We start from the raw sequence: 57,671 nt of genomic DNA, 5'->3' as shown, positions 1-57,671 counted from the left end.
GAGCCTGACGCAGCTGGCGGGTGGCGCGCTTATCCTGTTTGCTGCCGCGGGTAACAACCTGGGCTGGGGCGAAAAAAAACCCCGCGAGTGCGGGGTTGGTATCAAAACGGCAAATTAGCGACGGGCGCGAACTATCTGGTATTTGCGCGTCAGGTACTCCACCGGCGCGCTCCAGATATGCACCAGGCGGGAGAACGGGAACAGCACAAACAGCGTCATCCCCAGCACCAGGTGAACACGGAAGATAAACGCTACGCCGTCCAGGTGCGCAGACGCTCCGCCGTGGAAGGTCACCACGGACTGCGCCCAGCCCACCAGCTTCATCATTTCACTGCCGTCCATATGCTGCGCCGAGAACGGAATGGTCAACAGGCCCAGCGCGCACTGCACCATCAGCAGGGAGAGGATCAGGATGTCCGCAGCGGTCGTGGTAGCACGCACGCGTGGGCTGAACAGACGACGTTTCAGCAGCAGCAGGCCACCGACTAAGGTCATCACCCCGCAGGCACCGCCGGCGATCATCGCCATCTTCTGCTTCACCTCAATCGGTAGCCACGCTTCATACATCCAGTGCGGCGTCAGCATCCCGAGGAAGTGACCGGCAAAAATGCCGAGAATACCGATGTGGAACAGGTTAGAGCCCACATGCATCCCTTTGCGATCCAGCATCTGGCTGGAGGCGGCACGCCAGGTATACTGGCCGTAGTCATAACGCAGCCAGCTTCCCACCAGGAACACGGTGCCCGCGATATACGGGTAAATGTCAAAGAAGAACATATTCAGGAAGTGCATTAGTGCCGTCCTCCGTTAGAGATATTCAAATATTGCGGGGCCACGGCACCGGCAAAACGACGCTGATGCGCTGAGATTTCGGATTCCCCGCAGTTCTGGTCAGCAAAGAATTTCACCTGCTCTTCTTCCCATACCGCATCCAGTGCCTGTGGCGTATCGTCACGGGCTTCATCGGCGATTTTCTCCGCCACTTTTTCACTGTCGACCGCGGCGTTGGCCAGCTTCACCAGAAGATCGAACAGCACCGCATAGCGGCTCTCACGCTGCTGAAGACGCGCGCCGAGCAGCGCCAGGATCGGCGCGATGTCCTGCAGACCACCCAGCGCCTCCTCTTTCGGCAACTGCGCCAGATACTCCAGATAGAGCGGCAGATGGTCCGGCAGCTCGCGGCTGTCGAGCTGCAGGCCGTGCCGTTCGTACTGGGCCATCAGATCCACCATCGCCTGACCGCGGTCGCGGGATTCACCGTGAACGTGTTCAAACAACAGCAGGGACGTTGCACGTCCACGGTCAAACAGCTGGCTGTAGTCCGCCTGCGCGTCCAGAAGGTCGCGCGCTAACAGGTCGCGGAGGAAAACGCCAAGCTTCTGGGCATCCTCTTTATCCAGGTTTTCTGAAGACGCGAGTGCATCAAAGAGTTCCTGCTGATGCTGCGCAAGCGCCGCATCCGGGTACTCAAGCAGTCGAGAAACAATGACAAGTTCAATCATGAGTGCGGCTCCGTTTTACTGGTCACATCCATGGCGTCGATGCGGCGGCTGTTGAACAGGTTGAATTTGCTGTCTGACCCGTGGCAACCGTCGCCGAAGCTAAAGCCACAGCCGTTTTTCTCCGGGAAGGCTTCGCGGGCCAGCTCACGGTGGCTGCTCGGCACCACGAAACGGTCTTCGTAGTTGGCAATCGCCAGATAGCGGTACATCTCCTGCGCCTGCGCTTCAGTCAGACCAACCTCTTCCAGCGCGCGGGTATCGGATACGCCGTCCACGGTTTCGGCACGCTTGAAGTGGCGCATCGCCAGCATTCGTTTCAGCGCCAGCAGGACCGGCTGGGTATCCCCTGCGGTCAGCAGGTTTGCCAGGTACTGCACCGGAATGCGCAGGCTCTCCACATCCGGCAGAATGCCGTTGCTGCCCAGCTCGCCCGCGTCAGCGGCAGACTGAATCGGCGACAGCGGCGGCACGTACCAGACCATCGGCAGCGTGCGGTATTCCGGATGCAGCGGCAGGGCCAGCTTCCAGTCCATCGCCATCTTGTACACCGGAGACTGCTGCGCGGCGTCAATCACGCTCTGCGGAATGCCGTCCTTCAGCGCCTGCTCAATGATCTTCGGATCGTTCGGATCGAGGAACACGTCCAGCTGACGCTGATACAGATCTTTCTCGTTTTCGGTGCTCGCTGCGTTTTCAATCGCGTCCGCGTCGTACAGCAGCACGCCCAGGTAGCGAATACGGCCTACGCAGCTTTCGGAACAGACGGTCGGCATACCGGCTTCGATACGCGGGTAGCAGAAGATGCACTTCTCAGACTTACCGCTCTTCCAGTTGAAGTAGATCTTTTTGTACGGGCAGCCGGTGATGCACATACGCCAGCCGCGGCACTTGTCCTGATCGATCAGCACGATGCCATCTTCTTCACGCTTGTAGATGGCGCCGCTCGGGCAGGTCGCCACGCACGCCGGGTTAAGGCAGTGCTCGCACAGGCGCGGCAGATACATCATGAAGGTGTTTTCGAACTGGCCGTACATCGCCTTTTGCATGTTCTCGAAGTTCTGGTCTTTGGCGCGTTTCTCAAACTCGCCGCCCAGAATCTCTTCCCAGTTTGGACCGCTGGTAATTTTGTCCATGCGCTGACCGGTGATCAGCGAGCGAGGACGGGCGATCGGCTGGTGTTTGCCTTCCGGCGCGTTGTGCAGATTCTGGTAGTCGTAATCAAACGGCTCGTAGTAATCATCGATGCCCGGCAGATGCGGGTTAGCGAAGATTTTTCCCAGCAACATCGCACGGTTACCCATGCGCGGCTGCAGTTTGCCGTTGATTTTGCGGATCCAGCCGCCCTTCCACTTCTCCTGGTTTTCCCAGTCGGTCGGGAAGCCGGTGCCCGGCTTGCTTTCCACGTTGTTGAACCAGGCGTATTCCATACCTTCACGGCTGGTCCAGACGTTTTTACAGGTGACCGAGCAGGTATGGCAGCCGATGCATTTATCCAGATTCAGCACCATGCCGACTTGTGAACGAATTTTCATTTTACGCTCTCCTGTACCTGGTCATTACCTTCGCCGTCTAACCAGTTAATATTCTTCATCTTACGTACCACCACGAACTCATCGCGGTTCGATCCTACGGTGCCGTAGTAGTTAAAGCCGTAGGCCAGCTGCGCATAGCCACCGATCATGTGGGTCGGCTTCGGCGTAATGCGGGTCACGGAGTTGTGGATCCCGCCGCGCTGCTCGGTGATCTCTGACCCCGGCAGGTTAACGATACGTTCCTGCGCGTGGTACATCATGGTCATCCCGGCCGGTACGCGCTGGCTCACCACCGCACGCGCCGTCAGGGCACCGTTGCTGTTGAACACTTCGATCCAGTCGTTATCTTCAATACCCAGATCTTTGGCATCCGTTTCGCTCATCCAGACAATCGGACCGCCGCGCGACAGGGTCAGCATCAGCAGGTTGTCGCTGTAGGTGGAGTGGATCCCCCACTTCTGGTGCGGCGTCAGGAAGTTCAGCGCCTTCTCCGGGTTACCGTTCGATTTCGCGCCCATCACCGCTTTCACGGAGCGGGTGTCGATTGGCGGACGGTACACCAGCAGGCTTTCACCGAAGTCGCGCATCCACTGGTGATCCTGATACAACGACTGGCGGCCGGACAGGGTGCGCCATGGGATCAGCTCGTGAACGTTGGTGTAGCCGGCGTTATAGGAGACATGCTCGTCTTCCAGACCTGACCAGGTCGGGCTGGAGATAATCTTGCGCGGCTGGGCCTGAATATCGCGGAAGCGGATTTTCTCTTCCTCTTTATTCGTCGCCAGGTGCGTATGGTCACGACCGGTGAACTCGCTCAGCGCCGCCCAAGCCTTCACCGCCACGTGGCCGTTGGTTTCCGGTGCCAGGGTCAGGATCATCTCTGCCGCATCAATTGCCGTGTTCAGCATTGGCTGGCCTTTCGCCGGACCGTCCGCTTTGGTGTAGTTGAGCTTGCGCAGCAGGTCCATTTCGCTCTGGGTGTTCCAGGCGATCCCTTTGCCGCCATTCCCGATTTTCTCCATCAGCGGGCCGATAGAGGTAAAGCGCTCGTACGTTGCCGGGTAGTCACGCTCAACCGGAATGATGTGCGGTGCGGTCACGCCCGGGATCAGGTCGCATTCGCCTTTTTTCCAGTCCTTCACGTCCAGCGGCTGCGCCAGTTCGGCGGCGGAGTCGTGCTGGATGGGCAGCGTCACCACGTCGGTCTCTTTGCCGAGGTGCCCCACGCAGACTTCGGAGAATGTCTTCGCGATGTCTTTGTAGATCTCCCAGTCGCTTTTCGATTCCCACGCCGGGTCAACGGCCGCAGACAGCGGATGAATAAACGGATGCATATCCGAGGTATTCATATCGTCTTTTTCGTACCAGGTGGCGGTTGGCAGCACGATGTCGGAGTACAGGCAGGTGCTGGACAGGCGGAAGTCGAGGGTGACCACCAGATCCAGCTTGCCGTCGAGACCGTTGTCTTTCCACTCCACCTCTTCCGGCTTCACGCCGCCCTGCTTGCCAAGATCTTTCCCCTGGATACCGTTTTCGGTACCAAGCAGGTATTTCAGCATGTACTCGTGGCCTTTACCGGACGAGCCCAGCAGGTTGGAGCGCCAGATAAACAGATTACGCGGGTGGTTTTTACCGTTCTCCGGCTGTTCCGCCGCGAAGCGGATTGAGCCATCCTTCAGCGATTTCACGGTGTAATCCACCGGTGACATGCCCGCTTTCTTCGCCGCTTCCGCGATGCGCAGCGGGTTAGTGCCCAGCTGCGGCGCAGACGGCAGCCAGCCCATGCGCTCGGCGCGCACGTTGAAGTCAATCAGATGGCCGCTGTAGCGGGATTTATCCGCCATCGGCGACAGCAGCTCCTGCGCGGTGACCGTCTCGTAGCGCCACTGGCTGGAGTGGTTATAGAAGTAGGAGGTGCTGTTCATGTGGCGTGCCGGACGCTGCCAGTCGAGGGCAAACGCCAGCGGCTGCCAGCCGGTCTGCGGACGCAGTTTTTCCTGGCCCACATAGTGCGCCCAGCCGCCGCCGCTCTGTCCAACGCAGCCACAGAAGATCAGCATGTTGATCAGGCCACGGTAGTTCATATCGAGGTGATACCAGTGGTTCAGACCCGCACCGACGATGATCATTGAACGACCATGGGTTTTGTCGGCATTTTCCGCGAACTCGCGGGCGATACGCACGATCTGCGCGCGTGGAACGCCGGTGATCTGCTCTGCCCATGCCGGGGTGTAGGCTTTCACGTCGTCATAACCGGTGGCGCAGTTTTCATCACCCAGGCCGCGTTCCAGGCCGTAGTTCGCCATAGTCAGGTCATAAACGGTGGTGACCAGCGCGGTAGTCCCGTCGGCCAGCTGCAGGCGTTTCACCGGCAGCTTGTGCATCAGAACGTTTTTCAGCTCAACCTTGTTGAAGTGCTCGGAACCTTCGCCGCCAAAGTACGGGAAGCCCACCTCAGCGATCTCGTCCTGGCTACCAAGCATGCTCAGGCGCAGTTCCGTCTCTTCACCGGTCGTGCCGTTACGCTGCTCAAGGTTCCACTTGCCCTTCTCGCCCCAGCGGAAGCCGATAGAGCCGTTTGGCACCACCAGCTCGCCGTTGCTGTTATAGGCAACGGTTTTCCACTCTGGGTTATTTTCCTGGCCCAGCGCGTCCACCAGATCGGCGGCGCGCAGCGTACGGCCTGCTGCGTAGTACCCGTCACGCTCTTCGAGCATCACCAGCATCGGCATGTCGGTGTAGCGACGGACGTAGTCGGTGAAGTACTGGCTTGGTTTATCCAGGTGGAACTCGCGCAGCATGACGTGGCCCATCGCCATCGCCATCGCCGCATCGGTACCCTGCTTCGGTGCCAGCCACAGATCGCAAAGCTTAGCGATTTCGGCGTAGTCCGGGGTGACCGCCACGGTTTTGGTGCCTTTGTAACGGACTTCGGTAAAGAAGTGCGCGTCCGGCGTACGCGTCTGCGGCACGTTAGAGCCCCAGGCGATGATGTAGCTGGAGTTGTACCAGTCCGCAGATTCCGGCACGTCGGTCTGCTCGCCCCAGGTCTGCGGAGACGCCGGCGGCAGGTCGCAGTACCAGTCGTAGAAGCTCAGGCAGGTACCGCCGATTAAGGAGAGATAGCGCGCGCCGGAAGCGTAAGAGACCATCGACATCGCCGGGATCGGCGAGAAGCCCGCCACGCGGTCAGGACCGTAGGTTTTCACGGTGTAGACGTTGGAGGCGGCAATCAGCTCGTTCACCTCTTTCCAGGAGGAACGCACAAAGCCGCCGCGGCCGCGAGCCTGCTTGAAGCTTTTCGCTTTATCCGCGTCTTCAATGATAGAGGCCCAGGCATCCACTGGATCGCTGTGTTGCACTTTCGCTTCACGCCACATTTTCATCAGGCGCTTGCGCATCAGGGGGTATTTCAGACGGTTCGCGCTGTAGAGATACCAGGAGTAGCTGGCGCCACGCGGGCAGCCGCGCGGTTCGTGGTTCGGCATATCCGGGCGGGTGCGCGGGTAGTCGGTCTGCTGCATTTCCCAGGTCACCAGACCGTTCTTAACGAAAATCTTCCAGCTACATGAGCCGGTGCAGTTCACGCCGTGGGTCGAACGGACGACTTTGTCATGCTGCCAGCGCTGGCGGTAACCGTCTTCCCAGTCCCGGTTGGTATCCAGAACCTGGCCGTGCCCATCGGCATACGTTTCGCCCTTCTGCTTGAAGTAGCGAAACCGGTCCAAAAATTTGCTCATCGGGTATCTCCTGTGTGGAGCCTGTGGCTCTCTAAATCGACATTGCTGATTTGCAGCGAAGGTAACGCCCTGAAAGAGGGGGAGAATTGATAACGATCAAGACGACGAGGGACTTTCAGGCGAGGGGTTACACCGAATACCACCAAAGCGGTATCATTTAAAATTTCATATCCATATGAAATATATCGTTATTTTTAATTTATCGTACAAACCGCCAGGCAAAATTTAACCTCACAGGTATTAAGGGGTAGAGCGCCCTGTAAAGCGATGGCGATCACAATGCTGCCTGCGGATTTCCTCTGCATGCCAACCAGTATGTTGTAACTATTTTGACGCCAAAAAAACGCGGCCCGAAGGCCGCGTAAACGGATAATCATACTTACTTATTTTTCTTGGTATTACGGCCATATACCAGCCACGTAATCACGACGCAGGCGATATAGAAGACGAGGAAGACTTTCATGGCACCGGCCGGAGAGCCGGTCAGGTCCAGAGAGATACCGAACGCTTTCGGGATAAAGAAGCCGCCAATCGCGCCGATGGCGGAGATAAAGCCCAGCGCCGCAGCCGTATCCGTTGCCGCTTCGCGCATGGCCTGTTCTTCGCTTCCGCCCTGCGCTTTTACGCGGTCCATGGTCAGCTTACGGAAGATCACGGAGATCATCTGGAAGGTGGACGCGCTCCCCAGCCCGGCCGTCAGGAACAGCACCATAAACACGCCGAAGAAGGCGATGAAGTTACCGCCCTGTCCGTCGGCCGGCAGCGTGAGGAACAGCAACGCACAGAAGACCGCCATCACGACGAAGTTAACCAGCGTCACGCGGGTACCGCCCAGACGGTCAGACACCATGCCACCCAGCGAGCGAGCAAGGGCGCCAATAAATGGGCCGAAGAAGGCGAATTGCAGGATCTGCACGTCCGGGAACTGCGTTTTCGACAGCATCGCGAAGCCCGCCGAGAAGCCGATAAACGAACCGAAGGTCGCCAGATACAGCAGCGCCATCACCCAGAGGTGTCCACGCTTCAGCACCGGCAGCTGTTCGCTCAGCGACGCCTTCGACGCGGACAGGTCATTCATAAAGAACCAGGCTGCGAGGGTGAAGACCACGAGGAACGGCACCCAGATCCAGGCTGCGTTTTGCAGATAGAGGGAAGAACCGTCCGCCTGCTCAACGCCACCGCCGCCAAAGGCTGCAAAAATGGAGACCGAGATCGCCAGGGGAGCGATCAGCTGCATCACGCTCACGCCCATATTGCCCAGACCGCCGTTAATCCCCAGCGCGCCGCCCTGCTTCGCTTTCGGGAAGAAGAAGCTGATGTTGGCCATGCTGGAGGCGAAGTTCGCCCCGGCAAAGCCGCACAGCAGGGAGATAATCACGAACACGCTGAACGGCGTGGAGGTATCCTGCACCGCGAAGCCCAGCCACACGCAGGGGATAATCATGATGCCCGTACTGAATGCCGTCCAGCGACGGCCGCCAAAGACCGGCACCATAAACGCGTAAGGGACGCGCAGCAGCGCGCCTGACAGCGACGGCAGCGCGGTCAGCATAAACAGCTGATCGGTCGTGAACGTAAAGCCGACTTTGGGCAGGTTTACCGCCACCGCGCTAAACAACATCCATACGCAAAACGCTAATAACAAACACGGCACGGAAATCCACAGATTTCGGCTTGCTACACGATGGCCGCGCTGTTGCCAGAACGCCGGATCCTCTGGACGCCAGTCAGTAATAACGGCACCATTTTCCCTTTCGGGAGCGGATGAGTGACTCATAGACACCTCTGATTCTCGAACGATGCTGCAAACATTAGGGTTTTAGGGCGGCGGTAAGTTGATATAAATCAAAGGAAAAGTGGGAGGATTTGCGGCACAAAAAAAGGTGTTATCCTTAGTGAGTAGGCTAATTCGGTAAAAAAGACGTGGTTTTTCACGGCACTGACGATTCCCTGCAACGCCCACCTCTTGCCCCCTACTCCGTTGGCAATTTAGGGGTAATCCTTTATTGGTATGGGTATACTCCAGGGTATGCACCAGAATAGCGCCATTCCTGCAAGCAGGCCACGTCAGGAGCACGCCCACTCAATGTTAAAAAGATGCTTATCTCCGCTAACGCTCGTGAATCAGCTCGCCCTGATTGTTTTGCTGTCCACCGCCATCGGCGTGACCGGCATGGCGATCTCCGGCTGGCTGGTACAAGGGGTACAGGGTAATGCGCATGCCATCAACGAGGCAGGCTCACTACGCATGCAGAGTTATCGCCTGCTGGCGGCGGTTCCCCTGACGCAGGACGATCGGCCTTTAATCGATGAAATGGAGCGCACGGCGTTCAGCCCCGAGCTGGAAAACGCCGCCATCCGCGCTGGCCAGCAGTCCCAGCTTAAGGCCCTTCAGGGGTACTGGCACACCCAGCTGCAGCCCGGCCTGAAACAGGCGCGCAGTACAGAAGCCGTTGCCCAGGACGTGGCGGGGTTTGTCTCCCGCATTGATGCGCTGGTCTCCGCTTTTGACCAGACGACCGAATTACGCATTGACCGGGTGGTGATAGTACACCGGGCCATGGCGTTGTTTATGGGCCTGCTGCTGATCTTCACCATCGTGTGGCTCCGCGCGCGGCTGTTAAATCCCTGGAAACAGCTGCTGGCAATGGCCCGCGCGGTGACCGCACGCGATTTTACCCAGCGCACGCACATCAGCGGGCGCAACGAGATGGCCATGCTCGGCCAGGCACTCAATACCATGTCGGCAGAGCTCTCCGAGAGCTACGCGGTGCTGGAACAGCGCGTTCAGGAAAAAACGGCCGGGCTGGAGCAGAAAAACGAGATCCTCTCCTTCCTCTGGCAGGCCAACCGTCGGCTGCACATGCAGGTGCCGCTGTGTGAGCGCCTTTCGCCGGTGCTAAACGGCCTGCAAAATCTGACCCTGCTGCGTGACCTGGAGCTACGGGTCTACGATGTGGAAGACGAAGAGAACCACCAGGAATTTACCTGTCAGTCCGATATGTCCTGCGATGACAAAGGCTGCCATCTTTGCCCTCGCGGCCTGCCGCCGCTGACCTCCGGCGGCACGACCCTGAAGTGGCGCCTGACGGACAGCCACACCCAGTACGGCATTCTGCTGGCCACCCTGCCAACCGGACGCCACCTGAGCCACGACCAGCAGCAACTGGTGGATACGCTGGTTGAACAGCTGACGGCCACGCTGGCGCTCGACAGGCATCAGGAAAAACAGCAGCAGCTTATCGTCATGGAAGAGCGCGCGACCATCGCCCGCGAGCTGCACGACTCCATCGCCCAGTCGCTCTCCTGTATGAAAATGCAGGTGAGCTGCCTGCAGATGCAGGATGCGGAGATGCCCGAAAGCAACAAGCAGCTGCTCAGCCAGATCCGCAACGAGCTGAACACCTCCTGGGTGCAGCTGCGCGAGCTGCTGACCACCTTCCGCCTGCAGCTGACCGAGCCGGGCCTGCGCCCGGCGCTGGAATCAAGCTGTCACGAATTTAGCGCCCGGCTGGGGTTCCCGGTGAAGCTGGATTATCAGCTGCCGCCGCGGTTTGTCCCCTCCCATCAGGCCATCCATCTACTGCAGATCGCCCGCGAAGCGCTGAGCAACGTGCTTAAACACGCTGAAGCAACGGCGGTCACGGTCACCGTCAGCCAGCACGATAATCAGGTGAAACTGACGGTTCACGATAACGGCCGCGGCGTGCCGGAAAATGCCGAACGCACTAACCACTATGGTTTAATCATTATGCGAGACCGCGCTCAAAGCCTGCGCGGTGATTGCCAGGTTCGCCGGAGAGAAACGGGCGGCACGGAAGTTGTCGTCACCTTTATTCCCGAGAAACCGCTCACAACTGCTCAAGGAGAAACCCATGACTAATCAGGAACCGGCATCCATCCTGTTGATCGACGACCATCCGATGCTGCGTACTGGCGTGAAACAGCTGGTCAGCATGGCACCCGATATCACCGTGGTGGGAGAAGCCAGTAACGGTGAACAGGGCATTGAGCTTGCCGAATCCCTCGATCCCGATCTGATCCTGCTCGATCTGAATATGCCCGGCATGAACGGTCTGGAAACTCTCGACAAGCTGCGGGAAAAATCGCTTTCCGGACGCATCGTCGTCTTTAGCGTGTCGAACCATGAGGAGGACGTAGTCACGGCGCTGAAGCGCGGTGCGGATGGCTATCTGCTGAAAGACATGGAGCCGGAAGATCTGCTTAAGGCGCTGCAGCAGGCGGCGGCGGGCGAGATGGTGCTCAGCGAAGCCTTAACGCCGGTCCTGGCCGCCAGCCTGCGTGCCAACCGCGCCACCTCTGACCGTGACGTCAGCCAGCTCACGCCGCGCGAGCGCGACATTCTCAAATTGATTGCCCAGGGGCTGCCGAACAAAATGATCGCCCGCCGTCTGGATATCACCGAAAGCACGGTCAAAGTGCACGTGAAGCATATGCTGAAGAAAATGAAGTTAAAATCCCGCGTTGAAGCCGCCGTGTGGGTGCATCAGGAACGCATTTTCTAAGGACTACTCCTCCGGCAGCAGCTTCCAGCGCGGATCGTCGTCAGGCAGTGCGACCAGCGGCTGCACCACGGCCAGCGTGATCTCATTGGACGAGACGCGCTGGCCTTTCTCATCTTCCACCACCGCCAACAGGTGCCAGCGGTTTGTCGCCCCTTCCCGATCATCCCAGGCAGGGATAATCACGCTCCAGCCGTCACTGCTGTTGCTTTTCGCCGGCGACGTCAGGCTCAGTGCCTGCGTATCCCCCTGCCAGTGGATCTGACGGATACCGTACGTGCTGCGAACCTGCAGCTTCAGCATCACGGTCTCACCCCCTTTCAGATCCCACGGCGGCGTGGCCAGCCAGACGGACAGCGTTTTACGCTGGCGGAACTCCATCACCGGCAGGCTGGTGCGCTCCGGTGAATCGTAGCGGCTGCCGCGCAGGGATCGCGTGGCGGCGACCTCATCGGCGGATAGCTGCTTTGCCAGCGGCACGCCAAAGCGATAGTTGAGCTTCAGTCCGAGGTTATTCTGGCTCTCACCGCTTTCGCCCTGCTTGTGCCCGGCGGTCAACGTCACCAGCGGAACGGGGGTATAGTTAAGCCCCAGATTGACCGCAACCGGGTTGTGGTAGCCGGTGCCGCTGTTGAACAGGTCGACGTTATCGCCAAAATATTGCTCAAAGCTGACGCTGGTATTCAGATGATGAAACCACGGCAGCCAGGCTTTAGCGGTCACGTCATATCCCCGCGCCATGCGCTGCTCCTGAACGTCAGATCGCGCACGCCATCCGGCAAAGGGCTGATAATAGTTCGCTGACAGGCGCAGATTTTCCCCCCACGCTTCCGCCCCCAGCCCGGCACGCTGCAGGTTTTCATCCAGAAGATTATCGTAAAAGGTGTTGTAGCCCAGCAGCCACTTCCCGGCGACCCAGCGCTGACCGATTCCGGCATTGCTGACCAGGCCATCCGTCTGCTGCGTCAGGCCAAGCTGACTCCAGCTCAGGTAGCGGTTAGTATCATTCCACGGGATAAACCAGCTCCCGCTGCTGCCGTTAAATTTGCCGTCGTTATCCACCAGCAGGTTCACGCTGGCGTTTCCCCAAGGCGACAGCCAGGACTCAATCTGCTGGTTCACTTCCCCGCTTACCGCGTCGCGCACCTGACCAAAGGCAAACTGACGCGCCTGCTCGCCGGTCGTCAGCCCGTTGTCGGTCATGCTGGCTTCACCAAAGGCTTTCGCCATTTCGGCCAGATGTTTTTCCCCTTCGCCGGTGGGCGCCGCCATGCCGAGATCGGGCAGACTGTCCCCGTTATTATCAAAGGGGTGCTGCGCCTGATGCATAAAGGAATTCGGCGCACCGTTAACGGCTCCGGCCGTAAGAAGGGGGAGTAAAAACAGCAAACGAATGCGGGACGATACAGCCATCAACGTCGTCAATAAGAACCTGTGTTTATGAATAAACTCTTATTATGTTAACGCGATAAGCCCTGAAATGCAGTCCTGGCGGACATTTCAGGATTATCCTGAAACAGCCCTTTCAGCTCCGGCACGCAGGAACCACAGTTCGTACCACAGCGCAGCTTAGCCCCCAGCGCGGTGACGGAATCACACCCTCCGGCAATCGCCTCCCGTATCGCCTCTTCCCCGACGCTGAAACAGCTACAGATAATGCGTCCCGGATCCGTCGCCCTCCCGACGCTCTGCCCGTTCAACAGGGCGTGGCGTTCTGCGGGCAGCACGGGTGGTGAATGAAAAGCGGCTTCAATCACCGTATGCGCCAGCGCCGGTAACGCGGTACCTTCCCAGAAACCCAGCATAAGCTGGCCTTCATACCAGGCCAGCACGCTGCTGCGTTCACCGGCCTGAGCAACCTGCAGTTGCCAGCCCCGGCCGCTGGCGTATTCCATTACCCACGACAGCAGCGGTTTATCGCACGCCACCGTCAGGCGCGAAGCTTTACGCCACCAGTAAACCGGAGAGGGCATTTCCAGTCCTTCGCGGGCATAGAGTTCTCCCTGCCAGGCGGGCTGCCAGGGCTGGATTCTGACGGCGGTTTGTTTACTCTCCGGCTGCCCCGAAACCGGATCGCAGCGCCCTTCCACCAGTGCATTCACCTTTCCCTGGCGGGCAAACTCAGCGTTCCAGTGCATCGGGGCAAAAGCGTTCCCTTCACGCTGAGCGTCGCTGATGCGCACTCTTGCTACCATGACGCCGCGCGGCGAGCTGATGCGCGCCAGCTGGCCGCCGCACAGGGAAAACCGAACGGCGTCTGTGGGGCAAACCTCAACAAAGGGTTCGGCGATATGCTGCATGAGTCTGGCCACATATCCTGTTCGCGTCATGGTATGCCACTGATCGCGGATGCGCCCGGAGTTGAGAATCAGCGGGTACAACGCGCTGACCGTCGCACCGTGCGACTGTGGGTCAACGGGAACAATGTTTCGGCACGGAAAATCCCCCCCAGGCCACTGCCAGGGCTCAAGCCGCTCCCACTCCTCACGGGTTAACGTAGCCAGGTCGTGAAGGTTTAAGGCCCGCGCGCCGTCATTTTCAAAGGCCGTCAGCGCCGCATGCTCGCAAAAAATCTCGTGGGGATGCTGCCAGGCAAAGGCGTCGCCGTGCCCCAGCCGTTTCGCCACCTGCGCGACGATCCACCAGTCCGGCTTTGCCTCACCGGGCGCGGGCAGAAACGCGCGCTGGCGCGAAATGCGTCGCTCGGAATTGGTTACCGTACCGTCCTTCTCTCCCCAGGCCAGCGCCGGAAAGCGAATATGGGCAAACCGGCTGGTGTCGGTATCGTTCATCACCTCAGAGACAATGACCAGCGGGCAGCGCCCCAGCGCCTGACACACCGCGTGGCTGTCCGGCAGCGAGACGGCAGGATTGGTGCCCATGATCCACACCGCCTTCACCTCGCCGCGGGCAATGGCGTCAAACAGCTCCACCGCCATCAAGCCCGGCGTCTGCGCAAGCCGTTCCGTTCCCCAGAAACGCGCCACCCGCGAGAGATCGTCCGGCTCAAAGTTCATGTGCGCCGCCAGCTGATTTGCCAGCCCGCCCACCTCTCTTCCGCCCATCGCGTTTGGCTGTCCGGTCAGCGAAAACGGGCCGCAGCCCGGACGGTTAAATTTCCCGCTGGCAAGGTGCACGTTAATGATGGCGCTGCATTTGTCGCTGCCGCTGGAGGACTGGTTGATTCCCATGGTGTAGAGCGTGATGGCCCTGGGCGCCGTCATAAACCAGTCGTAAAACGTACCAATATCCTGCGGCGAGAGGCCGCAAAACGCCGCCACGCGGGATATCGGCCACGCGTCCGTTCCCTGAATCACATTGAGCAGACCGACGAACAGCCCGGCGTCGCTGCCGGGAGTGAGCGCCAGATGCAGGTCAGCAATATCACAGGAGGCGGTTCTGCGCGGATCGATGACCACCGCTTTCATCTCCGGATTGTTGTGCTTTGCCTGTACCAGGCGCTGATACAGCACCGGATGCGTCCAGGCCGCGTTTGAGCCCACCAGCACCACCAGATCGCTGTTTTCCACATCCTCGTAGCTGCACGGCACGACATCTTCACCAAAGGCGCGCTTGTAGCCCACGACCGCCGATGACATGCAGAGCCGGGAGTTGGTATCAATGTTCGCCGCGCCGATAAACCCTTTCATCAGCTTATTGGCGGCGTAATAATCCTCGGTAAGCAATTGCCCGGACGCGTAAAACGCCACCGCCTGCGGCCCCCATTTGTCGATAATGTCCTGGAGGCGCTCGCCTGCCGCTCCCAGCGCCTGCGCCCAGGCCACCTCAGCACCGTCAACAACGGGGCGCAGCAATCGCCCCTGTAACCCCATTGTTTCCCCCAGGGCCGATCCTTTCACGCACAAGCGGCCAAAGTTCGCAGGATGGGTTTCATCCCCCCGAACGCTGACCGTTTCACCGTCCACGCGGGCGACCACGCCGCAGCCGACCCCGCAGTAGGGACACGTTGTCCGGGTTTCCGTCATGAGGCCTCCGCACGCATTACCAGGGCATCATTACCGACCCACACCTTGCCGTTCTCAATTTTGACCGGCCAGGCGCGCACCGCGGGTTCGCCGTTCTCCACCTGACAGCCGTCGCGCAGGCGAATACGCTGCTTGTAGAGCGGAGAGATCACCACCGGCTCCCCCGCCGCATCGCCAAGAATGCCTCGGGAAAGCACGTTCGCGCTGCTGCCAGGCTCCCGGTCGTCAAGGGCATAGACGGTTTTGCCAAATCGGAACAACGCAATCGGCTTACGCCCAAGCCGCGCGCCAATGCCCGCCTGCTCGGGGATATCGTCGATGCCACAGATTTCCTGCCAGCGTTTACCTTGATCCGCTGTGATGTCGTTCACCGTCGTGCGGAACAGCGCCAGACGGTTCGGATCGTTAAGCGTGGTTTGCCATTCGCACTGGTAGGTCTCCACCACCCGGGCCATCTCCTGCTCCAGCTCGTGGGCGATGCCCAGGCTATCGTTGAGGATCACCTCCCGAAGGTAGTCGAGACCGCCTTCCAGGTTGTCCATCCAGGTGCTGGTGCGCTGCAGGCGATCCGCCGTGCGGATGTAGAACATCAGGAATCGATCGACGGTGCGGATCAGCGTGTCATCATCGAGATCGCTGGCGAAGAGATCCGCATGGCGAGGCTTCATGCCGCCGTTGCCGCACAGGTAGAGGTTCCACCCCTTATCGGTGGCAATCACCCCCACGTCTTTACTCTGCGCCTCGGCGCATTCGCGGGTACACCCTGAGACCGCCATTTTGATTTTGTGCGGTGCGCGCAGGCCTTTGTAACGGTGCTCGAGCCTGACTGCGAGGCCGGTGGAGTCCTGCACGCCGTAGCGACACCAGGTCGACCCGACGCAGGATTTCACCGTGCGCAGGGATTTACCGTAGGCGTGCCCGGTTTCAAATCCGGCTTCCACCAGCGCCTGCCAGATCTCCGGCAGCTGTTCGAGCGTGGCGCCAAACAGGTCGATACGCTGGCCGCCGGTGATTTTGCTGTACAGTCTGTAGCGTTTCGCAATCTGGCCGATGGCGATCAGCCCGTCGGCGGTCACTTCTCCCGCAGGCATGCGCGGTACGATGGAGTAAGTACCGTCCTTCTGGATATTGGCGAAGTAGCGGTCGTTGGTGTCCTGCAGCGGCAGGTGTGCCGGTTTCAGCAGATACTCGTTCCAGCAGGAGGCGAGCACTGACCCCACCAGTGGCTTACAAATTTCGCACCCGTGTCCCTGACCGTAGCGGCTAATGAGCTGGTCAAAGGTGCGGATATGGTTGACGCGCACGAGGTGGTAAATCTCCTGACGCGAGTACGGGAAGTGTTCGCAGATGTCCTTTTTCACCTCCACGCCCTGCGCCGCCAGCTGGAACTCCATCACCTGCTTCACCAGTGCGCTACATCCTCCGCAGCCGGTCGCCGCTTTGGTGCACTGCTTAATCGCGCCGATATCCGTTGCGCCCGCACTTACCGCCTGACAGATATCGCCTTTGCTGACGTTATGACACGAACAGATTTGTGCGCTTTCCGGCAGCGCTGCCACGCCGAGCGCTTTTGGCGCACTGCCTGAAGACGCGGGTAATATCAGCGTTTCCGGCTCTTTTGGCAGGGCTATCCCGTTGAGCATCATCTGTACCAGCGTGGCGTATTCACTGGCATCACCCACCAGCACACCGCCGAGCAGCGTTTTGCCGTCGTGGCTGACCACGATTTTCTTGTAGATTTGCTGCGGGCCGTGCGTCCACTGGTAACTCAGCGCCCCCGGCGTGCGCCCGTGAGCATCGCCGAAAGAGGCCACGTCCACGCCCAGCAGCTTGAGTTTGGTGCTCATATCCGCGCCGGCGAAGATGTTCTCCTCTCCCGCCAGCGCGGCGGCGGCCACCCGCGCCATCTGGTAGCCGGGCGCAACCAGCCCGAAGATTTTCCCTTCCCACAGGGCGCATTCACCAATGGCCAGCACGTCCGGATCGGAGGTCTGACAGCGGTCGTCAATGCCGATCCCGCCGCGCTCGCCGATAGCCAGCCCGCTGCTGCGCGCCAGCGCGTCCTGCGGACGAATGCCTGCCGAAAAGACCACCATGTCTGTTTCAAGCTGTTCGCCATCGGCAAAGCGCAACACCAGCCCGCCGTCCGCCGTGGCGATCTCCGTTGTCGCTTTACTGGTGTGAACGCCGACGCCCAGCGCCTCAATTTTCTTGCGCAGCATCGCCGCGCCGTCGTTGTCGAGCTGGACCGCCATCAGATTGGGCGCAAACTCCACCACGTGAGTTTCCAGCCCGAGCTGCTTCAGGGCATTCGCCGCCTCCAGCCCCAGCAGCCCGCCGCCAATCACTACACCCCGGCGTGAGCCCGCCGCATGCGCCGCAATCTTGTCCAGATCGTCAAGCGTGCGATAAACAAAACAGCCCGGTAGATCGTGGCCCGACACCGGTGGGACAAACGGATAGGACCCGGTCGCCAGCACCAGTTTATCCCAGTGGATCTCATGCCCGCTGGCGGTACGCACCACGCGCGCGTCACGATCGATAGCGACAATCTGCTGCGACAGGCGCAGCTCAATGCCGTTGTCGGCAAAGAAATCCCCTTCCACCAGCGAAAGCGACGCCGCGCTACGGCCGCCAAAATATTCCGACAGATGCACGCGGTCGTAGGCGGCATAGCGCTCCTCGCCAAAGACAACTATCTGATACTGCTGATGCAGATTGCGGTTCACGCAATCTTCGAGGAAATGATGGCCGACCATACCGTGCCCAACCACCACCAGAGTAGGTTTTGTCATAGCGTGCTGTCCTGCAACCTGCGGTTGCGTAGTGAAACGATCGAACAGCCAGTCCGCGTGCGCGGGCGCAGCCGTTGCCAGTAATTCGGTAAATGTCGCCGCGCTGCGGCAGTCCCCCATCAGCAGCACGCCAGCCAGCGCCCCCTGATGGATCAGTAAACGACGATAGTGACGGGTCAGCGGATCCCATGCGCTCCAGACCACATCGCCCTTCTGCTCTGCCGCGCGACCAAGGCTGAACAACTCCACGCCGGTCACCTTGAGGTGCATGCCGTTGTCGGTCAGGGCAAATGGCGCGGTGACGTCTCCGGCCAGCCGTGCGGCGAGGATATCCGCCTGCGCCAGACAGGGGGCGACCAGGCCAAACGTCTGGTCGTCAATTTCACAGCATTCGCCAATGGCGTAGACGTCCGGCACGGAGGTTTGCATTTGGTGATCCACCACGATGCCGCGCGCGCAGCGAATGCCGCTGGCCTGCGCCAGTACGACGTTAGGCTGCACGCCCGTCGCCAGCACCACGCGCGCGGCGGTGACGCTGCGTCCGTTCAGCAGCGTCACGCTATTCCCGTCAATCGCCGCGATGCCAGAGGCGAGCTCACAGCGCACGCCCCGCGCCGCCAGCGCCTCTTCCAGCAGCACGCCCGCCTGCTCATCCAGTTGCTGCTCCATCAGCCACAGACCGCGATGAACAAGGATGACGTTGTCCCCTGAGCGCGCCAGCGCTGCCGCCGTCTCAACCCCGAGCACGCCGCCGCCCAGCACTACCACCGGACCGGCGATCGCCCCTATGGCCCGGATATCCTCAAGGGTACGGAACGTGAAGACATGCGGCGCATCGCAGCCGGGAATTGGCGGAACAAAGGGCGTTGATCCGGTGGCAAACACCAGCGCATCCCAGCCCAGCGTGCGGACGGTGGTTTGCACTTCCCGCGTGTCCACATTCACGGCGAGCGCCTTTTCGCCCCGCAGCACCGTCACGCCCCGTTCCTGGTACCAGTCGTCATTCTGAAGACTGATGCCCGCCGCCGTTTTTTCACCGCCCAGCACCGGCGAAAGCTGGATGCGGTTATAGGCATGCTCCGGCTCGTCACCGATGACGGTAATTGCGAAACGATCGGCAGCACGCCCGGTGAGCGAGGCAATCAGCCGCGTGGCCGCCATGCCATTTCCGATAATGACCAGTCGCATCAAAGCCCCCTCGCTACGCCGCTTTCGGCTGCTTTTCATAGAGGAAATGCAGGATCTGCTGGCGCATGTGGTGATAGCGGCTGTCGTCAGCCAGCTGCACCCGGTTACGCGGGCGCGGCAGGTCAACGTGCAGGATCTCCCCGACGGTCGCCGCCGGGCCGTTGGTCATCATCAGCACGCGATCGGAGAGCAGCACCGCCTCGTCCACGTCGTGGGTAATCAGCACGATTGTGGTGTTCAGCGCCTGCTGGATCTGCATCACCGAGTCCTGCAGATGGGCGCGCGTCAGCGCATCCAGCGCGCCGAAGGGTTCATCCATCAGCAGGACTTTCGGCTTCATCGCCAGCGCGCGGGCAATCCCGACGCGCTGCTTCATGCCGCCGGAGATCTCCCCCGGGCGCTTGTGCAGGGCGTGCCCCATCTGTACGCGGTCGAGGTTGTGCTCAATCCACTCCCGGCGCTCCGCCTTGCTCATGCTGTGGCGAAACACGTGATCTACCGCCAGGGCCACGTTGTCGAAGCAGGTGAGCCACGGTAGCAGCGAATGGTTCTGGAATACCACCGCGCGCTCCGGACCCGGCCCGGCAATTTCGCGGTTGTCGCAAATCAGCCCGCCTTCCGTCGGCAGCGTGATCCCAGCGATAAGGTTAAGCAGCGTCGATTTACCGCAGCCGGAGTGCCCAATCAGGCTGACGGTTTCGCCCTCATGGATATCAAAGGAGACGTTCTGCAGCGCCAGAAATTCGCCGCTGGCGGTGGAAAAACGCTGGCTCACGGCCTGGACCTGGATTAATGGTTTCATGTTCGCTCCTTATTTTTCCTGCCAGCTAAAGCGACGGGCGATCAGCATCAGCCCCTGCTCGAGCAGCAGCCCGACCACGCCAATGATGACGATGGCGATGAGAATGTTTTCGACGTTGAGATTGTTCCACTCGTTCCAGATCCAGAAACCGATCCCTAAACCGCCGGTCAGCATCTCGGCGGCGACAATCACCAGCCAGGCGATGCCAATAGAGAGGCGCACCCCGGTCAGCACCGCGGGCAGCACCGCCGGGAAGAGAATGCGGCGCATGATGGTCCACTCTGAAAGCTGCAGCACCCGGGCGACGTTAAGGTAGTCCTGCGGAATACACCGCACGCCTTCGGCGGTGTTGATCACCATCGGCCAGATGGAGCAGATAAAAATGGTCCAGCTCGACGCGGGCTCCGCTTTCTGGAACAGCAGCAGGCCGATGGGCAGCCAGGCCAGCGGGCTAACCGGGCGTAACAGCGCGATCAGCGGGCCGAACATGCGCGAAAAAAAGGTGAAGCGGCCAATCAGGAAACCAAGCGGGATCCCGGCGAACGCGGCTAGGCCAAACCCCACCGCCACGCGCTGTAATGAGGCGAGCACGTTCCAGCCGATGCCCATGTCGTTTGGCCCGTCGCGATAAAACGGATCGGCAAACAGGGTAATAGCGGAATCGAGCGTGCTGAGCGGCGTCGGGAAACCTTTGCTGTTAATCGCCGCCAGCTGCCAGAGCACCACCAGCAGTCCCAGCCCCAGAAAAGCCGGAATGATGCGCTGAAGGATCGCGTTAATACGACGCACAAACGTCGGCGTACGGCGGCGAACCTGCACCGGAGGCAGGAGAATCACCTCTCCACTCTCCGGCGTCTCGTGTGATTTTGTCTTTTGCAGATGCTGCATAATCAGGCCCCTTTACGGTGAATGGCGAAACGGCTGGCGTATCCTTCCGGGTCGGTACCGTTCCAGACGGTGCCGTCCATCAATGTGCTGCTGCGTAGTGGTGAAGTCGGTGTGGTAATGCCCCCCACCGCCGTGGCTGCATCCTGCCAGACCGCCGTCTGGTTAATGCGCTGTGCGATGCCCGTATAGTCCGGGGCGGCTTTGAGCAAGCCCCAGCGGCGGAACTGGGTTAAGAACCACATGCCGTCGGAGTGATACGGGTAGCTGACGGCCCCCTCGTTGAAGAAGCGGATCGGGTGCGCGTCCTGCCAGCGCTGGCCCAGGCCGTTGTCGTACTCGCCGAGCATGCGTCCGGTGAGATACTGCTCTTTGCAGTTGAGCCACGCCCGGCGGGAGAGGATCTGCGCGGTTTCGCGTTTGTTTTCCGGGGAGGCCTCAATCCAGCGCGCCGCCTCCAGCACTGCGCTCACCAGCGCCCGGGCGGTGTGCGGATTTTTCTCCACCCAGTCGCGACGCGTACCGAGGATTTTTTCCGGATGGTCGGCCCAGATAGACTGCGACGTGGCGGCGGTAAAACCGATGCGGTCGTTGATGGCACGCGCGTTCCACGGCTCGCCGACGCAAAAGCCGACCATGTTGCCAATGCGCATGTTCATCACCATCTGCGGCGGCGGCACCACCACCGTACGCACGTCGTCAAAGGGGTGAATGCCCGCGCTGGCCAGCCAGTAGTAGAGCCACATGGCGTGCGTCCCGGTCGGGAAGGTGTGCGCGAAGGTATAGGTGCCAGGCGCCTGCTGCCCAATCAGCTTTTTCAGCCCGTCAAGGTCACGAACGCCCTTCTCTGCCAAATCGCTGGAGAGCGTAATCGCCTGGCCGTTCTGGTTGAGGATCATCAGGTTAGCCATCTGCTGTGGCTTGCCAGCGATGCCTAGCTCCAGTCCGTACAGCAGGCCGTAAAGAATGTGCGCGGCATCGAGTTCGCCCGCCACCAGCTTGTCGCGCACCGCCGCCCAACTCGCCTCTTTGGTGGGCAGGATGGTAATACCGTATTTTTTATCAAACCCTTTCAGCGCAGCGATAACCACCGGGGCACAGTCGGTCAGCGGGATAAACCCGATGCGCACTGTTTCCTGCTCCGGTTTATCCGAGCCTGCCGCCCATGCGGCCTGCATGACACCCGGCAACAGAATTGCACCACTCGCCAGCATGCTGGCCTGCAAAAAACGCCGTCTCGACAAATCCGCCATGACCACTCCTGAAAAAAAACCAAAAAAAAGCGCCCACGGTGCCGAAGCACCAGTGGACGCCTTTATCCCGAAGACGGATGCACCGCCGTTGGCGCATCGTCAAAAATGGTTAATCTGATAATGCAAAGTGAATGCCAGGTTTTAACACACTGTTTCTTGCGGTGCTTACCGTTCTTCCCTCGCCTTTACGCACCGCAAACAGGCATAAAATGCCCACTGACCGTGCAGCTACTCCTTTGGTGTTACCTGCCATACATTCTTCACCATGAGCAGCGCGCGGGCGATATCCACCATCCTTTGGTTCTTGTCCATCGCCATTTTGCGCAGCGCCGTCCAGGCCTGTTCCTCACTCATATTCTGGTGGGTCATCAGCACGCTCTTCGCTTTATCAATGATTTTGCGCTCTTCAAGCGTATCGCGCAGCGACGCAAGCTGACGTGAGAGCTGCTCTATCTCGCGCGCCTGCTGGCGAACCAGGGTAAGCAACGGTTTTTCCGGATAGCGGATCGGCGGATCATCCTGTTCATCGCCGGGGAGCGCGTACTCATCGTCACGGTGAATGCATTCGTCCACCGCGACCATCAGATCGGCGATGATCGTCTCCTCCAGCGTGCGCAGATGCTCAAGGCGCGCGGTTTGCAGAGCAAACCAGGCCAGTGCGGTAAGGCCGTTATCGGCGGCAGGCTGGCGGGTACAGGCCACGCGCCGGAGTTGCTCCGTTTCACGATCGGGCTGACAGTGCATTGAAAAGGTGGTCTGAACGTCAGTGGAGCTGTGTGAGAGAAAGATCTCAAAGCAGGCCTGCTGCCCGTCAATGCGGTCAACCAGCCTCTGACGAGTCACATCATCGAAAAAACCCTGCGTGAAGCCAATCGCCCCCAGCGCCCGCTCCTGTCCTGCCAGCTCTTTTCCCTGCATCAGGCTATAAAGCGCGACAAAACGTCCTGCGATTTGCGGATCGTCAATGCTGTCATTAAGCTGCGGCACGATACTGAGCAGATGGCGAAGCATGCGGGAGTAGTGTTCCATCGCCTGGGGTGCCGTTACAGTCTGCTGAATCACACCGTCACGCAGCGCGGGAAGTGTATCCAGGCTCAGGAGCGCGCCGCCGATGCGTTCACAGACGGCACTTCCTGGGATCGGCGACTGTGTTTCAAGAATGCCGTAAAGGGCAGCGAGGTTTTCATCCACCAGCGCCCGGCTGGCTTTGCATTCGGGGGCGTAGAGCTTGCCCTGTGAGCAGAGCCAGACGTTGGACGCCCCGCGCTCGCACTGTAACATGTGCACCAGTTGGCTAATGCCGTGCACAAGCACACCCAGCTGTGCCAGCTTGCTGAACTGCTCCTGGCGCATCATCTTTGCGCGCGTGAGCCATTCGGCAGCGCCTGGCGAAATGCCTGCCATTAATATCATGCTTACTCTCCCGGACAGCGAAACTCCGGGAAATTAAGCAATATTCGTGCCTTTATAAGAACAGGAGTCAACATGCAGAAGATTGTGATCGTCGCCAACGGTGCGGCCTACGGGAGTGAATCGCTTTTTAACAGCCTGCGCCTGGCCATTGCGCTGCGCGAAAAAGAGAGTGACCTCGCGTTACGCCTCTTTTTAATGTCGGACGCGGTCACCGCCGGGCTCAAGGGACAAAAACCGGCCGAGGGCTATAACATTCAGCAGATGCTGGAGATCCTGACCGCGCAAAACGTGCCGGTGAAGCTGTGCAAAACCTGCACCGACGGGCGCGGTATCACCGGGCTGCCGCTGATTGATGGCGTAGAAATTGGTACGCTGGTTGAGCTGGCCGAGTGGACGTTGTCCGCTGATAAAGTATTAACTTTTTAATAATAAACCCGTAAAAATATTATTTTCTTATGGACGCGGTTTCAGCATCAAGTTTACCTGCGGGGTTGCCGATAGGCATGGAAACAACACAGCAGGTATTTCACTTATGTTCAGATCGATTCGTGCACGCATCATCGCGGCGACAGCAGGCTGTCTGGTCGTCGCCCTTCTCCTCAATACCGTTATTAACTTCCAGGTCACACGCCAGGATAACCAGCAGTCACAGCGCGATATCCTGACCAGCACCAGCGCCAGCCATAACATGGCGATTGCCGACTGGGTCAAAAGCAAGATGACGGTGATTGCCTCTGCCCAGACCGTAGCGCTGAGTGACGATCCGGTTCCGGTGTTTAAACAGCTTGCGCAGGCGGGTGGATTCACCAACGTTTATGTCGGCTACGCCAGCAAAACGGCGAAATTCTCTGAGCCCGCGGGTGTCCCGGCGGATTATGACCCGACCATTCGCCCGTGGTATCAGCAGGTGGTCAGCACGGACGGCCCGGTCGTCACCGCGCCCTACGTTGATGCAGGTACCGGTAAACTGGTGGTGACCTTCGCCGTGCCGGTGAAAGAGAATGGCGCCCTGAAAGCGGTGGTGGCGGGCGATGTGGCCATGGACAGCGTGGTGGCGAACGTGCGCGGGATCCATCCAACTCCGTCCAGCAGCGGCTTGCTTCTGAACAGTGACGGCAGCGTGATAGCGGCTAACGATCCGGCGCTGACGCTTAAACCGTTTGCTGAGACCATCAAAGGCATCGATTTTGCTGCGCTGAAAAGCGGTAACCTTGTCGACGGTACGCTTAACGACGTCGAAAAAACCTTCGTGGCGACAGCCGTGCCGGGCACAAACTGGCTGCTGGTCGTCGCCCTCGACAACGGTGACGCCACCTCCGGCATGCGTTCCCTGCTTAAGGCATCGGCGATTTCGCTGGTGATCCTGGCGCTGCTGAGCGCGGCCATTGTTCACCTCCTGATCGCCCGTCTGCTGAAGCGCCTGTCTGACATTCGCGACGCGATGCACAACATTGCCAACGGGACTAACGATCTGTCGCAACGTCTGCCGGACAGCGGCGAAGACGAGGTGGCGCAGATTGCCCAGGCCTTTAACGCCTTCAGCGATAAGCTGTCGGTGGTGATGGTGCAGCTCCGTGATGCCAGTGAGTCGGTGAAAAACGCCGCCCAGGAGATTGCGGCGGGTAACCAGGATCTCTCCGGACGTACCGAGCAGGCGGCATCCAGCCTGCGCGAGACGGCCAGCGCCGTGGAGCAGATCACCGCCTCCGTGACCCAGTCGAACGAGTCAGCGGCAGAAGCGAATGACCAGGCGAGTAAGGCCTCTGCGGCCGCTGCGCGCGGCGGCGAAGTGGTATCCCAGGCGATCAGCACCATGCAGTCCATCGAAGTCGCGTCGGCTAAAATTGGCGACATCACCAGCGTGATTGACGGTATCGCGTTCCAGACCAACATTCTGGCGCTGAATGCCTCCGTCGAGGCGGCCCGTGCCGGGGAGCAGGGGCGTGGGTTTGCCGTGGTGGCAGGCGAAGTGCGTAACCTGGCGAGCCGTAGCGCCCAGGCGGCGAAAGAGATCAAATCGCTGATCGATTCCACCACCGACAGCGTGGCCACCGGCTCCCGCTACGTGCATCTGGCCGGGGAAAGCATGGACGAGATCCGCTCCAGCATCGGCAGCGTCTCCGGCATCATGCGCGAAATCTCCATCGCCACCAGCGAGCAGATGAAAGGCATTCACGAGATCAACCACGCGGTGACCCATCTCGACCGCATGGTCCAGCAGAACGCCGAACTGGTGGTGCAATCCGCCGCCGCTGCGGGTGCCCTGCAGAGCCAGGCGGGCGACCTTGCTGAAACCGCCGGCCATTTCCGCATTTAATTTTCTCGCGGCGCGCGTTTAGCGGGTAAAACGCGCGCCAGCGGAAATTTTGAGGAATTTTGTCATTTTTGTTTAATCGTTATGCCATTTTTTGATCAAAATCAGCATCCCACCCCCTCCCCTTTGGTGTTATGCCATGAGTGAATTGTGAACAACATCACGCTCGGATATGGCAGCAGGGAGAGCGTTGTTTAAGACTACGGGGTAAAAAATGGCACTGGTAAAAACAAGTTTGAAGCTGTTTGGCGGGGATACGGTTGTGGTGCGTTGCTCAGAGCGCTGTCGTATTCATCTCATGAGTGCGAAAGCACAAAAACAATCCCAGGCGGATATTCTGACCGTGCAGGACGATAAGGCCTGGCTTACCGTGCCATATACCGGCACGTGGGATGTGCTGATCGACAGCCACAGCCAGTCGCTGGAGCATTCTGTCAGTTACGTAGCAGCATAACGTCAAACGCCCGGCAAGCCGGGCGTATTTTCAGGCAAAACCCGGTCGCAGCGTGCCGTTGAGCGGGTTTCCTTCCAGCTGCGCCTTCACCTTCGCCACCAGCTCATTCAGACAATCGTCCTGCATGCCGAGGCGGGTCAACTCCTGATCGAGGGAGAAGAGATACTGCGCGTTGGTACCCAGCGGTCCGCTGGCGGCAGCAATCAACGGGGCGATGACCTGCGTGCGGGTGTCCGCTTCATACAGCGGATGGCGCGGGTCCATGATAAACACCAGCGCATTGACGGTGCGTCCGTCGTCCAGCTCCAGCTTACACCAGCTCGGCATATAGCAGCCGGTGATCATCTCACGCTTCCAGAGCAGCGTAAGCTCCTCTTCCAGCGTTGCATCCGGGAGGCGATACGCCACGCCCGTGGTGCGCCCGCCCTCTTTCAGTGCAAGCATACGTCCGGGCTGGCACGCGCTGCCGCGTCCGGCCGTCAGACGCAGGCAAAATGCGCGGTGCCAGCCAGGCAGCGTTCCCGTTGCCGATTCGACAAATTCCAGCGCCGGGTTCCACATCAGGGAGCCGTAGCCAAAAATCCATACCGGGCCATCATCCGGGCGGCAGGCAAGCGTAGCAGCAAGTGACGCCGCACGTTGTTCAGCTGACCAGAGAAGCGATTCCTCAATAGCACCAAATGCCGTCTTACAATCTGCCTTCATTAAGAAATCACGCGTTAACACTTTCCACCTCCGCCACTGCATGCTTCCTTGCGACATCTGTAATTCGCCTTCCCGGCATTATGTGCTGGTCATTTTGCCAGCAGTTAAATAACGATAAGCAATTAGCGGACCAGTTGCAATACAACGGCAGTTCAACCGCCTGAAAAGTCAAAATGAAGGCAGCGAATTATTTCACGGCTATTTCTTTTTGTGCCATTTATCGTCGTCTCCTTTTTCATATTCATGTTTTACGGCGGCCCAGGCGACTTTGTGTGCCGTCTCTTCACGGCTGGCATCATCCCGGCGATCCTCCTTATCTTTGTACTGATCCCATGCACTGTTAAACGCCTCTTTGTAGATATCCTGCGCGTGAGCGGGCAGCACATTTTGCACGTTATCGGGTAATTCGCGTTTCGTTTTATATGGCATCACTCACCTCTCTTTTGCTTAAAGAGATAAGTGTGGACGACGATATGCCAGCGTGCCACCTGGTCTTAATTTATGGATTAACATTATACCTAATTAATTGTTATTTAATAAATATTATGTAAAAACCGTCAATTACAGGCGTCAGATATTAAATTTATGACAAAGGGTAAAATTAAGTAAAAAATTAAGGGTATTTAACAGAGATCTGTTAATTTAATGCCCTCAAAAATCTATCTATAATTACAAGCACCTGCATTGATGGAGAAGCACATGACAGCAACACACGAGGCGGTAAAGACCCGCCACAAGGAGACGTCTCTCATTTTCCCGGTTCTGGCACTGGCTGTGCTGCTCTTCTGGGGAAGCAGTCAGTCACTGCCAGTGGTGGTTGGTATCAATATTCTTGCCCTGGTCGGTATTTTAACCAGCGCCTTTAGCGTCGTTCGCCATGCGGACGTACTGGCCCACCGTCTGGGCGAGCCCTACGGATCGTTAATTCTCAGCCTTTCCGTCGTTATTCTCGAAGTCAGCCTGATTTCCGCGCTCATGGCGACCGGCGATGCCGCGCCGACGCTGATGCGCGACACCCTTTACTCGATCATTATGATTGTGACGGGCGGCCTGGTGGGCTTCTCTCTGCTGCTGGGCGGGCGTAAATTCGCGACCCAGTATATGAACTTGTTCGGCATTAAACAGTATCTAATTGCCCTCTTCCCGCTGGCGATTATCGTGCTCGTCTTCCCGATGGCGCTGCCGGGTGCAAACTTCTCCACCGGTCAGGCGCTGCTGGTCGCGCTGATTTCCGCAGCCATGTACGGCGTGTTCCTGTTGATTCAGACCAAAACGCACCAGAGCCTGTTTGTGTATGAGCATGAAGACGACAGCGACGATGATGACCCGCACCACGGTAAGCCGTCGGCCCACAGCAGTGCGTGGCATACGGTTTGGCTGATCGTGCATCTGATTGCGGTGATTGCCGTCACCAAGATGAACGCCAACCCGCTGGAAACGCTGTTAACCGAGCTGAACGCGCCGGTAGCCTTTACCGGCTTCCTGGTGGCGCTGCTGATCCTGTCTCCTGAAGGGCTGGGCGCGCTGAAAGCCGTCTTAAACAATCAGGTACAGCGCGCAATGAACCTGTTCTTCGGCTCCGTGCTGGCGACTATTTCACTCACCGTGCCTGTGGTGACGCTGATTGCCTTTATGACCGGTAACGAGTTGCAGTTTGCGCTGGGCGCGCCGGAGATGATTGTGATGGTAGCCTCGTTGCTGCTGTGCCAGATTTCGTTCTCAACCGGGCGCACCAACGTGCTTAACGGGGCAGCGCATATGGCGCTGTTTGCGGCCTATTTGATGACGATTTTTGCCTGAGAGTGATCCGGTGCGGCCTGATCCCCTCACCCCAACCCTCTCCCCCAGGGAGAGGGAGACAACATAAAAAAACCCGCCGAAGCGGGTTTTTTTATTATTTGCTGGTATCCAGCTCGTCGAAGCTCTTCACCAGATCGTCAATCGCTTTAATCTGTTTCAGGAACGGCTCCAGCTTATCCAGCGGCAGTGCGGATGGGCCGTCGCATTTTGCGTTATCCGGATCCGGGTGCGCTTCAATGAACAGACCCGCCAGACCGGTTGCCATACCGGCACGCGCCAGTTCGGTCACCTGAGCACGACGGCCACCGGACGCGGCGCCAAACGGGTCGCGGCACTGCAGCGCGTGGGTCACGTCGAAAATCACCGGAGACTGGCCGGAGACATTTTTCATCACGCTGAAGCCCAGCATGTCCACCACCAGGTTGTCGTAACCGAAGTTAGCGCCACGGTCGCACAGGATCACCTGATCGTTACCACCTTCGATAAACTTATCGACGATGTTGCCCATCTGACCCGGGCTCACGAACTGTGGTTTTTTCACGTTGATCACGGCACCGGTTTTCGCCATCGCGGCAACCAGGTCGGTCTGGCGAGCCAGGAATGCCGGGAGCTGAATCACGTCTACCACGTCTGCCACCGGCTGCGCCTGAGAGGCTTCATGCACGTCGGTGATCACTTTCACGCCAAAGGTCTGCTTCAGCTCCTGGAAAATCTTCATCCCCTCTTCCAGGCCCGGGCCACGGTAAGAGTTGATGGAGGAGCGGTTGGCTTTGTCAAAAGAGGCTTTAAACACGTACGGGATGCCCAGCTTCTGGGTCACGGTCACGTAGTGCTCGCAGATACGCATGGCGAGGTCGCGGGATTCCAGCACGTTCATGCCGCCAAACAGCACGAAAGGCAGGTCGTTTGCTACCTTGATATCACCAATGCTAACCACTTTTTGTTTCATAGGATCGCCTTATTCAGGTGTGAATCGGAATTAAGATTAATGCAGTGTAATTTGCTTGTGCGAGATCGCGTTGATCTGTGCACGAATCATTTCGCTAATGGGGTCTTCCGGACACTGCTCAACGAAATAGCTCAGATCGTTTAGCGCCACGTGCTCGCAGTCGAGCTGGGCATAGATCAGCCCGCGGTCGCGAATTTCGTACGGGTCTTCCGGATTAAACTGCAGCAGCACTTCGCTGGCGCGCAGGGCCAGCTCCATCTGACGCTCTTCCATTAACGCTGACTTCAGCGTATCGAGCAGCTTGCGGATCACTTCTGCGTTATCCGCCTCGTCGAGATCTTCGTTGAAGAGCTCAGCCACCGGGCTGATGTTGCCTTTCAGCCACACGTCCAGCGTATGTTCATCCAGCGTGTCGCCGTTGAAGGGATTAATGAGCCACATCTCGCCGTCCAGCCACTCCGCACGCAGGATCATCTGCGTCGGGAAAATAACCGGCACCAGCGGAATATCCAGGCGATGCGCGACCCACAGTAAAATAGAGCCCAGCGCAACGGCGCTGCCCTGACGATTTTTTAAGACCTGGTCCAGCCATAATGCGTCAGACAGGCGATACACGCCCCGCGTGTCGCAGAAACCCCATTCGCCGTAGAAAAGCTCAAGCAGCTTCTCTAATTGCCAGTCTTGCGGTCGCGCCTGATTAATCTCTTCACGCGCCAGGCTGACCAGATTCTCCAGCTCATCGTAGACAAACTGCGACGTAAAATCGTCGCGAATCATCTCAGAAATCAGGATCATGCCATCGCAAAGCGGCACTTTATTAAATTCGAAATCGGCTAAGGACCTCATGACTTACCCCAGTAACGACCGAGCGCACAACGACGCCCGGACGAGATAAAACTCAAAACGATGTAGATGATAACGCCAAACCGCCTTTCAGTCAGCCTTACGCCTTTATCAGTAAATGGCAGATAGCCTGCACTCATAGCCACTGCCCCAGCGTCAGGCGTTCGTTGCCGCCATAGTCCCGGCAGGTTTTGACGTCGGCGTAGCCCGCCTGGGTAAACAATGCCCGCACGCTTTCTCCCTGCGTCCAGCCATGCTCCACGAGAAGCCAGCCGCCGGAAAGTAAATGTTGTCGTGACGTTGTCACAATGTGATCAAGGTCGGCTAAACCTTCCCTGGCAGCGACCAGCGCCGTCAGGGGTTCGAAGCGCACATCACCCTGCGCAAGGTGCGGATCATGCTCGTCAATATAGGGTGGGTTACTGACAATGATGCCGAACGTCTGGTTCTCCAGCGCGCTAAACCAGCTGCTTTGCCGCACCGTTACGTTGGTCAGGCCAAGACGTTCCACGTTGCGCTGCGCCAGCGCCACCGCGTCGGGCATCACATCCACTGCCGTCACCGCGCAGTCGGGTCTTTCACTGGCGAGCGCCAGCGCGATGGCCCCGGTGCCTGTGCCGAGATCGAGAATGCGGCAGGCCGCCGTCGGTAAACGCGCCAGCGCCTGTTCGACCAGACACTCGGTATCGGGACGCGGGATCAGCGTCGCCGCCGAGACGTAAAGCGGTAACGACCAGAACTCACGCTCACCGACAAGGTGCGCCACCGGCTCGCCGTGCTTACGGCGGGCAAGCAGCGTGGCGAGCCGTGCTTCCTGCTCAGCGGTCAGTTCGGTTTCACCGAAGGCCAGCAGGTACGTGCGGGCTTTGCCCGTCACATGCTCAAGTAAAATTTCGGCATCGCGTTTCGGGCTTTCGCTTTCGGAAAGCTCAGCGGCAGCCTCACGTAACCAGCGCTGAAAATCCATTATTCCTGCTCGGACAGTGCCGCCAGCTGGTCGGCCTGGTATTCCTGCACGATAGGCTCAATCAGCATATCCAGCTTGCCTTCCATCACTTCATCCAGACGATACAGCGTCAGGTTGATGCGGTGGTCGGTTACACGGCCCTGCGGGAAGTTATAGGTGCGGTTACGGTCGCTGCGATCGCCGCTCCCCAGCAGGTTACGACGCGTAGACGCTTCCGCCTGCTGGCGTTTCGCCATTTCGGCCGCGTGGATACGCGCACCCAGCACGGACAGCGCTTTGGCTTTGTTTTTATGCTGGGAACGTTCGTCCTGACACTCCACCACGATACCGGTTGGCAGGTGGGTAATACGGATGGCGGAGTCGGTGGTGTTAACGTGCTGACCACCCGCCCCGGAGGAGCGGAAGGTATCAATACGCAGGTCCGCCGGGTTGATGTCCGGCAGCTCCGCTTCCGGCAGCTCCGGCATCACCGCCACCGTACAGGCGGAGGTGTGGATACGGCCCTGAGATTCGGTGGCCGGAACGCGCTGTACGCGGTGACCGCCGGATTCAAATTTGAGACGACCATATACGCCGTCGCCGCTAATCTTGGCGATAACCTCTTTGTAGCCACCGTGTTCGCCTTCGTTGGCGCTCATGATCTCCACGCGCCAGCGACGCGACTCGGCGTAGCGGCTGTACATGCGGAACAGATCCCCGGCAAACAGTGCCGCTTCGTCACCGCCGGTCCCGGCGCGGACTTCCACAAACGCGTTACGCTCGTCGTCCGGATCTTTTGGCAGCAGAAGCACCTGAAGCTGCTGCTCCATCTCCTCAGAACGCGCTTTCGCATCCTGCAACTCTTCCTGCGCCATCTCGCGCATTTCAGGATCGTCGAGCATCATCTGCGCGGTTTCGATATCTTCCTGAACCTGTCGCCAGTCGGTAAAGCATTTAGAAACATCACTTAACTGCGCGTATTCACGTGAGAGCGCGCGAAAACGCTCCTGGTCCGCAATGGTCCCGGCATCGCCGAGCAGCGCCTGGACTTCTTCATGGCGCTCGTGCAGAGCTTCCAGTTTAGCGACGATAGAAGGCTTCATAGGCGTAAGTGCACCTTGTCTTAGAAAATGGGTATAGGGCGCTATTCCAGCCCGAGGCTGTTGCGCAGAATAGTCAGGCGTTCATCATCCCCGTCACGGGCAGCCTGCTGAAGAGATTTGGTTGGCGCATGGATCAGGCGGTTGGTCAGTTTCCACGCCAGATCCTGCATAATTGCATGTGCGTCGCCGCCCTGCTCCAGGGCCGCTAACGCTTTGGCTGTCAGGTCGTCACGCACCTGCTCCGCCTGTCCGCGATACTCGCGGATAGTCTCGCTGACGCTTTGCGCGCGCAGCCAGGCCATAAACTCACTGGTTTCCTGCTCAACAATGGTTTCCGCCTGCACCGCCGCCGCTTTACGCTGGGCGAGGTTGTGCGAAATGATGCTTTGCAGGTCATCCACGCTGTAGAGGTAGGCGTTAGGCAGTTTGCCCACTTCCGGCTCAACATCGCGAGGGACGGCGATATCCACCAGCAGCATCGGCTGATTACGACGGGACTTCAGCGCACGCTCCACCATCCCTTTGCCGATAATTGGCAGCGGACTGGCAGTCGAGCTGATAATAATGTCCGCCTCTTTCAGACGTTCATCGATGTCGCTCAGGGCAACCACCTCTGCGCCCACTTCATCCGCCAGCACCTGCGCGCGTTCGCGGGTGCGGTTAGCGATAATCATCTTTTTCACTTTATGCTCGCGCAGATGGCGCGCCACAAGTTCGATGGTTTCGCCCGCGCCCACCAGCATCACGGTGACGGTGGAGAGGGATTCAAAGATTTGGCGCGCAAGGGTACAGGCCGCGAAAGCAACGGAAACCGCACTGGCACCAATGTCGGTTTCGGTTCGCACACGCTTCGCCACGGAGAATGACTTCTGGAACATGCGCTCCAGCTCGCTGGCCTTCAGATGCCCTTTTTGCGAATCCGCAAAGGCTTTTTTCACCTGACCCAGAATTTGCGGTTCGCCGAGCACCAGCGAATCCAGCCCGCTGGCCACGCGCATCAGATGGCTGACGGCATCGTTGTCCTGATGCCAGTACAGGCTGTTGCGCAGCTCGTCTTCATTGAGATTGTGGTAGTCGCATAACCAGCGGATCAGCGCTTCGTGCAGGTTATCCTGCTCTTCCACGCTTAAATAGAGCTCGGTACGGTTGCACGTCGAGAGCACCACGCCACCCTGCACCATCGGCTGTGCAAGCAGGCTGTCCAGCGCCAGGTCGAGCGTATCTGGCGAAAACGTTACGCGTTCTCGCAGCGAAACCGGGGCTGTTTTGTGGTTGATGCCGAGTGCTAATAGGGTCATGTTGAGCGGGAGTAGTACCAGCGTTAATAAGGTTAGCAGAACGCATCATACAGGATGCGCGAGATCAATAAAAGAGACAGCCCCCTTTCGGAGTAATAGGTTACACAACGCTTTGAGATAATTTGAACGTAGACGGTAGCCCCCTTCGACGCTAGCATTAACAGTTATAACTGCAACGTATCTCAAGGATTTGTCCTCATTATGACCCGACTGATTCGCCTGCTGCCCCTGGCGGCACTGGTTCTGACCGCGTGTACCGTCACTCAACCAAAAGGCCCGGGCAAAAGCCCTGACTCGCCACAGTGGCGTCAGCACCAGCAGGACGTCCGTAATTTGAACCAGTACCAGACCCGCGGCGCGTTTGCTTATCTCTCGGATGAGCAAAAAGTGTATGCACGCTTCTTCTGGCAACAAACGGGTCAGGACAACTATCGCCTGCTGCTGCTGAACCCGCTGGGCAGCACCGAGCTGGAGCTTATCGCGAAACCGGGCGAAGCGCAGATCACCGATAACAAAGGCCAGCACTACACCGCAACCGATGCCGAAGAGATGATTGGCAAGCTGACCGGAATGCCTATCCCGCTCAACAGCCTGCGCCAGTGGATCCTCGGCCTGCCGGGTGACGCCACCGACTACACGCTTGACGATCAATATCGTCTGAGCCAGGTGAACTACACCCAGAACGGCAAAACCTGGAAAGTGGTGTACAGCGACTATGACAGCAAGAGTAAACCGTCGCTGCCATCGAATATGGAACTCACCCAGGGCAGCCAGCGCATCAAGCTGAAAATGGACAACTGGATCGTTAAATGATGACCCACTGGCCCTCTCCGGCAAAACTGAATCTGTTTTTATACATTACCGGCCAGCGCGCTGACGGCTATCACACCCTGCAGACGCTGTTTCAGTTTATTGACTATGGCGACACGATCTCCATTGAACTGCGCCAGGACGGTCAGATTTGCCTCCTGACGCCGGTCGACGGCGTGGCGCATGAGGACAACCTGATTGTGCGCGCCGCGCGTCTGCTGATGAACGCCGCAGCGGAATCGGGTCGCCTGCCTGCGGGAAGCGGTGCGGATATTCGTATCGAGAAACGTCTGCCGATGGGCGGCGGTCTGGGCGGCGGCTCATCTAACGCCGCCACGGTGCTGGTTGCCCTGAACCACCTCTGGAGCTGCGGGCTGTCGCAGGACGAACTGGCAGGCCTGGGCTTGACGCTAGGCGCGGATGTTCCGGTGTTTGTTCGCGGTCATGCGGCCTTTGCCGAGGGCGTGGGGGAAATCCTCTCCCCGGTCAACCCGCCGGAAAAATGGTATCTGGTTGCTCACCCCGGCGTGAGCATTCCGACCCCGGTCATCTTCAAAGATCCTGACCTGAAAAGAAATACCCCGATTCGGTCAATAGAAACGTTATTAAATTGTGAATTCAGCAACGATTGCGAGGATATCGCAAGAAAACGTTTTCGCGAGGTTGATGCGGTGCTTTCCTGGCTGTTAGAATACGCGCCGTCGCGCCTGACTGGTACAGGGGCCAGTGTCTTTGCTGAATTTGACACCGAATCCGCCGCTCGTCAGGTGCTTGAGCAAGCGCCGGTTTGGCTGCATGGTTTTGTAGCGCGTGGGATGAACATTTCCCCCCTACAGCAGGCCATTCTGGCGCAGACTGAGTTTCGGTGACAACGTCACCCTGTTCCAGACGTTGCATCGCGCTCTTTAATACACCGCCTGGATAGCCTTTGCCTGGCCCGCACAGTTTACGGCGAACGCTATCCACCACTGGACGCATGCCTGAGGTTCTTCTCGTGCCTGATATGAAGCTTTTTGCTGGTAACGCCACCCCGGAACTAGCACAACGTATTGCCAACCGCCTGTACACTTCCCTCGGCGACGCCGCCGTAGGTCGCTTTAGCGACGGCGAAGTCAGCGTACAAATCAACGAAAATGTACGCGGTGGTGATATTTTCATCATCCAGTCCACCTGTGCTCCAACGAACGACAACCTGATGGAACTGGTTGTTATGGTCGACGCCCTGCGTCGCGCTTCCGCAGGCCGTATCACTGCTGTAATCCCTTACTTCGGCTATGCCCGCCAGGACCGTCGCGTCCGTTCCGCGCGTGTGCCAATTACCGCGAAAGTTGTCGCTGACTTCCTGTCCAGCGTTGGCGTTGACCGCGTACTGACCGTTGACCTGCACGCAGAGCAGATCCAGGGCTTCTTCGACGTCCCGGTTGATAACGTATTCGGCAGCCCAATCCTGCTGGAAGACATGCTGCAGCTGAACCTGGATAACCCAATCGTGGTTTCTCCGGACATCGGCGGCGTGGTACGTGCCCGTGCTATCGCTAAGCTGCTGAACGATACCGACATGGCGATCATCGACAAACGTCGTCCGCGCGCTAACGTTTCTCAGGTGATGCACATCATCGGTGACGTGGCTGGCCGCGACTGCGTGCTGGTTGACGACATGATCGATACCGGCGGTACGCTGTGTAAAGCGGCTGAAGCGCTGAAAGAGCGTGGTGCCAAGCGCGTATTCGCTTACGCGACCCACCCGATCTTCTCCGGCAATGCCGTAAACAACCTGCGCAACTCCGTGATTGACGAAGTTGTGGTATGCGATACCATCCCACTGAGCGACGAGATCAAGGCACTGCCAAACGTGCGTACCCTGACCCTGTCCGGGATGCTGGCCGAAGCGATTCGTCGTATCAGCAACGAAGAATCCATCTCTGCAATGTTCGAACACTGATCGAGCACGGCCAAAAAACCCGCTGCGGCGGGTTTTTTTGTCTCTGGGTTTTATTTGTATGATTAATGCCTCCTTCACCTGCCATTCATATGACAGATGATGCGCATACGGATGATAGATAATTGTGAAAAACGTAGCCTCCTCACATGTTCTGCCCTTTCGCGCCCTCATCGACGCCTGCTGGAAAGAGAAGTACACCTCCTCACGCTTTGTGCGTGACCTGATTGCCGGGATCACCGTCGGCATTATTGCCATCCCGCTGGCGATGGCGCTGGCGATTGGCAGCGGCGTTGCGCCGCAGTACGGCCTGTACACCTCAGCCGTGGCCGGGATCGTCATCGCTCTGACCGGTGGCTCGCGCTTCAGCGTCTCCGGCCCGACTGCCGCCTTTGTGGTGATCCTCTACCCCGTTTCACAGCAGTTTGGTCTGGCAGGCCTGCTGGTCGCCACCCTGATGTCCGGGGTCTTTTTAATTCTGTTTGGCCTGGCTCGTTTTGGGCGGCTGATTGAGTACATCCCCCTTTCCGTGACGCTGGGGTTCACCTCGGGGATTGGAATCACCATCGGAACCATGCAGATCAAGGATTTCCTCGGCCTGCAAATGGCTCACGTCCCTGAACACTATCTGCAAAAAGTGGGCGCGCTGTTTATGGCGCTGCCGACTGCGAACCTCGGCGACGCCGCCATCGGGATAGTGACGCTGGGCACGCTGATCGTCTGGCCTCGTCTGGGCATTCGACTGCCGGGCCATCTGCCCGCGCTGCTGCTGGGCTGCGCGGTGATGGCTATCGTCAATATGTTCGGTGGTCATGTCGCGACTATCGGCTCACAGTTCCACTATGTTCTGGCGGACGGGTCACAGGGCAGCGGCATTCCGCAACTGTTGCCGCAGCTGGTGCTACCGTGGGATATGCCCGGATCCAGCTTTACCTTAAGCTGGGACTCCCTGCGCGCCCTGCTTCCCGCCGCGTTCTCGATGGCGATGCTGGGGGCGATTGAATCCCTGCTCTGCGCCGTCGTCCTGGATGGGATGACCGGCACCAAGCACAAAGCTAACAGCGAACTGGTCGGTCAGGGATTGGGGAACCTCGTCGCGCCGTTCTTTGGCGGTATTACCGCAACGGCAGCCATCGCCCGTTCCGCGGCCAACGTGCGGGCGGGGGCAACGTCACCCGTTTCGGCAGTTATCCATTCCGTACTGGTGATCCTCGCCCTGCTGATCCTCGCCCCGCTGCTCTCCTGGCTACCGCTTTCCGCCATGGCCGCCCTGCTGCTGATGGTGGCCTGGAACATGAGTGAGGCGCACAAGGTGGTAAACCTGCTGCGTCGTGCGCCGAAAGACGACATGATTGTGATGCTGATCTGTATGTCGCTGACCGTGCTGTTCGATATGGTCATCGCTATCAGCGTCGGGATCGTGCTGGCGTCCCTGCTGTTTATGCGCCGTATCGCGCAGATGACGCGCCTCTCCCCGGTCAACGTAGAGGTGCCTGACGATGTGCTGGTTCTGCGCGTGATTGGCCCGCTGTTCTTCGCCGCGGCGGAAGGTTTGTTCAGCGATCTGGAATCCCGCATCGCGGGCAAGCGGATTGTGGTGCTGAAATGGGATGCCGTGCCGGTGCTGGACGCTGGCGGCCTGGATGCCTTCCAGCGCTTTGTTGCGCGTCTGCCGGAAGGCTGCGAGCTGCGGGTGAGTAACCTGGAGTTTCAGCCCCTGCGCACCATGGCGCGCGCGGGCGTGCAGCCGATCCCTGGCCGCCTTGCCTTTTATCCTAACCGTGAAGCCGCGTTAGCGGATCTGTGAGCCGCCTGATGCAGAGGAACGTCTCTGCATCATTACCCCAATCGCCTGCTGAAGCCACCCAAGCACGGCAGGCGTCATCCATGTTCCCTTCATCAGATGCGGCTCCTGCTGCATGGCCGTGCGAAACTTTTGCTGGGTCTCCGGACGGGTGCCCGCGTACGACTGGAATAACGCCAGCCAGTTTTCAGCCAGCTTTTGCGCCTCCTCCGAGGTGGGATCGCGATTTTCCCGCTGCGCCTGATGCAGTTTTGCCACCAGCGGTGGCCACTCCATCATGCGGTCAAAGTAGTGCTTCCGGGTAAAGGCCATCTCCTCGGCGGAAAGATATTTTTCCCAGATAATCAGCTTCGACTCGGCGAACGCTCGCGTAATGTAATCAGTCATTTCCGGCGTGATGCCGGTCTGCACCTGCATCTGTGGCTCCACGCTGTGCATCTCGTTCAGCCGGGTGAGAAACTCCGGCTTGCCCGCCGTGTCCTGCTCCAGGCGTTCCATCCAGCGCGTCGCCAGGTCCATCGCCCGCGGGTCCGAGACGGGTATGTGCTGTTTCAACAGCGTGTTTGCTTCCGCAACCAGCCCTGACCAGATGGCTGTCAGCGCATCCTTCTGCACCGCAAACGGCAGCTGCTGTAACTCTTCTTTGCTAAACCAGCGATCATACATATTCATTAACTCCAGAGTCTGTAGCCAGGATTCCAGATCCGGCGTCGCATCGTTGAGCAGCCCGGTGCGCAGTTCGACCAGCCGGTCGCGCAGCGTATGTATGCTGCGCAGCTGTTTATCCAGCAGCGTGATTTGCGCATCAAGTAACTCGGTTAACGACAGCGACTCCTGTTCCAGGAAATCCCTGATTTCAGCAAGTTCCAGCCCCGCCTTTGCCAGCGCCTGGATCATATGCAGACGCTGAACATCCGCCAGGTTGTAGAGCCGGTAACCTGCCGCGCTTCTGGCAGAAGGCAGCAACAACCCTGTTTGCTCATAGTGATGCAATGTGCGTACGGTGATCCCGGCCCGTTTTGCCAGCTCACCCACCTGAATCAACATAACTGCTCCTTTTACTTTGCCAGTGCCGCTACTCTGGAGCCTTACGTTACGTGAGGGTCAACCCTTGATGCAAAAAAAACGACTCCCTGAGGAGCCGTTTCGGTATTCTTTAACGTAGCGTCAGCTGTGCTTATGCTGATCGCGACGACAGCGTTTGTCGTAGTGGCGCACCCACCAGTATTTGTCACACACTTCCTCATGGCCGCTCACGCGAGCTCCCGCCAGCCACAACACTGCACCAATGAAGATGCTCAATATCGCGCCATGCGCAAAGTATTGCGGGAGATCAAGCTGCGGCAGCTGGTTTAAAATTGAATAACCCACGCCGGCAACCATCACGAACAGCCCCAACCCCATCAGCACGTTACCGAGTAACGAAGCGTTTTTGCGTTTCATGTGTCACCTCCGGAACTTTGGGTTGTCAGGGGAAAAGCCCCTAATCCTTGTGTGTAAAGTATAGACAACGCCCCTTTTATGAGTTGCGTGAATGATCACAATTACAGATAACTCCCAAACAAAAATTTACAAATAACACGTTGAACAGCTTGAAATTCTAATTGTTCAGAGAAGTAATTATTCGTATTTCGCTGCGACGATCGCAGAATTTTGTCAAGCGGCGCGCCAGACAGTAAACTACGCGCCAGATCTGGAACCCATTAGGAATTGAATCGTGACGATTAAACTGATTGTCGGCCTCGCCAACCCGGGCGCAGAATATGCGGCTACCCGCCACAATGCCGGGGCATGGTACGTCGATCTGCTGGCCGAGCGGTTACGTGCTCCCCTGCGTGAAGAACCTAAATTCTTCGGGTATACCTCACGTATCAACCTTGCAGGCGCGGATGTTCGTTTACTGGTGCCAACCACCTTTATGAACCTGAGCGGTAAAGCCGTGGCGGCGATGGCAACGTTTTATCGCATCAATCCGGATGAAATTCTGGTCGCCCACGATGAGCTGGATCTTCCCCCTGGCGTAGCAAAATTCAAACTGGGCGGCGGACACGGCGGCCACAACGGTCTTAAAGACATCATCAGCAAGCTGGGCAATAACCCGAATTTCCACCGTTTGCGCGTCGGAATCGGCCATCCGGGCGATAAAAACAAAGTTGTCGGTTTCGTACTCGGTAAGCCACCGGTTTCTGAGCAGAAACTGATTGACGAGGCGGTAGACGAAGCGGCACGCTGCACGGAAATCTGGCTGAAAGACGGCTTAACCAAAGCGACAAACCGCTTACACGCTTTCAAAGCGCAATAATCCGCCCGATACGGCTTTTTTACCGCGCGTCATGCGGGTTACGTGTATAATAGGCGTAGTTATTTACTTTTCATCAATCGGTTATCGTTAACGGATTGATTATCAAGATATTAAGGTGATTTAGAAATGGGATTCAAATGCGGTATCGTCGGTCTGCCAAACGTGGGCAAATCCACCCTGTTTAACGCGCTTACCAAAGCGGGTATCGAAGCGGCGAACTTCCCGTTCTGTACCATCGAACCTAACACTGGCGTTGTGCCAATGCCTGATCCGCGTCTGGACCAGCTCGCGGAAATCGTGAAGCCGCAGCGCATTCTGCCAACCACCATGGAATTCGTGGACATCGCGGGCCTGGTAAAAGGCGCATCCAAAGGCGAAGGTCTGGGTAACCAGTTCCTGACCAACATTCGTGAAACCGAAGCGATCGGCCACGTTGTGCGCTGCTTCGAGAACGACAACATCATCCACGTTAACAACAAAGTGGATCCGGCTGACGACATCGACGTCATCAACACCGAGCTGGCGCTCTCTGACCTCGACACCTGCGAACGCGCGATTCACCGCGTGCAGAAGAAAGCCAAAGGCGGCGACAAGGATGCGAAAGCGGAACTGGCTGCGCTGGAAAAATGCCTGCCACAGCTGGAAAACGCCGGCATGCTGCGCGCGCTGAAAAACCTGACTGACGAAGACAAAGCGGCGATCAAATACCTGAGCTTCCTGACCCTGAAGCCAACCATGTACATCGCCAACGTTAACGAAGACGGTTTCGAGAACAACCCGTACCTGGACAAAGTGCGTGAAATCGCCGCGGCGGAAGGTTCTGTGGTTGTGGCGGTTTGCGCGGCCGTTGAATCCGACATCGCCGAGCTGGACGACGCCGACCGTGAAGAGTTCATGGCCGAGCTGGGTCTGGAAGAGCCGGGCCTGAACCGTGTGATCCGCGCAGGCTATGAGCTGCTGAACCTGCAGACCTACTTCACCGCTGGCGTGAAGGAAGTGCGTGCGTGGACCATCCCAGTGGGTGCGACTGCGCCTCAGGCGGCCGGTAAGATCCACACCGACTTCGAGAAAGGCTTTATTCGTGCGCAGACTATCGCATTTGAAGACTTCATCACCTACAAGGGTGAGCAAGGCGCGAAAGAAGCAGGCAAGATGCGTGCGGAAGGGAAAGATTACATCGTTAAAGATGGCGATGTGATGAACTTCCTGTTTAACGTTTGATTTGTTTTCAATAAAAAATCCACGCTTTGGCGTGGATTTTTTAAGTTAACGAACTTAAGCCCTCTTGCGCAGATAGAACTCAAGGTATTTTTTAGGTCTATCCTGAAATGCTCGTTCTTTGCCGTAATTATAAGCATCGTTAAAATATTTATACGCTTCATCGAATTGATTCAGCTCATAACAGACCATACCCAGGTCGATTAATGGTGCAGTGTCTATATCCGATCCACATGTCCGTAATGTCGTCTCTCCCCATTTCTTTGCCTCAACGTAATCCGCGAGATCAAAATATGCGCTGTACATGCATGCAGAGATCCAGTTAGCGAGCTCCCATTCAAGCTTTGGCTCAGGGAGAGCTTTCCAAGCTTTTTGGTATTGCTCTAAAGCCTCGGCGTATTTTTTTTCATCGTGAAACTCGTTTCCTTTTTCAACAAAGGAGTTAATTTCGGATTCAATTTTTGGGTCTTCAAGGTCTTTCATGGAACAATGCTCCTTCATTGGAAATATTGGGATTTTTCCTGTGGGCCAATAAAATCGGCGGAATCTTTATATCTATCAGGTAGCAGAGCTCCCTGAGACCGGTTGTGGCCATAATATTCAAGCTCATAATTTCTGGAATCTCTCATAAAGGCTCTGACCTCACGAGATTTAGGCCCATAGTAGCCACCCTTCTGATTCCAGTATTTAACTGCATCCGTTAAATGAGCCATGTCCGCATCCTGAATACGGTACCATTTACCATCAGTTGAGCTTTTAAATTGCATCCTATCGCCCGTACCACGAATACGTCCTTCTCCTCGCATTCGTGCGATTACTTCACGTCCAGTCTTACTATTTTTTCCCGGGGTCCTTCCCATAAATTTTTTACGGCAACTCAACCCCCACGGATCGATCCACCCCAGCGCATTCGGCGCATACTGGTAAAGGTTTATTCCCCCCGCCAGCCCTATCGGGTCCTGCTGTGTAAACCTTCCGCAGTCCGGGTCGTAATACCGGAACAGATTGTAGTGCAGCCCTGTCTCACGGTCCAGGTATTGCCCCTGCATGCGCAGGTTCTGAGAATATCCTGATACCTGCGTCTCGCTTTCCCGCAGCAGCTTGCCCCAGGCGCTGTTTACCCCTTCCCAGCGCACCTGCCCTTCGATATCCGTCATCCGCTCCGGCGTGCCGTTGGGCTGGCAGTGGAACCAGAAAATCTCCGGAGCATCAACGCCGTCAATACGCGCCAGCGGGTCGTAACTGTTCTGATCGCTGTAAACGTAGGTCAGCGGCACATCCCCGTGCACTTCCTGCAGCAACCGGAACCCTTCCCAGACAAACCGGGTGGTGACCGGCTTACCGGTTGGCTGTCCGCCCAGCATCTGGCGGCGCGTTTTGCTGATGCGGCGACCGAGCGGATCGTAGCGGAAGCTGACCTGCGTCTGCGGTTTGTTGCGATCCCGCGGCTGGCTGATGACTTCCGTCAGGCGATGTTCGCCGTCGTAGCGGTAGTGCCAGCGGGTCTGGCCGTTATCCTTTTCAACGGTGCGGCCGTGGATGTCATAACGCCAGCGAATGCCGTTCAGCTGCGTCAGGCGGTTGTGTGTAACCTTCTCAGCAGATCCGTTGAGCGGGTTACCGGCTGCATCCCAGCGCCACTGCTCCTGACCCGGCAGCGTGCCGTCCTGAACGAGCAGGCGCCCGGCGCTGTCGTACTGCCAGCGGTACCAGCTGAACGGGTTATCGTCCCGCTCTTCGCGCACCAGATTATTGCGGTAGTCGTAATCCCAGCGGCGGGACCAGCGGCGCGGCGACGGGCGTTGCGCATTGCCGGTAAAGACGTCCCGGCGGTGCAGTCGGCCGAGGCGGTCGTACTCGCTGCGGGTGGTCAACAGCCCCTGGGTGCGGCTGGTCTCACGGTGGAGTTCGTCGCGAGTAAAATCGGAGACCGACAGCTTATCGAGAGCAATGCTGAGCAAATGCCCGCTGCCGTAGTAGAACTGCTTCAGCTCGCGACCATCGGGCAGCGTGACGGAGGTGCGGTTGCCCAGCGCGTCATACTCCCACGCCAGCTCACCGTGCTCGCCCGCTTCGCGCGTCACGCGACCGAGCGCGTCATACTCAAAGGCAAGCTCCTGCTCTGCCTCGGTGGTCCACGCGTCGGGTGAAAGCGCAGGATGCAGACCAATCCGGCTTAATAGCCCGGACGGCGTGTAATGGTAGCGGGTCTGCCCTTCCGGTGTGGTGCGGGCGACCAGCTGGCCGCTCGCGCTCCAGGCGAAGGCGTGGGTGATAGCCTCCGGATGACCGGCGGCAAAGGTGCGCGCAATCGTGCGCCCGCAGGCATCATAGCGATAGTGCGAGGCTACGCCATCGAGCCCCACCTCTTCCAGCAGCAGCGAGTCTGGCCCCCAGCGGAACTGATACGCTTCGCCGTTCTCGTTTTCCAGGGCAATCAGACGCCCGCGGCTGTCCCAGCGGCGGCGCACTTCTTCACCCTGCGTATTACGGGTGGCGATTAAGCGCCCCGCCTCGTCGTATCTGAACTCACTTTCTTTCCCGTCAGCGCCCGCATGCTTCACCGGCAGGCCACGTTCGTTCCATTTGAGCGATTCCGTCCAGCCTTCCGGGCGATCGAACTGCACCGGACGCCCTGCGGCGTCGTAGCGGTAGCGCGTCTCTTCACCGTCGGCGCCAGTCTCAGCCACCAGCCAGCCCAGCGGATGATAGCGATAGCGGGTAATACGCCCGGAACAGTCCGTCGAACGGACAATCTGCCCGGCCTCGTTGTACTCCTGGTAGCGGCTGTTGCCAGCGGCATCGACCTCTTCAACGACCTGGCCAAACTCGTCCCGGCGCAGCTGCGTCGTCTGCCCCATCGGGTCCACCACGCGCTTCAGCCCGTGGTGTTCGTCGTACCAGAACCGGGTGGCGCTGCCGTCGGCTTCGATAATGGCCGCGGGAAGCGCGCGGTGCTCCAGCCAGGTGGTGGTGCGGGTATTGCCGTCGGCATCGGTCTCCTGCACCCGGTTGCCCATCTCGTCGTAGACGAAGGTGACGGCGTTGCCGAGCGGATCGATGCGACGCGTCAGAAGCTCGTTATCATCCCACTCGTAGCGCCAGTTTTCACCGCGCTCGTCAACGTAGCGGACAATCAGATTCTGCGCGTTCCAGTAGTGGCGGCGCGTCTGACCATCGTAGTGCTCGACGGTCGTCAGCCCGGCGGCCAAATCGTAGCTAAAGCGGCAGCCGTCGCCGGTGCTGGTGCGGTTTTCCACCACGCGCCAGTGGTCGAATTTTTGCCAGCGGTATTCGCTCTCCAGCCCGCCCGGCATCCGGTGCCAGACCATCAGGCCGTGGTCGTTGTAACGGTATTCACGCGTCACCACGCCGGAGGCGTCCGTCGCGCTCGCCAACTGGCCGCGCGCATCGTAGCACCACTGCATCAGCGGCCAGGTTTGGTTGCCGTCGAAATGGCTGGCTGCGGTCACGCGCAGCGGGAAGCGCTCATCTTCATAGCGCAGGGTGACGTCGATGGCCCGCGGCTCATCATGGATACCAATCAGCCTGCCGTGCTCGTCCCACGCCGTCAGCAGCGCGTTGCCGTATTCATCGCTAAGGGAGGCCAGACGCAGGATAGAAGGATTCATGCGGGTCGGTTTGTACAGACGCCACACCGCGCCGTCATCGTCGGCAATCGCCACGTCGCCGCTCTCATTGCGGCGGATAATGATGCCTTCGCTGATGCTGTAAAACGCGCGGTCGACAGGCGGCAGTTCAAAGCTCAGCTCGCGCCCGGTTTCATCGAACCAGGTCGCATTGTTATCTTCCAGGGTCAGATAGCTGTCAAAAGTCGTTGCCCAGCCCAGGCCGAACAGCCCTTCGCGGGTAGTCAGGCTGTTGTAGCTGCGCTGCCAGCGAAGCGGGAAGCGCCCCGGCAGCGAGAAGTCGAGCTCATCGTCGTCGTTCAGCACCTTCACGCCAGTGGCGGCGTGGACAGGGTGCGAGGATCCAAACACGGCGTTGACCGCCATATCCGCCAGCATCCCGCCGCCGGCTGCGGCCAGCGCGCAGGGCATGTTTTTCAGGATCTTGCCCGGACGCCCGCGCAGCAGGGAGAGCGCAATCATCCCCAGCGCCAGACCCGGCGTTTTACCGCTTTTGATATCGCGGACCGTGAGCGTGTCCCCGCCGATGATCACGTTCGGGGAGACGTCGTCGGAAACGGTGCCTTCGCAGGTGGTGCGATCTTTCGCACGCACCGCGGGCTGCCCGTTGATAAAGACGCTTTTAGAGCCTTCCGCCAGATACTGCGGCCCGGAGTGCTTTTCACACGCCACCTTGTCCTCTTCCAGCGGCGAGGTCCCCGCGGCGGCAGAGGCGACACTCGGCTGCCACATTTCGCTGCCAAACTGTCCGGCAGCGGAAAGCAGCATGCCCGCGTAATCGGCAAAGCTGCCCGGTGACTGCGGCTCAGGGGACGGTGTATCGGCGGGCGTCAGCGTGCCTGCCGCGCGGGCGGCAGGGATTGCGTTGGTCAGCACGTTGTTCGAACCGGTGGTAATTTTACCCGCAGGCGACGGCGGGAAAAGCGCATTGCCTAACCCTTCCGCGGCGTTGCTGATGTCGTCGGTGATCCCCGCCACGTTCGCCAGCACGCCACCGATAATCCCGCTTAACAGACAGCTGGACCCAATCGCCGCCACGCCTGCTGCGGCGGCTCCGGCACCGAGGAGTGGCGCGGCGGCCGTAGCCGCCAGCCCCACCGCCGCGCCGATCACCGCATAGGCGGCACCTTCCGCCACGATGCTGGTGATGTCAGCAAAAATGCTGGAGTGAATAATCTCGTCGCCCTTACGGGCCGCGTTGTTATCGCTCATGCCTTACACATTCCGGTTGTCGTTTAGCGTCAGACTCTGCTTAAGCGCGCTCCAGCGCACCTCGTCCTCTTCGGTAAAGGCTCTTAATGCCGAGAGGGTAAAAATCATCAATACCGGTTTGCCCGGCGTCTGCACGGCCAGCTGTTTTTGCCACAGGCGCTGCCCGTTACGGTCAAACGTGGTCTCAACTTCCAGCCCGTTAATTTTTCCGTCAGGCCCGGCGTTTACGTTCCGGAATTCGCTCTGGGCGATCTCACCCATCTGAGGACGCAACACATCCCACTGGCGGTGAAACTCTTGTTCGTAGTCGCTGCCATCGGGAATCACGCCGCGGCTGACCACCACGGACAACCCGCTTTCGTCATCGCGAATGATGTTCATGCTGTTATCCTGCCAGGCAGCAGGAAAAAGGGAAAATGAACCTTCCTGGAGGGTGTATTTCATAAGTGAACTCGGGATGATTAATATTGAGAGAAACATGAAGGCCAATCCATGTTGGCCCTTTGGCTGACTGTTTTATTATTTACGCCATTGACCTGACTGTTCGACTAAAACATGGCTGCCTTTGCTGACAAGCAATTTCACAGGTGCATACGTCACGGTATAAGCGATCTCGCCATTCTTGTACGTTGAGCCGATTATTTTACCTGCGGGGTCGTGTAACGTTTTTCCCTTTAAGGAGATCGTACTGTTATCGCTTTTGCGCACACCGAGATAAACCATCTGGTCACATTCACCCTCGAAACGCCCGCACTTGTTTATCAGAGAGATAGTGAACTTGTCGGTGTCCAGTTTTCTGGTTTCAGCGTGATGAACCGAAGCGGCTTTATGTAACGTATAACGCAGCGGAGTATAATCATTTCCTTTTTGTGGAGGCGTTACCAGACGCCATTCCATTTCACTCCCCTTTATTTCCAGAACAGCCCTTCCGCCTGCGCCGCCAAACGATGAGTTGAACTCTACGTCCGCACGGTTTCCAGCGATCGTACCGCTAAGATTTCGCTCATCTTCTTCCGGGCAGTCGATGCGATTCCCTCTCTGGGAGATATAGCAATAAGACCCGGTGATACGGTTGCCTGATTCAGCTAACTGCAGGGTTAACGTCGAGTCATTGCCAACCCCGCCTGTCCAAACCCCGTCAAACGCAGGTCTCGATTGGCTGTTCGTTGCAAACTGCATCGTATTGAACCTGGCGGCCCATTGCTGTATATCAGCATTAATACCCGGGCTATTATCAGAGGATTGGTAATGGATTACGTCCGACTCCGGAACCACCCAGGCCGCAAAGATTTTGCCATCAGGATTGATGACCAGCGCTGACGCGTTCTCCAGATAAAGATCTTTTAGCCAGCCTTCAACAAACAATCCGCCACCTGCGGTGGTGTGCGGTTCGCCAAAGACGTCAAAGTTATCAATAAAGTTTTGGTAATGATTTCCCAACAGCGTCCTGAGATTGTCTGTCACTTCACTGTCGTTAAGGATGCGACTTACCGTATCGAGCTTATTGTATTGCGATAATTCAAGTGCCGATGACGTTTCAACGACGCCTGTCAATAAAGCCGTGAACAATACGACTGCAACATATTTTTTGGTCATAAATTATTCTTGAGAATTATTGTTGTAATTCATTGTTATTTTTATAACGTTCCCGCCTTTTATCTCAAAAGAAAGCACTTTTTTATCCAATTCGTAGGTAATCCACTGCTCCCCCGCATCATTGTCGACCTGACCGGTACCGTATGCGCTGTTCAGTTCCTTTCTCGTTGAACCCACATGGACACCACGCGGCGTTGCGAAGTCTTCGGCAGTCAGCGTAATCTGCGACACGATATAATCATCAACGCTTCGTTCAGCTTTATCCCACCAGAGATTGGAACTGAATATTTCTAACCCAGCCCTTTGATGCTGGTAGAATTTATAGTTCGTTCCGTCAAAAGGAACCTCACCGACAAAGTTGCCTTCCAACGGCACATCAATTTTACCGGCACTATCAGGAGACCATCGGTCGCCCAATGCGACAGGCTGGTCTTTGATCTGCACAGAAAAGTCCCGTTTTGTCAGAACGGGAGGCATTACCTGAGCCAAAACCACATTGCTGCCGAGACAGGTAAACATCAGGATGGAACAAAGAAATATCGGCGTGTGTTTTTTCACGTTAATCGTCATTTATTGAATGTGTATTGCAGTTATCACCCTGAAGAAACCGCCAGGACATGAGTGCAGTATTTCTTAGTCTGCGCTAATGACGACTGAACCCAGACAGTGAGGATTTTTCACGGTGAAACTGAAGCTCACTTTTTGTCCATTCATATCTTTTCGGGCTGTATGGCTGGTCACTTCGTTCTCCGAGCGGCCTCGTGGATAATCAGTTAACGTCAGCTGCGGATAATGCTTTTTAACGGTATCCAGCGTTATGCATTGACCTGAGGAGGGTGAAAAATTCAGTAAAGGCGCCATGCCGTCGTTATCTTTGCTTAAACGTAACTCAATTGCGGTTATGTTCGTTCCATCAGCGAGTTTGATATCGTCGGCATTGTAGAAATTGATATATTCATTTTGCCTGGTCATCTTAAACGGTAACGGCGCGTTACTAAGGGTTGTAACGGATAACGTCTTAAGCGATGCACTCATCCCGGAAATAAACATCCAGAGATCCTTTTTCTGCGTGTCTCCTCCAGCCATTCCCGTCGTTAGTAACGCGATAAGTACCGCACCTGCTTTACTCATCTTTGGTCGTAAATTTCGCCTGCACCGCCGCATCAATATCCCCTTTATGTCCGGAACCCGGCGCCGTGGTGCCCGGTTTTGTACCAGAGGTATTCAGATGCAGCTTACCGCCCGTGGTGATATACCCATCCCCTTCCACGAAGAAGTTAAACTCTTTGCCGATGAGGTTAATCTTGCCGTTAGCATTCAGCTCAATGGCGCTTTCCCCTGAGACCAGCCGCAGCTTCGTCCCGGAAGCGATAACATACTGCTCTACCGCCGCATCCAGCTTGCCTTTCCCCGTCAGGATCTCGGTGCCACCTTTCACGGCCTGAGTCTGATTCGCTTCCACGCGATGCAGTTCATTTTTCTTCACGTAATGGCTGCGCTCGCCGCCGACGCTGTGCGTTTCATCATTTTTAACGCTGGTGTCCATGTTACGCTCGGCCTGGATCCATACCTGCTCTGCGCCCGCTTTATCCTCAAACCGCAGGGCGTTGGCGTTGTCCACGGAACCGTCTTTCGTGCGGCTCATAAAGCCCATCTGCGTCGCCGCAGCCGGCAGCGCCCACGGCGGCATGCTCGCGTCGTTGTACACGCGACCGGTAATGATCGGACGGTCTGGATCGCCGTTGATAAAGTCCACCACCACCTCATCGCCCACGCGCGGGATTTGCACCCCGCCGTAGCCCTGGCCCGCCCACGCGCTCGACACGCGCACCCAGCAGGAGCTGGTGTCATCGCCCTTCGCCAGACGGTCCCAGTGGAACTTCACCTTCACCCGGCCGTATTTGTCCGTCCAGATACTCTCGCCCTTCGGCCCCACCACTTTCGCCGTCTGCGGGCCGTAGGTGCGCGGCCACGCCGTGCTCTGCGCCGGACGGTAGGCCACTGACGCAGGAATGACCGTGAAGTCGGTCCGGTGAATGGTCTCCCCCTCGCCGCTGGCATAGCGGTTCTCTTCGAGGTGGTAACCCGCCGCCGTCACCAGATACTCCCCGTTGTCGCTGAAGAACGGCGCGTTGGTTAAGGTGAAGGTGTGACCGGGCGCAATCCCCGCCGCCGTCGCGGTGGCCTGAATCTGCTGATGCTCCACCTGCCAGCGCTCCTGACGGATGCGGGCATAAAACTCCCCGTGCCCCTTGTCCACAAAGCGACCCGGCCAGTCGTACACGTCGATGCTGCCCGGCTTCGGCGACGCCGGGTTCTGCTGGGCCTGGAACAGCCACGCGTTCGGCTTGCGGAAGTCATAGTCGTCGAGGCTGTAAATCCCCGGCGTCACGCTGTCCTCCAGCGCCCACTGGCTGATGCCCTCTTCGTCCGTACTGCCGCCCGACGGCGTCTGGTGGTACGGAATGACCTCATAGCCGCTGAACGGCTGGTACTGCGTGGCGGCGTCGGTGAGCACCAGGGTGTGCTTGTCCGCCTCATGGCGAAAGTGATACGCAATCCCCTCCAGCTCCATCAGGCGGCTGATGAAGTCCAGGCTCGACTCCTGATACTGCACGCAGTAGTCCCACACCCGGTAGCTGCCGGTGAGTTTGTCCTCAACGTTGACCTGATGCTCACCGAGCAGGGTTTTCACAATCTGCGGCACCGTCTGGCCCTGGAAGATACGCAGGTTACGGTCGCGCTTCATCGGCCACAGGTCCGGCTCCACCGTCAGCTGGTAGACCGCATAGCGGGTGCCCGTCAGCTCAACGGCGCTGACCGCCACGCGGGTAATCTTGCCGTTAATATAGCGGGACGTCAGCAGATTCTGCGTCGGGATGGTCACCGTGACCGGCTGGCCCAGCAGCTTACTGCGGTCAATGCGCGCGTCCGTGCCGAGCACGGTCAGCGTCAGCGCGAACGACTCGGACATCGCCTCGCGGCCCGTCAGTTTCCAGAACAGAAGCCCCTCCACCGGGAGCTGAACGGTAATTCGGTTGAGCATAATCTTTATTCCACTATGGACTAATCTCGGTGTTCATTGAGATATTTTTTAAATCGTGCTTATTTAAGCCATAAACCTGAAAACATAAGGACGCTCCCCAGGGAAACTACGCTTTTAGCAACGATAAGTAAGCCAGGCGCAACGACGCGTGTTATAGACGATATTGCTTCATAATTTTCAGCATTGTATTTTTTGTGCCCTCCTGTAATCCCGGAAAATATCGTGCAGAGCAGCACAACGGTAACTTTTAGTCCCCATACGCACAGGAAAGACATGGAAAAGATAATCGAATAGTGTTTCGCCGTTGCGACGGAGAATAATGACATTGACTGAGCGAGCCATTTCAACGTAAAACCAATAACAACCGTAACCACTAGCACCAGAACGAACATCAACCCAGCAAGGAACCATTGTTTTTTACTGAATAAGTCTTTTCCATTCCAGATAAGCGCTAGTGTCCAAATCATAAAGAGAATAAAGAAAAGCCATTGAATCATAACGTACCACATTTATACATGTTGTTCTCCAGGCATTGTCGTGTCGTCATCTCACTTCGCATCACACTCCTTTTCCAAACTAAATACCATAAAACAACAAGATACAGCTTAACGCGGCGAGAGATTTTGGTATCAGGCGTAATATTGGCCCAAACCGCTGATTGACTATATCAGTGATGCCATTAATTCAACCCAACTCAATATAATTTTATTTATCCACAAACCATGGTCACCACATGTTCTCTTCTCGAACAATCTGTATTGTCCAATTTTTGACACGCCGGGACGCTTTTAACTAACAAACCATTAGGGACAGACAAAGAAAGAGGCACGGTACAATACCCGTGCCATATGACTAATATAATTATAAGAAATTATCCTCTGGAGCTCTATCGAACAGTTCACCTGCCATTTTGGCGATACGTTCGTGCTGTACGAGTTTGTTTTTCCACTCCTGCGGAATACCGGAATAACCATATAATGCTCCAGCTATTTGTCCCGCCGTCGCCGCAACGCTGTCAGCGTCATCGGCAAGATTGGCGGCCAGTAGAATTGCATCGCGGAAATTATCCGTATTCCATACCGACCACATCGCGGCCTCAAGCGTGTCTATAACATAACCACTTGAACGAATCTGATTGCGAGTTTTTTGCTTATATTCACCCGCGTTGATAATCATTACGCGTGGCTGAAGCGGCATAACGTGCGGAGAAAAAACAAAATCTTTATTGCTACCGTTAATCATATGCACAAGCAAATAACTTAAATACTGTGTGCTATTTATTGCTTCCGCGGCACCGTGTGTTGCGATACTCTGTTTTTTAGCTTCATAAAACGCTTTGCTTAATGACTTTCTAAAAAAAATAGAGACAGGGGCTTGTCTGATAATGGAAGCATTACCTGCAGTTTCTGCGGCAGTATTGCCGCTCCATCCTGGGCCAATTGTTAAATATTGCTCTAAAGAAAATCGCGTTGTATTACCTATATCAAAACAGACGCCATTAGAACTGTTATAACCATGCTGATACCATGCCAAAAGCTTATTCCTGAAGCAGGTAGTATCAGCATCACCTTTCTCAAGAAGCGTTTCCGCAAGACATAATGCCATGGATGTATCATCCGTCCATTCGCCGGCGCGAAGTCGAAATGGCCCACCACCTATCATATCTTTGACATGTGCTTTGTCACGAGGTAAAAATTCGAGCGTCGTACCTACAGCATCTCCAACAGCAAGACCTATAAGCGCACCGACAGCACGATCCCGTGATTCCGCGAGTGAGATGTTACATTGTGGTGTTAAGTCCCATTGTTTTTGTGCATCGCAATCAAAAGATGATTCTAATAGTTTATCATTATATTTATACTGCATCTTCTGCTGGACTGAAAGACTGCTAACAGGTAAGTACTTACGATATATATCTACATATTTTAACAATACATTCAAATTAGCATGTAAGTCTATCACCATTCACCCATAATAAAATATTTTTAATATCAAACCCTAAAATTCACCAGGATATTTCATTTTAAGATTATGTTGTTTCATTTTGTAATTGGCATCAACCTCATGCGGCAGTCTAACCTTTAACCCTCGGCGGATTTGATCCACAATAAACCAGGCATCCGACAACCTTTCAAAAAACAACTCATCAGAATTATCAAACTCCTTTGCTGCATACATACCGAAAGTCATTTTCCATAATTTTGCTTTATCCTTTTCCTTGCCTTCGATTAAATCCCGTAGAAATATTAATTGTTGTACAATAGAATCGTACATTTGTAAAAGTGGGGAGTGGGGGTTGAGATGTTTTACCTCAGCATATCTCTTTTCTGCTAAAGTTAATGCTTTTTCAACATAATTTAGAGCTGTCATGTTATTCATTATATGGAGTCCAAATATCACGCTTAGTGGTAAACCATTGTATCCCACCGCCTTCTGTCTGGAAAGGTTTGTCTGGTACAGACCAGGTGTCCAAGGCTGGTGTGGCACTACTTCGAAGCATCTCAACTTTTTGTTGCGCTTGATAAGCTTTAACTTCTTTAGGAACAATTAACCCCGTATCCCTGACCTGTCCCTCTGGGTTAATGCCTAGTTTTGTGGCAGGGGTCGATTCGTCAAGAGAATACCAGTTTCCTTGCCAATTCCCTGGGGATTGATTCTGATAAGCTATTTTGCCTTTATTGATTGTTTCAATTGTCACTCTCTGTTCAAGATCTATACCGCTGCGATAAGCTGGTATTTTACTTTCTTCAACACCCTGAGAACGCATAAAATCATCAACAATTTTTTGATTTGCACGGATATTAATATCTCTATTAAGATCGCCCGTGCGTCCAAATTTTTCATTAAGTTCAGCTCTTCGGGCCGAAATATTTGGCTTAACCGGTTCGAAAACAGGCTTACCAGCCCGCCACGCATCAAACCTTGCCCCGCCTTTCATGCCAGCCCCGCCGCCAATAACCGAGCCGATCAGCATCCCCCATTTCTGACCGTCGCTACCTTCGCCAAACAGCATTCCCCCCGCATAACTACCGACTGTCCCACCGCCCATCGCACCGAGGGTACTCAGAAGTGCGATTGCCGGACTGGCCAGCACCGCCATGGCTCCGGCACCAACGGCGAGCATCGTCCAGTTCACCCATTCCGGTATTTCAGGACTTATTTCATCGGTCTGAACCTTGCTTCCACCGATAATAACATTTCGCGATCCCTGGCTAATCTCAGCGCTGCATGTCAGCTTATCGCCAGTGCGAGAGGCGGGAAAGTTGTTGATGTAAACCTTTATCGAACCTTCGGCAACCCGTTGCAGACTACCGCTGTGTTCGTCACACTCTCCGGCTGACAGATGAGCGCGGATAGCCTTTCGGCTGTTGATAAAGACATTGGGTGAACCTTCTTTTAGAGTACCGGTAGTATGGCGTGGAGCCCATGACATACTGCCGAGGAGCTCACCCAACCCACCCGCAGCGCATGCCCCAGCCGCAACGGCAGAAACAGCAACCAGCGCGGTCCCTCCGGTGACGACAACGGCAGCTGCGCCCAGAATGGCCCCGCCCACCAATCCTGCAATCATCCAGCCTTTTGAGGCTGTATGTGCAATCTCATCATCTACGCGAGCAGCCTGACATTCGGACATGGCTATTCGGCTCGCTGTGCCATCAGATACTTACGGATCCGGTCGGCTGTATCAAGCGGGTCAGAACCAGACACCTGGCGGCATACGGAAAGCTGTGAAAGTAGGTGATGTGATTTGTCTGCGAAAGTCGTCCACAGCGCGTAACGAAGGGGTTGGCTCCCCGGAACGGGTGCAATACTGAGTGGTTTACCCTGTTTTTCAAAAAGCAAATATTGCCCCTCTTTCGCCCGCTGAAGCGAAAGATGTCCATACAGTTCCTGAATGTTTTCAAAGACACTCAATTCCTTACTCTCACTATCAAGCGCAAAAAATGGCCCCTGGCTGTCGGCAGCGAGCATTTCTCTAGTTTCAGTCTGAGCCGGTTTGTGGAACTTAATACTGCGGATAATTTCCTGATATTGATTATGATAATAATCGCTAAACTCGCCCGGGCAAGTACCGATATAACACACCATCTTTTGGCCGCCAGGATGGTCACCGAGCAAAATAACGGTCTGCCTCTGGAAAATGATCGCATTATCATTTTTGAATTGATAAAAAAGCTCAACCGCCGGGAGACCATCAACAGAGGTCATCTGCGAGGATTCGAGACGAAAGTCGGGCACCGTAATTTCCAGTTCACGTACCAAACGGGTTGCCGCATCATGGACTTTATCTTCGTTTTTAGCACTCGCACGAGAAACAACAAAAGTAAACTCGCTGGCTCCGTTATCACTCAGGGTAAATAAATTCATGGTTCTGTCTTTAAATACATCGGGTAAGGCAAGGGATGCTTCCTGAAGAATATATTCAGCCATTCGGGTTACTCTTACTTATTGCCATTAATAACAAAAAAACTATCCACTTCCTGCTGGATTTCACCCTGAAGGGATGCGCCAGGCGGATCGATGACATTTTGTCCATCATCAGGGTTCAAGTGTAATTCGCCGGAAAGCGTATTAATTTGCGCATTCTGTTTCGCAGTAAAGTTAAAATTATTACCAATGATATGGACGCTGCCGTCTTTTGATAGCTCGATGGCGCTTTCACCACATTCCAGTCTCAGCGTATTTCCTGCGGAAAGTATAAAATTATTAACGACTTTATCGTTTCGACTGTTCCCCGTCAGGCATACCACATCGCCTTTAATCCCTGATTTCTGATTTTTCGCTACCCGTAAGGTTTCATCTTCGCCAACGAACTGGGTTCGATTTTTTTCAGTAGAATGTGTTTCGTCGTTTTTGACGTTAATATCCAGATTGCGCTCGGCCTGGATCCACACCTGCTCTGCACCCGCTTTATCCTCAAACCGCAGGGCGTTGGCGTTGTCCACGGAACCGTCTTTCGTGCGGCTCATAAAGCCCATCTGCGTCGCCGCAGCCGGCAGCGCCCACGGCGGCATGCTCGCGTCGTTGTACACGCGACCGGTAATGATCGGACGGTCTGGATCGCCGTTGATAAAGTCCACCACCACCTCATCGCCCACGCGCGGGATTTGCACCCCGCCGTAGCCCTGGCCCGCCCACGCGCTCGACACGCGCACCCAGCAGGAGCTGGTGTCATCGCCCTTCGCCAGACGGTCCCAGTGGAACTTCACCTTCACCCGGCCGTATTTGTCCGTCCAGATACTCTCGCCCTTCGGCCCCACCACTTTCGCCGTCTGCGGGCCGTAGGTGCGCGGCCACGCCGTGCTCTGCGCCGGACGGTAGGCCACTGACGCAGGAATGACCGTGAAGTCGGTCCGGTGAATGGTCTCCCCCTCGCCGCTGGCATAGCGGTTCTCTTCGAGGTGGTAACCCGCCGCCGTCACCAGATACTCCCCGTTGTCGCTGAAGAACGGCGCGTTGGTTAAGGTGAAGGTGTGACCGGGCGCAATCCCCGCCGCCGTCGCGGTGGCCTGAATCTGCTGATGCTCCACCTGCCAGCGCTCCTGACGGATGCGGGCATAAAACTCCCCGTGCCCCTTGTCCACAAAGCGACCCGGCCAGTCGTACACGTCGATGCTGCCCGGCTTCGGCGACGCCGGGTTCTGCTGGGCCTGAAACAGCCACGCGTTCGGCTTGCGGAAGTCATAGTCGTCGAGGCTGTAAATCCCCGGCGTCACGCTGTCCTCAAGCGCCCACTGGCTGATGCCCTCTTCATCCGTACTGCCGCCTGACGGCGTCTGGTGGTAAGGAATGACCTCATAGCCGCTGAACGGCTGATGCTGCGTGGCGGCGTCGGTGAGCACCAGGGTGTGCTTGTCCGCCTCATGGCGGAAGTGATACGCAATCCCCTCCAGCTCCATCAGGCGGCTGATGAAGTCCAGGCTCGACTCCTGATACTGCACGCAGTAGTCCCACACCCGGTAGCTGCCGGTGAGTTTGTCCTCAACGTTGACCTGATGCTCACCCAGCAGCGTTTTCACAATCTGCGGCACCGTCTGGCCCTGGAAGATACGCAGGTTACGG

The 57,671-nt window shown here is 57.2% G+C and carries 47 protein-coding genes and 1 pseudogene (2 of these 48 cut by a window edge); 13 read left to right on the top strand and 35 right to left on the bottom strand.

Annotated features, from left to right (window positions below):
• Positions 1 to 118, top strand: the final stretch of a protein-coding gene (locus tag ACMGGE_RS03925) for a DMT family transporter (RefSeq protein WP_420293378.1). The gene continues 779 nt to the left of window position 1, outside the view; 118 of the gene's 897 nt are visible here — the last part of the coding sequence; its start codon lies off the left edge, out of view; its stop codon occupies positions 116 to 118.
• Here ACMGGE_RS03925 and narI read toward each other — a convergent pair.
• The 5 genes from narI to ACMGGE_RS03900 all read right to left on the bottom strand — a co-directional run bounded on the left by narI (position 115) and on the right by ACMGGE_RS03900 (position 8,551).
• A complete protein-coding gene (narI, locus tag ACMGGE_RS03920; RefSeq protein ID WP_023312107.1) occupies positions 115 to 792 on the bottom strand; it encodes a respiratory nitrate reductase subunit gamma in 678 nt (225 codons plus the stop codon). The genes ACMGGE_RS03925 and narI overlap by 4 nt on opposite strands.
• A complete protein-coding gene (gene narJ, locus ACMGGE_RS03915) occupies positions 792 to 1,502 on the bottom strand; it encodes a nitrate reductase molybdenum cofactor assembly chaperone (protein ID WP_167211144.1) in 711 nt (236 codons plus the stop codon). Before narJ ends, narI begins: the two co-directional genes overlap by 1 nt.
• Positions 1,499 to 3,034, bottom strand: coding sequence for a nitrate reductase subunit beta (gene narH, locus ACMGGE_RS03910; protein WP_045908973.1), 1,536 nt, complete (start codon positions 3,032 to 3,034; stop codon positions 1,499 to 1,501). Before narH ends, narJ begins: the two co-directional genes overlap by 4 nt.
• On the bottom strand, positions 3,031 to 6,774 hold the full coding sequence (locus ACMGGE_RS03905; RefSeq protein ID WP_420293377.1) for a nitrate reductase subunit alpha: 3,744 nt from the start codon (positions 6,772 to 6,774) through the stop codon (positions 3,031 to 3,033). The genes narH and ACMGGE_RS03905 overlap by 4 nt, the downstream gene beginning before the upstream one ends.
• A 379-nt stretch (positions 6,775 to 7,153) precedes the next feature.
• Positions 7,154 to 8,551: a NarK family nitrate/nitrite MFS transporter gene (locus ACMGGE_RS03900; RefSeq protein WP_045908975.1), complete on the bottom strand. Its 1,398-nt coding sequence runs from the start codon at positions 8,549 to 8,551 to the stop codon at positions 7,154 to 7,156.
• 309 nt (positions 8,552 to 8,860) lie between these two features.
• On the opposite strand from ACMGGE_RS03900, the gene narX reads away from it, so the two are divergent.
• Together narX and narL are read left to right on the top strand one after the other, a co-directional pair.
• Positions 8,861 to 10,657: a nitrate/nitrite two-component system sensor histidine kinase NarX gene (narX, locus tag ACMGGE_RS03895; protein ID WP_048223642.1), complete on the top strand. Its 1,797-nt coding sequence runs from the start codon at positions 8,861 to 8,863 to the stop codon at positions 10,655 to 10,657.
• Positions 10,650 to 11,300, top strand: coding sequence for a two-component system response regulator NarL (gene narL / locus ACMGGE_RS03890; protein WP_008499531.1), 651 nt, complete (start codon positions 10,650 to 10,652; stop codon positions 11,298 to 11,300). The genes narX and narL overlap by 8 nt, the downstream gene beginning before the upstream one ends.
• Before the next feature lie 3 nt (positions 11,301 to 11,303).
• On the opposite strand, the gene ACMGGE_RS03885 is transcribed toward narL, so the two are convergent.
• The 7 genes from ACMGGE_RS03885 to nasR all read right to left on the bottom strand — a co-directional run bounded on the left by ACMGGE_RS03885 (position 11,304) and on the right by nasR (position 23,619).
• Positions 11,304 to 12,710 carry a YchO/YchP family invasin gene (locus ACMGGE_RS03885; protein WP_420293376.1) on the bottom strand — a complete coding sequence of 469 codons (1,407 nt, stop codon included), beginning with the start codon at positions 12,708 to 12,710 and terminating at the stop codon, positions 11,304 to 11,306.
• A 47-nt stretch (positions 12,711 to 12,757) separates the two neighbouring features.
• Positions 12,758 to 15,283: a nitrate reductase gene (locus ACMGGE_RS03880; protein ID WP_262805119.1), complete on the bottom strand. Its 2,526-nt coding sequence runs from the start codon at positions 15,281 to 15,283 to the stop codon at positions 12,758 to 12,760.
• Positions 15,280 to 19,266 carry a nitrite reductase large subunit NirB gene (gene nirB, locus ACMGGE_RS03875; RefSeq protein WP_420293375.1) on the bottom strand — a complete coding sequence of 1,329 codons (3,987 nt, stop codon included), beginning with the start codon at positions 19,264 to 19,266 and terminating at the stop codon, positions 15,280 to 15,282. The genes ACMGGE_RS03880 and nirB overlap by 4 nt, the downstream gene beginning before the upstream one ends.
• 13 nt (positions 19,267 to 19,279) lie before the next feature.
• A complete protein-coding gene (locus ACMGGE_RS03870; protein WP_021240347.1) occupies positions 19,280 to 20,068 on the bottom strand; it encodes an ABC transporter ATP-binding protein in 789 nt (262 codons plus the stop codon).
• Positions 20,069 to 20,077: 9 nt separating this feature from the next.
• Positions 20,078 to 20,956 (bottom strand): nitrate ABC transporter permease, encoded by an 879-nt coding sequence (gene ntrB, locus ACMGGE_RS03865; protein ID WP_045908981.1) that lies wholly within the window; start codon positions 20,954 to 20,956, stop codon positions 20,078 to 20,080.
• Positions 20,957 to 20,958: 2 nt separating this feature from the next.
• A complete protein-coding gene (locus ACMGGE_RS03860; protein ID WP_420293374.1) occupies positions 20,959 to 22,206 on the bottom strand; it encodes a CmpA/NrtA family ABC transporter substrate-binding protein in 1,248 nt (415 codons plus the stop codon).
• Positions 22,207 to 22,434: 228 nt separating this feature from the next.
• Positions 22,435 to 23,619 carry a nitrate regulatory protein NasR gene (nasR, locus tag ACMGGE_RS03855; RefSeq protein ID WP_045908983.1) on the bottom strand — a complete coding sequence of 395 codons (1,185 nt, stop codon included), beginning with the start codon at positions 23,617 to 23,619 and terminating at the stop codon, positions 22,435 to 22,437.
• A 72-nt stretch (positions 23,620 to 23,691) separates the two neighbouring features.
• Here nasR and ACMGGE_RS03850 point away from each other — a divergent pair, with 72 nt between their 5' ends.
• From ACMGGE_RS03850 to ACMGGE_RS03840, 3 genes are all read left to right on the top strand, one after another.
• Entirely contained in the window at positions 23,692 to 24,045 is a 354-nt protein-coding gene (locus ACMGGE_RS03850; RefSeq protein WP_008499522.1) for a DsrE/DsrF/TusD sulfur relay family protein, read from the top strand.
• A gap of 106 nt (positions 24,046 to 24,151) precedes the next feature.
• Positions 24,152 to 25,936: a methyl-accepting chemotaxis protein gene (locus ACMGGE_RS03845; protein ID WP_008499521.1), complete on the top strand. Its 1,785-nt coding sequence runs from the start codon at positions 24,152 to 24,154 to the stop codon at positions 25,934 to 25,936.
• A gap of 211 nt (positions 25,937 to 26,147) precedes the next feature.
• Complete coding sequence (locus ACMGGE_RS03840) at positions 26,148 to 26,387, top strand: DUF1883 domain-containing protein (protein ID WP_013096243.1); 240 nt, start codon at positions 26,148 to 26,150, stop codon at positions 26,385 to 26,387.
• A gap of 30 nt (positions 26,388 to 26,417) precedes the next feature.
• On the opposite strand, the gene ACMGGE_RS03835 is transcribed toward ACMGGE_RS03840, so the two are convergent.
• Positions 26,418 to 27,113, bottom strand: a complete 696-nt coding sequence (locus ACMGGE_RS03835; protein ID WP_420293373.1) for a gamma-glutamylcyclotransferase — start codon at positions 27,111 to 27,113, stop codon at positions 26,418 to 26,420.
• Between the two features lie 177 nt (positions 27,114 to 27,290).
• Positions 27,291 to 27,521: a putative cation transport regulator ChaB gene (chaB, locus tag ACMGGE_RS03830; RefSeq protein ID WP_045908986.1), complete on the bottom strand. Its 231-nt coding sequence runs from the start codon at positions 27,519 to 27,521 to the stop codon at positions 27,291 to 27,293.
• Between the two features lie 270 nt (positions 27,522 to 27,791).
• On the opposite strand from chaB, the gene chaA reads away from it, so the two are divergent.
• Complete coding sequence (gene chaA / locus ACMGGE_RS03825; protein ID WP_045908987.1) at positions 27,792 to 28,892, top strand: sodium-potassium/proton antiporter ChaA; 1,101 nt, start codon at positions 27,792 to 27,794, stop codon at positions 28,890 to 28,892.
• Positions 28,893 to 28,986: 94 nt separating this feature from the next.
• Here chaA and kdsA read toward each other — a convergent pair whose 3' ends face one another.
• The 6 genes and pseudogenes from kdsA to hemA all read right to left on the bottom strand — a co-directional run bounded on the left by kdsA (position 28,987) and on the right by hemA (position 34,031).
• Positions 28,987 to 29,841, bottom strand: coding sequence for a 3-deoxy-8-phosphooctulonate synthase (gene kdsA / locus ACMGGE_RS03820; protein WP_023312123.1), 855 nt, complete (start codon positions 29,839 to 29,841; stop codon positions 28,987 to 28,989).
• Between the two features lie 36 nt (positions 29,842 to 29,877).
• Positions 29,878 to 30,687: an invasion regulator SirB1 gene (gene sirB1 / locus ACMGGE_RS03815; RefSeq protein ID WP_024907069.1), complete on the bottom strand. Its 810-nt coding sequence runs from the start codon at positions 30,685 to 30,687 to the stop codon at positions 29,878 to 29,880.
• 29 nt (positions 30,688 to 30,716) lie between these two features.
• A pseudogene (locus tag ACMGGE_RS03810) lies at positions 30,717 to 30,839 on the bottom strand (siroheme synthase); the annotation flags it as partial.
• On the bottom strand, positions 30,821 to 31,651 hold the full coding sequence (prmC, locus tag ACMGGE_RS03805) for a peptide chain release factor N(5)-glutamine methyltransferase (RefSeq protein WP_420293372.1): 831 nt from the start codon (positions 31,649 to 31,651) through the stop codon (positions 30,821 to 30,823). The gene prmC and the pseudogene ACMGGE_RS03810, both read right to left, overlap by 19 nt.
• Positions 31,651 to 32,733: a peptide chain release factor 1 gene (prfA, locus tag ACMGGE_RS03800; protein WP_021240360.1), complete on the bottom strand. Its 1,083-nt coding sequence runs from the start codon at positions 32,731 to 32,733 to the stop codon at positions 31,651 to 31,653. The genes prmC and prfA overlap by 1 nt, the downstream gene beginning before the upstream one ends.
• A 41-nt stretch (positions 32,734 to 32,774) precedes the next feature.
• Positions 32,775 to 34,031 (bottom strand): glutamyl-tRNA reductase, encoded by a 1,257-nt coding sequence (gene hemA, locus ACMGGE_RS03795; RefSeq protein WP_024907067.1) that lies wholly within the window; start codon positions 34,029 to 34,031, stop codon positions 32,775 to 32,777.
• Between the two features lie 201 nt (positions 34,032 to 34,232).
• Between hemA and lolB the strand changes: the two genes are divergently transcribed.
• From lolB to dauA, 4 genes are all read left to right on the top strand, one after another.
• Positions 34,233 to 34,844 (top strand): lipoprotein insertase outer membrane protein LolB, encoded by a 612-nt coding sequence (lolB, locus tag ACMGGE_RS03790; protein ID WP_063621904.1) that lies wholly within the window; start codon positions 34,233 to 34,235, stop codon positions 34,842 to 34,844.
• Positions 34,841 to 35,710 (top strand): 4-(cytidine 5'-diphospho)-2-C-methyl-D-erythritol kinase, encoded by an 870-nt coding sequence (ispE, locus tag ACMGGE_RS03785; RefSeq protein ID WP_420293371.1) that lies wholly within the window; start codon positions 34,841 to 34,843, stop codon positions 35,708 to 35,710. Before lolB ends, ispE begins: the two co-directional genes overlap by 4 nt.
• A gap of 125 nt (positions 35,711 to 35,835) precedes the next feature.
• Positions 35,836 to 36,783, top strand: a complete 948-nt coding sequence (gene prs, locus ACMGGE_RS03780) for a ribose-phosphate diphosphokinase (RefSeq protein WP_003856663.1) — start codon at positions 35,836 to 35,838, stop codon at positions 36,781 to 36,783.
• 124 nt (positions 36,784 to 36,907) lie between these two features.
• Positions 36,908 to 38,587, top strand: a complete 1,680-nt coding sequence (dauA, locus tag ACMGGE_RS03775) for a C4-dicarboxylic acid transporter DauA (protein WP_420293370.1) — start codon at positions 36,908 to 36,910, stop codon at positions 38,585 to 38,587.
• Here the strand turns inward: dauA and ACMGGE_RS03770 are convergent.
• Positions 38,573 to 39,631, bottom strand: coding sequence for a MerR family transcriptional regulator (locus ACMGGE_RS03770; protein WP_048029738.1), 1,059 nt, complete (start codon positions 39,629 to 39,631; stop codon positions 38,573 to 38,575). The genes dauA and ACMGGE_RS03770 overlap by 15 nt on opposite strands.
• 120 nt (positions 39,632 to 39,751) lie before the next feature.
• A complete protein-coding gene (gene ychH / locus ACMGGE_RS03765) occupies positions 39,752 to 40,027 on the bottom strand; it encodes a stress-induced protein YchH (protein ID WP_024907062.1) in 276 nt (91 codons plus the stop codon).
• Positions 40,028 to 40,301: 274 nt separating this feature from the next.
• Between ychH and pth the strand changes: the two genes are divergently transcribed.
• Entirely contained in the window at positions 40,302 to 40,886 is a 585-nt protein-coding gene (gene pth / locus ACMGGE_RS03760; protein ID WP_023336005.1) for an aminoacyl-tRNA hydrolase, read from the top strand.
• Between the two features lie 126 nt (positions 40,887 to 41,012).
• Complete coding sequence (gene ychF / locus ACMGGE_RS03755) at positions 41,013 to 42,107, top strand: redox-regulated ATPase YchF (RefSeq protein WP_003856650.1); 1,095 nt, start codon at positions 41,013 to 41,015, stop codon at positions 42,105 to 42,107.
• Positions 42,108 to 42,161: 54 nt separating this feature from the next.
• Here the strand turns inward: ychF and ACMGGE_RS03750 are convergent, their stop codons facing one another.
• The 13 genes from ACMGGE_RS03750 to ACMGGE_RS03690 form a co-directional block, all read right to left on the bottom strand.
• Entirely contained in the window at positions 42,162 to 42,587 is a 426-nt protein-coding gene (locus tag ACMGGE_RS03750; RefSeq protein WP_420293369.1) for a hypothetical protein, read from the bottom strand.
• A 14-nt stretch (positions 42,588 to 42,601) separates the two neighbouring features.
• Positions 42,602 to 46,966 (bottom strand): RHS repeat-associated core domain-containing protein, encoded by a 4,365-nt coding sequence (locus ACMGGE_RS03745; RefSeq protein WP_420293368.1) that lies wholly within the window; start codon positions 46,964 to 46,966, stop codon positions 42,602 to 42,604.
• Positions 46,967 to 46,969: 3 nt separating this feature from the next.
• Entirely contained in the window at positions 46,970 to 47,410 is a 441-nt protein-coding gene (locus ACMGGE_RS03740) for a DcrB-related protein (RefSeq protein ID WP_021240367.1), read from the bottom strand.
• 75 nt (positions 47,411 to 47,485) lie between these two features.
• Positions 47,486 to 48,562 (bottom strand): hypothetical protein, encoded by a 1,077-nt coding sequence (locus ACMGGE_RS03735; RefSeq protein ID WP_420293367.1) that lies wholly within the window; start codon positions 48,560 to 48,562, stop codon positions 47,486 to 47,488.
• Positions 48,563 to 48,565: 3 nt separating this feature from the next.
• Positions 48,566 to 49,120, bottom strand: coding sequence for a hypothetical protein (locus ACMGGE_RS03730; RefSeq protein WP_420293366.1), 555 nt, complete (start codon positions 49,118 to 49,120; stop codon positions 48,566 to 48,568).
• Between the two features lie 75 nt (positions 49,121 to 49,195).
• Positions 49,196 to 49,693, bottom strand: a complete 498-nt coding sequence (locus tag ACMGGE_RS03725) for a hypothetical protein (RefSeq protein ID WP_258526519.1) — start codon at positions 49,691 to 49,693, stop codon at positions 49,196 to 49,198.
• Entirely contained in the window at positions 49,686 to 51,608 is a 1,923-nt protein-coding gene (locus ACMGGE_RS03720; protein WP_420293365.1) for a type VI secretion system Vgr family protein, read from the bottom strand. Before ACMGGE_RS03720 ends, ACMGGE_RS03725 begins: the two co-directional genes overlap by 8 nt.
• 59 nt (positions 51,609 to 51,667) lie before the next feature.
• Entirely contained in the window at positions 51,668 to 52,105 is a 438-nt protein-coding gene (locus tag ACMGGE_RS03715) for a hypothetical protein (RefSeq protein WP_420293364.1), read from the bottom strand.
• 364 nt (positions 52,106 to 52,469) lie between these two features.
• Entirely contained in the window at positions 52,470 to 53,570 is a 1,101-nt protein-coding gene (gene tri1, locus ACMGGE_RS03710) for an ADP-ribosylarginine hydrolase Tri1 (protein WP_420294171.1), read from the bottom strand.
• Between the two features lie 36 nt (positions 53,571 to 53,606).
• Positions 53,607 to 53,987, bottom strand: coding sequence for an immunity protein Tsi6 family protein (locus tag ACMGGE_RS03705; RefSeq protein ID WP_008503524.1), 381 nt, complete (start codon positions 53,985 to 53,987; stop codon positions 53,607 to 53,609).
• Positions 53,980 to 55,242: a polymorphic toxin type 46 domain-containing protein gene (locus tag ACMGGE_RS03700; RefSeq protein ID WP_420293363.1), complete on the bottom strand. Its 1,263-nt coding sequence runs from the start codon at positions 55,240 to 55,242 to the stop codon at positions 53,980 to 53,982. Before ACMGGE_RS03700 ends, ACMGGE_RS03705 begins: the two co-directional genes overlap by 8 nt.
• Before the next feature lie 2 nt (positions 55,243 to 55,244).
• Positions 55,245 to 56,039 (bottom strand): DcrB-related protein, encoded by a 795-nt coding sequence (locus ACMGGE_RS03695; protein WP_008503526.1) that lies wholly within the window; start codon positions 56,037 to 56,039, stop codon positions 55,245 to 55,247.
• An 11-nt stretch (positions 56,040 to 56,050) separates the two neighbouring features.
• Positions 56,051 to 57,671: the 3' portion of a type VI secretion system Vgr family protein gene (locus ACMGGE_RS03690; RefSeq protein ID WP_420293362.1), read on the bottom strand. 308 nt of this gene lie beyond the right edge of the window; only the last 1,621 of its 1,929 coding nucleotides appear in the window; its start codon lies off the right edge, out of view; it ends in the stop codon at positions 56,051 to 56,053.

This window comes from Enterobacter sp. BNK-22 (genome assembly GCF_048684805.1).
Classification (GTDB): Bacteria; Pseudomonadota; Gammaproteobacteria; order Enterobacterales; family Enterobacteriaceae; genus Enterobacter; species Enterobacter quasiroggenkampii.
This window is presented reverse-complemented; position numbering and strand designations above follow the sequence as displayed.

What these genes read in the sequence shown, in the direction of transcription:
- narI (WP_023312107.1), bottom strand. Translation starts at nt 792, where the DNA reads ATGCACTTCCTGAATATGTTCTTCTTTGACATTTACCCGTATATCGCG.
- narJ (WP_167211144.1), bottom strand. Translation starts at nt 1,502, where the DNA reads ATGATTGAACTTGTCATTGTTTCTCGACTGCTTGAGTACCCGGATGCG.
- narH (WP_045908973.1), bottom strand. Translation starts at nt 3,034, where the DNA reads ATGAAAATTCGTTCACAAGTCGGCATGGTGCTGAATCTGGATAAATGC.
- ACMGGE_RS03905 (WP_420293377.1), bottom strand. Translation starts at nt 6,774, where the DNA reads ATGAGCAAATTTTTGGACCGGTTTCGCTACTTCAAGCAGAAGGGCGAA.
- ACMGGE_RS03900 (WP_045908975.1), bottom strand. Translation starts at nt 8,551, where the DNA reads ATGAGTCACTCATCCGCTCCCGAAAGGGAAAATGGTGCCGTTATTACT.
- narX (WP_048223642.1), top strand. Translation starts at nt 8,861, where the DNA reads ATGTTAAAAAGATGCTTATCTCCGCTAACGCTCGTGAATCAGCTCGCC.
- narL (WP_008499531.1), top strand. Translation starts at nt 10,650, where the DNA reads ATGACTAATCAGGAACCGGCATCCATCCTGTTGATCGACGACCATCCG.
- ACMGGE_RS03885 (WP_420293376.1), bottom strand. Translation starts at nt 12,710, where the DNA reads ATGGCTGTATCGTCCCGCATTCGTTTGCTGTTTTTACTCCCCCTTCTT.
- ACMGGE_RS03880 (WP_262805119.1), bottom strand. Translation starts at nt 15,283, where the DNA reads ATGACGGAAACCCGGACAACGTGTCCCTACTGCGGGGTCGGCTGCGGC.
- nirB (WP_420293375.1), bottom strand. Translation starts at nt 19,266, where the DNA reads ATGCGACTGGTCATTATCGGAAATGGCATGGCGGCCACGCGGCTGATT.
- ACMGGE_RS03870 (WP_021240347.1), bottom strand. Translation starts at nt 20,068, where the DNA reads ATGAAACCATTAATCCAGGTCCAGGCCGTGAGCCAGCGTTTTTCCACC.
- ntrB (WP_045908981.1), bottom strand. Translation starts at nt 20,956, where the DNA reads ATGCAGCATCTGCAAAAGACAAAATCACACGAGACGCCGGAGAGTGGA.
- ACMGGE_RS03860 (WP_420293374.1), bottom strand. Translation starts at nt 22,206, where the DNA reads ATGGCGGATTTGTCGAGACGGCGTTTTTTGCAGGCCAGCATGCTGGCG.
- nasR (WP_045908983.1), bottom strand. Translation starts at nt 23,619, where the DNA reads ATGATATTAATGGCAGGCATTTCGCCAGGCGCTGCCGAATGGCTCACG.
- ACMGGE_RS03850 (WP_008499522.1), top strand. Translation starts at nt 23,692, where the DNA reads ATGCAGAAGATTGTGATCGTCGCCAACGGTGCGGCCTACGGGAGTGAA.
- ACMGGE_RS03845 (WP_008499521.1), top strand. Translation starts at nt 24,152, where the DNA reads ATGTTCAGATCGATTCGTGCACGCATCATCGCGGCGACAGCAGGCTGT.
- ACMGGE_RS03840 (WP_013096243.1), top strand. Translation starts at nt 26,148, where the DNA reads ATGGCACTGGTAAAAACAAGTTTGAAGCTGTTTGGCGGGGATACGGTT.
- chaB (WP_045908986.1), bottom strand. Translation starts at nt 27,521, where the DNA reads ATGCCATATAAAACGAAACGCGAATTACCCGATAACGTGCAAAATGTG.
- chaA (WP_045908987.1), top strand. Translation starts at nt 27,792, where the DNA reads ATGACAGCAACACACGAGGCGGTAAAGACCCGCCACAAGGAGACGTCT.
- kdsA (WP_023312123.1), bottom strand. Translation starts at nt 29,841, where the DNA reads ATGAAACAAAAAGTGGTTAGCATTGGTGATATCAAGGTAGCAAACGAC.
- sirB1 (WP_024907069.1), bottom strand. Translation starts at nt 30,687, where the DNA reads ATGAGGTCCTTAGCCGATTTCGAATTTAATAAAGTGCCGCTTTGCGAT.
- prmC (WP_420293372.1), bottom strand. Translation starts at nt 31,651, where the DNA reads ATGGATTTTCAGCGCTGGTTACGTGAGGCTGCCGCTGAGCTTTCCGAA.
- prfA (WP_021240360.1), bottom strand. Translation starts at nt 32,733, where the DNA reads ATGAAGCCTTCTATCGTCGCTAAACTGGAAGCTCTGCACGAGCGCCAT.
- hemA (WP_024907067.1), bottom strand. Translation starts at nt 34,031, where the DNA reads ATGACCCTATTAGCACTCGGCATCAACCACAAAACAGCCCCGGTTTCG.
- lolB (WP_063621904.1), top strand. Translation starts at nt 34,233, where the DNA reads ATGACCCGACTGATTCGCCTGCTGCCCCTGGCGGCACTGGTTCTGACC.
- ispE (WP_420293371.1), top strand. Translation starts at nt 34,841, where the DNA reads ATGATGACCCACTGGCCCTCTCCGGCAAAACTGAATCTGTTTTTATAC.
- ACMGGE_RS03770 (WP_048029738.1), bottom strand. Translation starts at nt 39,631, where the DNA reads ATGTTGATTCAGGTGGGTGAGCTGGCAAAACGGGCCGGGATCACCGTA.
- ychH (WP_024907062.1), bottom strand. Translation starts at nt 40,027, where the DNA reads ATGAAACGCAAAAACGCTTCGTTACTCGGTAACGTGCTGATGGGGTTG.
- ychF (WP_003856650.1), top strand. Translation starts at nt 41,013, where the DNA reads ATGGGATTCAAATGCGGTATCGTCGGTCTGCCAAACGTGGGCAAATCC.
- ACMGGE_RS03750 (WP_420293369.1), bottom strand. Translation starts at nt 42,587, where the DNA reads ATGAAAGACCTTGAAGACCCAAAAATTGAATCCGAAATTAACTCCTTT.
- ACMGGE_RS03745 (WP_420293368.1), bottom strand. Translation starts at nt 46,966, where the DNA reads ATGAGCGATAACAACGCGGCCCGTAAGGGCGACGAGATTATTCACTCC.
- ACMGGE_RS03740 (WP_021240367.1), bottom strand. Translation starts at nt 47,410, where the DNA reads ATGAAATACACCCTCCAGGAAGGTTCATTTTCCCTTTTTCCTGCTGCC.
- ACMGGE_RS03735 (WP_420293367.1), bottom strand. Translation starts at nt 48,562, where the DNA reads ATGACCAAAAAATATGTTGCAGTCGTATTGTTCACGGCTTTATTGACA.
- ACMGGE_RS03725 (WP_258526519.1), bottom strand. Translation starts at nt 49,693, where the DNA reads ATGAGTAAAGCAGGTGCGGTACTTATCGCGTTACTAACGACGGGAATG.
- ACMGGE_RS03720 (WP_420293365.1), bottom strand. Translation starts at nt 51,608, where the DNA reads ATGCTCAACCGAATTACCGTTCAGCTCCCGGTGGAGGGGCTTCTGTTC.
- ACMGGE_RS03715 (WP_420293364.1), bottom strand. Translation starts at nt 52,105, where the DNA reads ATGATTCAATGGCTTTTCTTTATTCTCTTTATGATTTGGACACTAGCG.
- ACMGGE_RS03705 (WP_008503524.1), bottom strand. Translation starts at nt 53,987, where the DNA reads ATGAATAACATGACAGCTCTAAATTATGTTGAAAAAGCATTAACTTTA.
- ACMGGE_RS03700 (WP_420293363.1), bottom strand. Translation starts at nt 55,242, where the DNA reads ATGTCCGAATGTCAGGCTGCTCGCGTAGATGATGAGATTGCACATACA.
- ACMGGE_RS03695 (WP_008503526.1), bottom strand. Translation starts at nt 56,039, where the DNA reads ATGGCTGAATATATTCTTCAGGAAGCATCCCTTGCCTTACCCGATGTA.